Source organism: Mycobacterium conspicuum, from assembly GCF_010730195.1.
GTDB classification, from domain to species: domain Bacteria; phylum Actinomycetota; class Actinomycetes; order Mycobacteriales; family Mycobacteriaceae; genus Mycobacterium; species Mycobacterium conspicuum.
In genome coordinates this window covers 3,881,299-3,938,969 of sequence record NZ_AP022613.1, presented here as the reverse complement: position 1 = coordinate 3,938,969, position 57,671 = coordinate 3,881,299, and the positions used below count along the sequence as shown (strand labels likewise).

52 protein-coding genes, 2 tRNA genes and 1 pseudogene (2 of these 55 only partly in view) are annotated in these 57,671 nt (G+C 66.8%); 43 read left to right on the top strand and 12 right to left on the bottom strand.

The window, feature by feature from the left end; all coding sequences use genetic code 11:
- Positions 1-74 carry the 3' portion of a DUF5130 domain-containing protein gene (locus G6N66_RS18115; RefSeq protein WP_085232617.1) on the top strand. It extends 394 nt beyond the left edge of the window, so the window shows 74 of its 468 coding nt (coding positions 395-468); its start codon lies beyond the left edge, outside the window; the stop codon is at positions 72-74.
- 52 nt (positions 75-126) lie between these two features.
- Positions 127-852, top strand: coding sequence for a hypothetical protein (locus G6N66_RS18110; RefSeq protein WP_232079349.1), 726 nt, complete (start codon positions 127-129; stop codon positions 850-852).
- Here G6N66_RS18110 and pepN read toward each other — a convergent pair.
- Positions 843-3,428, bottom strand: a complete 2,586-nt coding sequence (gene pepN, locus G6N66_RS18105) for an aminopeptidase N (RefSeq protein ID WP_085232615.1) — start codon at positions 3,426-3,428, stop codon at positions 843-845. The two genes, G6N66_RS18110 and pepN, sit on opposite strands and share 10 nt — an antisense overlap.
- A gap of 202 nt (positions 3,429-3,630) precedes the next feature.
- On the opposite strand from pepN, the gene G6N66_RS18100 reads away from it, so the two are divergent.
- Genes G6N66_RS18100 through G6N66_RS18090 form a run of 3 tightly spaced genes read left to right on the top strand, consistent with a single transcriptional unit; the run spans position 3,631 to position 5,561 of the window.
- Positions 3,631-4,242: a mycothiol-dependent nitroreductase Rv2466c family protein gene (locus G6N66_RS18100; RefSeq protein WP_085232614.1), complete on the top strand. Its 612-nt coding sequence runs from the start codon at positions 3,631-3,633 to the stop codon at positions 4,240-4,242.
- 33 nt (positions 4,243-4,275) lie between these two features.
- Complete coding sequence (locus tag G6N66_RS18095; protein ID WP_085232639.1) at positions 4,276-4,755, top strand: ribose-5-phosphate isomerase; 480 nt, start codon at positions 4,276-4,278, stop codon at positions 4,753-4,755.
- Between the two features lie 8 nt (positions 4,756-4,763).
- Positions 4,764-5,561 carry an Fpg/Nei family DNA glycosylase gene (locus G6N66_RS18090; RefSeq protein WP_085232613.1) on the top strand — a complete coding sequence of 266 codons (798 nt, stop codon included), beginning with the start codon at positions 4,764-4,766 and terminating at the stop codon, positions 5,559-5,561.
- A gap of 13 nt (positions 5,562-5,574) precedes the next feature.
- On the opposite strand, the gene G6N66_RS18085 is transcribed toward G6N66_RS18090, so the two are convergent.
- Both G6N66_RS18085 and G6N66_RS18080 read right to left on the bottom strand, forming a co-directional pair.
- On the bottom strand, positions 5,575-6,762 hold the full coding sequence (locus tag G6N66_RS18085; protein ID WP_139825169.1) for a serine hydrolase domain-containing protein: 1,188 nt from the start codon (positions 6,760-6,762) through the stop codon (positions 5,575-5,577).
- An 83-nt stretch (positions 6,763-6,845) separates the two neighbouring features.
- Positions 6,846-6,916 (bottom strand) — tRNA-Gly (locus tag G6N66_RS18080).
- Between the two features lie 134 nt (positions 6,917-7,050).
- Here G6N66_RS18080 and G6N66_RS18075 point away from each other — a divergent pair.
- The 4 genes from G6N66_RS18075 (at position 7,051) to clpP2 (ending at position 9,948) form a co-directional block, all read left to right on the top strand.
- Positions 7,051-7,127 (top strand) — tRNA-Pro (locus G6N66_RS18075).
- Between the two features lie 64 nt (positions 7,128-7,191).
- Entirely contained in the window at positions 7,192-8,610 is a 1,419-nt protein-coding gene (gene tig, locus G6N66_RS18070) for a trigger factor (RefSeq protein WP_085232611.1), read from the top strand.
- 115 nt (positions 8,611-8,725) lie between these two features.
- The gene (gene clpP1 / locus G6N66_RS18065) at positions 8,726-9,316 is read left to right on the top strand and encodes an ATP-dependent CLP protease proteolytic subunit ClpP1 (protein WP_085232610.1); all 591 of its coding nucleotides are present in this window, start codon (positions 8,726-8,728) and stop codon (positions 9,314-9,316) included.
- The gene (gene clpP2 / locus G6N66_RS18060) at positions 9,313-9,948 is read left to right on the top strand and encodes an ATP-dependent CLP protease proteolytic subunit ClpP2 (RefSeq protein WP_067007947.1); all 636 of its coding nucleotides are present in this window, start codon (positions 9,313-9,315) and stop codon (positions 9,946-9,948) included. Before clpP1 ends, clpP2 begins: the two co-directional genes overlap by 4 nt.
- Before the next feature lie 75 nt (positions 9,949-10,023).
- Here clpP2 and mmuM read toward each other — a convergent pair whose 3' ends face one another.
- Entirely contained in the window at positions 10,024-10,902 is an 879-nt protein-coding gene (gene mmuM / locus G6N66_RS18055; RefSeq protein ID WP_085232609.1) for a homocysteine S-methyltransferase, read from the bottom strand.
- Positions 10,903-11,202: 300 nt separating this feature from the next.
- On the opposite strand from mmuM, the gene clpX reads away from it, so the two are divergent.
- From clpX to proB, 22 genes and pseudogenes are all read left to right on the top strand, one after another.
- Positions 11,203-12,483 carry an ATP-dependent Clp protease ATP-binding subunit ClpX gene (clpX, locus tag G6N66_RS18050; protein WP_085232608.1) on the top strand — a complete coding sequence of 427 codons (1,281 nt, stop codon included), beginning with the start codon at positions 11,203-11,205 and terminating at the stop codon, positions 12,481-12,483.
- 259 nt (positions 12,484-12,742) lie between these two features.
- Complete coding sequence (locus G6N66_RS18045; RefSeq protein WP_139825163.1) at positions 12,743-14,698, top strand: 2-oxoacid:acceptor oxidoreductase subunit alpha; 1,956 nt, start codon at positions 12,743-12,745, stop codon at positions 14,696-14,698.
- Positions 14,695-15,786, top strand: coding sequence for a 2-oxoacid:ferredoxin oxidoreductase subunit beta (locus G6N66_RS18040; RefSeq protein WP_085232607.1), 1,092 nt, complete (start codon positions 14,695-14,697; stop codon positions 15,784-15,786). The genes G6N66_RS18045 and G6N66_RS18040 overlap by 4 nt, the downstream gene beginning before the upstream one ends.
- 10 nt (positions 15,787-15,796) lie before the next feature.
- Entirely contained in the window at positions 15,797-16,375 is a 579-nt protein-coding gene (mobA, locus tag G6N66_RS18035; RefSeq protein WP_085232606.1) for a molybdenum cofactor guanylyltransferase, read from the top strand.
- A 210-nt stretch (positions 16,376-16,585) separates the two neighbouring features.
- Entirely contained in the window at positions 16,586-16,849 is a 264-nt protein-coding gene (locus G6N66_RS18030) for a hypothetical protein (protein WP_085232605.1), read from the top strand.
- Positions 16,850-17,234: 385 nt separating this feature from the next.
- Positions 17,235-17,849 (top strand): transglycosylase family protein, encoded by a 615-nt coding sequence (locus G6N66_RS18025; protein ID WP_085232604.1) that lies wholly within the window; start codon positions 17,235-17,237, stop codon positions 17,847-17,849.
- Positions 17,850-17,956: 107 nt separating this feature from the next.
- Positions 17,957-19,213: a saccharopine dehydrogenase family protein gene (locus G6N66_RS18020; protein WP_085232603.1), complete on the top strand. Its 1,257-nt coding sequence runs from the start codon at positions 17,957-17,959 to the stop codon at positions 19,211-19,213.
- Between the two features lie 87 nt (positions 19,214-19,300).
- The gene (locus tag G6N66_RS18015) at positions 19,301-19,540 is read left to right on the top strand and encodes a hypothetical protein (protein ID WP_139825162.1); all 240 of its coding nucleotides are present in this window, start codon (positions 19,301-19,303) and stop codon (positions 19,538-19,540) included.
- A 104-nt stretch (positions 19,541-19,644) separates the two neighbouring features.
- A complete protein-coding gene (locus G6N66_RS18010) occupies positions 19,645-20,226 on the top strand; it encodes a LysM peptidoglycan-binding domain-containing protein (protein ID WP_085232602.1) in 582 nt (193 codons plus the stop codon).
- Positions 20,227-20,285: 59 nt separating this feature from the next.
- Positions 20,286-22,931 carry a valine--tRNA ligase gene (locus G6N66_RS18005; protein ID WP_085232601.1) on the top strand — a complete coding sequence of 882 codons (2,646 nt, stop codon included), beginning with the start codon at positions 20,286-20,288 and terminating at the stop codon, positions 22,929-22,931.
- A complete protein-coding gene (folC, locus tag G6N66_RS18000; protein ID WP_085232600.1) occupies positions 22,928-24,409 on the top strand; it encodes a bifunctional tetrahydrofolate synthase/dihydrofolate synthase in 1,482 nt (493 codons plus the stop codon). The genes G6N66_RS18005 and folC overlap by 4 nt, the downstream gene beginning before the upstream one ends.
- Before the next feature lie 50 nt (positions 24,410-24,459).
- On the top strand, positions 24,460-24,786 hold the full coding sequence (locus G6N66_RS17995) for a DUF4233 domain-containing protein (protein WP_085232637.1): 327 nt from the start codon (positions 24,460-24,462) through the stop codon (positions 24,784-24,786).
- Between the two features lie 22 nt (positions 24,787-24,808).
- A complete protein-coding gene (gene ndk / locus G6N66_RS17990; RefSeq protein WP_085232599.1) occupies positions 24,809-25,219 on the top strand; it encodes a nucleoside-diphosphate kinase in 411 nt (136 codons plus the stop codon).
- 337 nt (positions 25,220-25,556) lie between these two features.
- Positions 25,557-28,427: an Rne/Rng family ribonuclease gene (locus tag G6N66_RS17985; protein ID WP_085232598.1), complete on the top strand. Its 2,871-nt coding sequence runs from the start codon at positions 25,557-25,559 to the stop codon at positions 28,425-28,427.
- 781 nt (positions 28,428-29,208) lie between these two features.
- The gene (locus tag G6N66_RS17980; protein ID WP_085232597.1) at positions 29,209-29,964 is read left to right on the top strand and encodes a DUF5343 domain-containing protein; all 756 of its coding nucleotides are present in this window, start codon (positions 29,209-29,211) and stop codon (positions 29,962-29,964) included.
- Positions 29,965-30,352: 388 nt separating this feature from the next.
- Positions 30,353-31,141, top strand: a complete 789-nt coding sequence (locus G6N66_RS17975; protein ID WP_085232596.1) for an OST-HTH/LOTUS domain-containing protein — start codon at positions 30,353-30,355, stop codon at positions 31,139-31,141.
- A gap of 1,395 nt (positions 31,142-32,536) precedes the next feature.
- Positions 32,537-33,898: a Mu transposase domain-containing protein gene (locus G6N66_RS17970; protein WP_085235808.1), complete on the top strand. Its 1,362-nt coding sequence runs from the start codon at positions 32,537-32,539 to the stop codon at positions 33,896-33,898.
- A 46-nt stretch (positions 33,899-33,944) separates the two neighbouring features.
- Positions 33,945-34,744 (top strand): annotated as a pseudogene (gene istB / locus G6N66_RS17965) (IS21-like element helper ATPase IstB).
- Positions 34,745-34,997: 253 nt separating this feature from the next.
- On the top strand, positions 34,998-35,309 hold the full coding sequence (gene rplU, locus G6N66_RS17960) for a 50S ribosomal protein L21 (protein ID WP_085235087.1): 312 nt from the start codon (positions 34,998-35,000) through the stop codon (positions 35,307-35,309).
- 14 nt (positions 35,310-35,323) lie between these two features.
- The gene (gene rpmA / locus G6N66_RS17955) at positions 35,324-35,590 is read left to right on the top strand and encodes a 50S ribosomal protein L27 (RefSeq protein WP_085235086.1); all 267 of its coding nucleotides are present in this window, start codon (positions 35,324-35,326) and stop codon (positions 35,588-35,590) included.
- Between the two features lie 50 nt (positions 35,591-35,640).
- Positions 35,641-37,083 (top strand): GTPase ObgE, encoded by a 1,443-nt coding sequence (obgE, locus tag G6N66_RS17950; protein WP_085235085.1) that lies wholly within the window; start codon positions 35,641-35,643, stop codon positions 37,081-37,083.
- Positions 37,084-37,128: 45 nt separating this feature from the next.
- Positions 37,129-38,235: a glutamate 5-kinase gene (gene proB / locus G6N66_RS17945; RefSeq protein WP_085235090.1), complete on the top strand. Its 1,107-nt coding sequence runs from the start codon at positions 37,129-37,131 to the stop codon at positions 38,233-38,235.
- On the opposite strand, the gene G6N66_RS17940 is transcribed toward proB, so the two are convergent.
- From G6N66_RS17940 to G6N66_RS17930, 3 genes are read right to left on the bottom strand one after another with little or no spacing between them, the layout of a single operon-like run.
- On the bottom strand, positions 38,232-38,660 hold the full coding sequence (locus G6N66_RS17940; protein ID WP_085235084.1) for a DUF5313 domain-containing protein: 429 nt from the start codon (positions 38,658-38,660) through the stop codon (positions 38,232-38,234). The two genes, proB and G6N66_RS17940, sit on opposite strands and share 4 nt — an antisense overlap.
- Complete coding sequence (locus G6N66_RS17935) at positions 38,657-39,160, bottom strand: MarR family winged helix-turn-helix transcriptional regulator (RefSeq protein ID WP_085235083.1); 504 nt, start codon at positions 39,158-39,160, stop codon at positions 38,657-38,659. The genes G6N66_RS17940 and G6N66_RS17935 overlap by 4 nt, the downstream gene beginning before the upstream one ends.
- A gap of 47 nt (positions 39,161-39,207) precedes the next feature.
- A complete protein-coding gene (locus G6N66_RS17930) occupies positions 39,208-39,861 on the bottom strand; it encodes a TetR/AcrR family transcriptional regulator (RefSeq protein WP_085235082.1) in 654 nt (217 codons plus the stop codon).
- Positions 39,862-39,954: 93 nt separating this feature from the next.
- Between G6N66_RS17930 and G6N66_RS17925 the strand changes: the two genes are divergently transcribed.
- A complete protein-coding gene (locus G6N66_RS17925) occupies positions 39,955-41,214 on the top strand; it encodes a cytochrome P450 (RefSeq protein WP_085235081.1) in 1,260 nt (419 codons plus the stop codon).
- On the opposite strand, the gene G6N66_RS17920 is transcribed toward G6N66_RS17925, so the two are convergent.
- Both G6N66_RS17920 and G6N66_RS17915 read right to left on the bottom strand, forming a co-directional pair.
- A complete protein-coding gene (locus G6N66_RS17920; RefSeq protein WP_085235080.1) occupies positions 41,211-42,077 on the bottom strand; it encodes an NAD-dependent protein deacetylase in 867 nt (288 codons plus the stop codon). The genes G6N66_RS17925 and G6N66_RS17920 overlap by 4 nt on opposite strands.
- A 10-nt stretch (positions 42,078-42,087) precedes the next feature.
- Complete coding sequence (locus tag G6N66_RS17915) at positions 42,088-42,636, bottom strand: cysteine hydrolase family protein (RefSeq protein ID WP_085235079.1); 549 nt, start codon at positions 42,634-42,636, stop codon at positions 42,088-42,090.
- A 58-nt stretch (positions 42,637-42,694) separates the two neighbouring features.
- Between G6N66_RS17915 and G6N66_RS17910 the strand changes: the two genes are divergently transcribed.
- Positions 42,695-44,737, top strand: coding sequence for an NAD(+) synthase (locus G6N66_RS17910; protein WP_085235078.1), 2,043 nt, complete (start codon positions 42,695-42,697; stop codon positions 44,735-44,737).
- A 7-nt stretch (positions 44,738-44,744) separates the two neighbouring features.
- Here G6N66_RS17910 and G6N66_RS17905 read toward each other — a convergent pair whose 3' ends face one another.
- The gene (locus tag G6N66_RS17905; protein WP_085235077.1) at positions 44,745-45,152 is read right to left on the bottom strand and encodes a hypothetical protein; all 408 of its coding nucleotides are present in this window, start codon (positions 45,150-45,152) and stop codon (positions 44,745-44,747) included.
- Between the two features lie 163 nt (positions 45,153-45,315).
- On the opposite strand from G6N66_RS17905, the gene G6N66_RS17900 reads away from it, so the two are divergent.
- On the top strand, positions 45,316-46,131 hold the full coding sequence (locus G6N66_RS17900; protein ID WP_085235089.1) for an isocitrate lyase/PEP mutase family protein: 816 nt from the start codon (positions 45,316-45,318) through the stop codon (positions 46,129-46,131).
- A gap of 46 nt (positions 46,132-46,177) precedes the next feature.
- Here the strand turns inward: G6N66_RS17900 and G6N66_RS17895 are convergent, their stop codons facing one another.
- Positions 46,178-47,059, bottom strand: a complete 882-nt coding sequence (locus G6N66_RS17895; RefSeq protein ID WP_085235076.1) for a ribokinase — start codon at positions 47,057-47,059, stop codon at positions 46,178-46,180.
- 153 nt (positions 47,060-47,212) lie between these two features.
- On the opposite strand from G6N66_RS17895, the gene G6N66_RS17890 reads away from it, so the two are divergent.
- The 5 genes from G6N66_RS17890 (at position 47,213) to G6N66_RS17870 (ending at position 54,523) form a co-directional block, all read left to right on the top strand.
- Complete coding sequence (locus tag G6N66_RS17890) at positions 47,213-49,411, top strand: adenylate/guanylate cyclase domain-containing protein (protein ID WP_085235075.1); 2,199 nt, start codon at positions 47,213-47,215, stop codon at positions 49,409-49,411.
- Positions 49,411-50,835, top strand: a complete 1,425-nt coding sequence (locus G6N66_RS17885) for a mechanosensitive ion channel family protein (RefSeq protein WP_085235074.1) — start codon at positions 49,411-49,413, stop codon at positions 50,833-50,835. The genes G6N66_RS17890 and G6N66_RS17885 overlap by 1 nt, the downstream gene beginning before the upstream one ends.
- Positions 50,836-50,904: 69 nt before the next feature.
- The gene (locus G6N66_RS17880) at positions 50,905-52,176 is read left to right on the top strand and encodes a glutamate-5-semialdehyde dehydrogenase (RefSeq protein WP_085235073.1); all 1,272 of its coding nucleotides are present in this window, start codon (positions 50,905-50,907) and stop codon (positions 52,174-52,176) included.
- 20 nt (positions 52,177-52,196) lie between these two features.
- Positions 52,197-53,072, top strand: coding sequence for an AAA family ATPase (locus G6N66_RS17875; RefSeq protein WP_085235072.1), 876 nt, complete (start codon positions 52,197-52,199; stop codon positions 53,070-53,072).
- Entirely contained in the window at positions 53,072-54,523 is a 1,452-nt protein-coding gene (locus tag G6N66_RS17870; RefSeq protein WP_085235071.1) for a vWA domain-containing protein, read from the top strand. Before G6N66_RS17875 ends, G6N66_RS17870 begins: the two co-directional genes overlap by 1 nt.
- Before the next feature lie 5 nt (positions 54,524-54,528).
- Here the strand turns inward: G6N66_RS17870 and G6N66_RS17865 are convergent, their stop codons facing one another.
- Positions 54,529-55,575, bottom strand: coding sequence for a class I SAM-dependent methyltransferase (locus G6N66_RS17865; protein ID WP_085235070.1), 1,047 nt, complete (start codon positions 55,573-55,575; stop codon positions 54,529-54,531).
- Between the two features lie 86 nt (positions 55,576-55,661).
- On the opposite strand from G6N66_RS17865, the gene nadD reads away from it, so the two are divergent.
- The 4 genes in view from nadD to octT are tightly spaced (each overlapping or abutting the next) and all read left to right on the top strand, a layout consistent with a single transcriptional unit that may run on beyond the window.
- The gene (nadD, locus tag G6N66_RS17860; protein WP_085235069.1) at positions 55,662-56,330 is read left to right on the top strand and encodes a nicotinate-nucleotide adenylyltransferase; all 669 of its coding nucleotides are present in this window, start codon (positions 55,662-55,664) and stop codon (positions 56,328-56,330) included.
- On the top strand, positions 56,327-56,731 hold the full coding sequence (rsfS, locus tag G6N66_RS17855) for a ribosome silencing factor (protein ID WP_085235068.1): 405 nt from the start codon (positions 56,327-56,329) through the stop codon (positions 56,729-56,731). The genes nadD and rsfS overlap by 4 nt, the downstream gene beginning before the upstream one ends.
- Entirely contained in the window at positions 56,728-57,402 is a 675-nt protein-coding gene (gpgP, locus tag G6N66_RS17850) for a glucosyl-3-phosphoglycerate phosphatase (protein WP_085235067.1), read from the top strand. Before rsfS ends, gpgP begins: the two co-directional genes overlap by 4 nt.
- Positions 57,392-57,671, top strand: the 5' portion of a protein-coding gene (gene octT, locus G6N66_RS17845; protein ID WP_085235066.1) for a diglucosylglycerate octanoyltransferase. Its footprint extends 476 nt past the window's final position; 280 of the gene's 756 nt are visible here — the first part of the coding sequence; its start codon is at positions 57,392-57,394; its stop codon lies beyond the right edge, outside the window. Before gpgP ends, octT begins: the two co-directional genes overlap by 11 nt.

Below are 57,671 nucleotides of genomic sequence, written 5' to 3'. Positions count from 1 at the left end.
TCGAGCAGGGCGACCTGGTCGACGGATTGGTCAGCGCGATCCGCGTGCTGAGTGCCGGGATCTCCCCGGCCTAGCAAGCCGGGCTTGCTCTACCGGCGGTGGTTGGAAAACGCCGCGCGGAGCGGCGTGCCCGCAGCCGTCATCGGTGAGATCGAACGTCGGCACCGCATCACGCCCGACAGTTTCGACGTCCTCCGCGAGATGGAGGAGATCACCGATCCCGACGGCAAGTCCTTCTTCCTCATCCCGCGAGATGCCCGCGGCAGCGACGCGCGCAGGGCGGTGCTGATGACCTACATCTTCAACGCGGACACCGGCTACGCGACGGCGGGCGCGCGGCCCGGCGCCACCAACGACTTCCCGGACCCGCCCTATTCGGCCGCCGAGGTGCAACGGATCATCGACCGGCAGCGCGCCAACAGCTGGAGCTACGACCGCGACGTGCGGTTCGTCCACCGCAACGGCGCGCGGCTCGTCAGCACCCCCAACGGCATGCTGATGGGCTTGGGCGGCAACTGGATTCAGGGCCTGTTCAGCCAGCAGGGCGGAACCGCCTGGGGCGACATCTTCATGGTGAACATCGATCGTTGCGGCGACCCCTGCGAGCGGCTGCGCCAAATCGTGCGATCCGGGCGGGCCTGGTACACCGACCGCCGGGGTGTGCCCGTACCGAGCCATCTGAATCTGGACCGCGTGCTGCACCATGAGGAGCGGCACTCCGCGCAGTGGGCGGCGAAGGGCTACCTGCGCATGCTCACCGACTACGGCTGGGAACTGGTGCGCGAGCGGGCTTTCGGCAAGCCGAACAGGCTCGAAGTCGACGCCGGCCTGTCCGACGGTGGCTACGCCTGACCGGCATCGAAATGGCGTGCCCGCAGCGACCGCTTGACCGCGGCCTGCCCCTCCGACACCAGCCGGCGTAGCGCCGGCGGTACCTCCGACTCTGGCGCGCTCAGGAATTCGTCGGCGGCGGAGATGGCTTCGTCGCTGATGTCCCAATAGGGATACAGGCCGATCACCACGGTCTGCGCGACCTCGCTGGATCGGCGCGCCCACACCTTGGCGATCGTCTCGAAGTACCGCGCCGTGAAGGGCTTGAGCAACTCACCTTGTCCGGGTGCGGCGATGCCCGCGATGATCGAGCGGGCCGTGATGTTGGCCAGGGTGTCGTCCTCGACCACCGTGGTGAACGCCTTCTCCTTGACCTCGAGTTGCGGCCGTGCCGCGGCGGCCTGGGCGGCGTGGCGTTTGCCGGCCGCGGTCGGATCACGTTGCGCCTCGGCGTCGATTTGGGGCGTCGACGGCCCGTCGGCGTCGATGGCACCGGCGGCCGCGAGCGCGCTCACGATGCGCCAGCGCAGGTCGGTATCGACATTCACGCCGGCCAATCCGAGCTCGGCCGGGTCCGTGTCGAGCAGTGCCGTCAACAACTCGACGTGCCGGGAAGACAGCACCGACGAGCACAGCGTGTTGACGAAGGCCAGCTGATGGTCCGACGCCGGCACGGCCGCGCGCGCCAGTTCCAGCATCCGGTCCGCGAACTGCGGCCAGCCCTGTTCGCGGGCCCAGCCCGGTTCGGCGTAGGAGGTCAGTGCGGTCTGTGCCTGCAACAGCAGCCGCTGCGCCACACCGACCTCGGTCTCGGCGTGGATCCCGCCCGAAACCAGGGCAACGAAGTCGCGGGCGCGCAGCTCGGCCTCGCGGGTCATCTCCCACGCCGCGGACCAGACCAGGGTCCGCGGCAGCGGCTCGGCGATGTCGGCGATCCGATCCAACGCCGTTTGCAGCGACTCGGCGTCCAGCCGCAACGAGCAGTAGGTCAGGTCGTCGTCGTTGACCAGGATCAGCTTGCCGCGTGAAATACCAACCAGCGCAGGCACTTCCGTTTCCGGGCCCTCGACGTCGAGTTCCTCGCGGTGTACGCGCGCCAGTTTGCCCGAGCCGTCATCGTCATAGATGCCCACCGCCAGCCGGTGCACGCGCGTCTCGCCGGCCCCCGGCGCTGCACCGCTCTGCGTCACCACGAACCGGGTGAAGTTCCCGTCGCCGTCGACATCGAAATCCGGCCGCAATGTGTTCAGCCCGGTGGTTTTCAGCCACTGCCGCCCCCAATCGGACAGGTCGCGTCCCGACGCTTTCTCCAGTGCGCCGACGAGATCGTCGAACGTGGCATTGCCGAACGCGTGGGTGCGGAAGTAATCGCGCAACCCGGCGAGGAAGTGCTCCAGCCCGACGTAGGCGACGAGCTGCTTGAGCACCGACGCGCCCTTGGCGTAGGTGATGCCGTCGAAGTTCACCTCGACGGCGGCCAGGTCGGGGATATCGGCGGCGATGGGGTGCGTCGACGGCAGCTGGTCCTGCCGGTACGCCCACGACTTTTCGACCGTGGCGAACGTCGTCCACGCCTCGCTGAATTCGGTTGCCTCGCTTTGGCACAGCACCGACGCGAAGGTGGCGAACGATTCGTTCAGCCACAGGTCGTCCCACCAGGTCATGGTGACCAAATCGCCGAACCACATGTGCGCCATCTCGTGCAGCACCGTCTCGGCGCGCCGCTCGTAGGACGCCCGGGTCACCTTGCTGCGGAACACGTAGTCCTCGAGAAACGTCACTGCGCCCGCGTTTTCCATTGCGCCGGCGTTGAACTCGGGAACGAACAGCTGGTCGTACTTGCCGAAAGCGTACGGCAGACCAAAGTGCTTGTGGTAGAAGCCAAATCCCTGCTTTGTCTGGGTGAACAGCCGCTCGGCGTCCATGTGTTGCGCCAGCGAGGCCCGGCAGTAGATGCCCAGCGGGATCTCGCCGTGCTCGTCGGTGTAGACGTCCTCCCAGACGGCGTAGGGTCCGGCGATCAACGCCACCAGGTAGGTGCTCATCCGCGGGGTGGTGGCGAAGGTGTGCACACCGTCCTCGACGCTGGTGGCGGCGGCGTTGGACACCACCCGCCAATGCTTGGGGGCGGTCACCCGGATGTCGAACGTGGCCTTCAGGTCGGGTTGGTCGAAGCAGGCGAACATCCGCTTGGCGTCGGCGGTTTCGAATTGCGAATACAGGTAGGTCTCGTCGTCCACCGGGTCGACGAAGCGATGCAGGCCCTCGCCGGTGTTGGAGTAGCGGCAGTCGGCATCGACGACGACCACATTGTGGTCGGCCAGTCCCCGCAGCGGAATCCCGATCGATTCGTCGTATGCGGAGACGTCGAGCTCGCGGCCGTTGAGGCTGGCGCTGCGCACCGTTTCGGCGGCGATGTCGATCACCGTGTCGGCGCCGGCCAGGGCGTCGAACTCCACGGTGGTGATGGAGCGGAACGTTCGCTCACCGGGTGCACCGTTACCGTCGGTGATGTCGAGGTTGATCTGGTAGCTGTCGACGGTGATCAGGGCGGCGCGTTCGACGGCCTGGTCCCGGGTGAGATTAGGAAGAGCCACCCGTCCAACTTAGAGCGTGCCGGGCCGGCCCTGCAGCGCTGACCGGCCATCGAGTCTGCGTCCAGGGCGTCGAAATCGCCGGATTTTCGCTCTGGCCGCAGTCTCGATGTTGTCCTGGCCCTGCAGAACGGGAACAGGCGCGCGGCTACTACGGTTGTTCTAGCGGTGTTGCAACCGCTACTGACTTTTGAGAGGACTCCGCATGGCTGAGAAGTCTGTCGCCGATTTCTGGTTCGATCCGCTGTGCCCGTGGGCCTGGATCACCTCACGCTGGATCCTCGAGGTCGAAAAGGTCCGCGACATCGACGTGCATTTCCACGTGATGAGCCTGGCGGTACTCAACGAGAACCGCGAAGACCTGCTCGAGAACTACCGGGAAAACCTGAAGAAGGCCTACGGCCCGGTGCGGGTGGCGATCGCCGCCGAGCAGGCACACGGCGCGGGCGTGCTGGCGCCGCTCTACACCGCGATGGGCACCCAGATCCACAACAAGGGCAACAAGGAACTCGACGACGTCATCAAGCTGTCGCTCGAGGAGGCGGGACTGCCGGCCGAGCTGGCCGAGGCCGCCACCAGCGAGGCCTACGACGACGCGCTGCGCAAGAGCCACCACGCCGGGATGGACCCGGTCGGGGAGGACGTCGGCACTCCCACCATCCACGTCAACGGGGTGGCCTTCTTCGGTCCGGTGCTCTCCCGGATCCCGCGCGGCGAAGAGGCCGGCAAACTCTGGGACGCCTCGGTGACCTTCGCGTCCTACCCGCACTTCTTCGAGCTCAAGCGGACCCGCCACGAAAAGCCCGAATTCGACTAGCCCGGACGGCGCGCGGCTGTAAAGATGTCTGGCGTGCGCGTCTACCTGGGGTCTGACCACGCCGGCTTCGAACTCAAGCAACAGATCATTGAGCACCTGAAGAAGTCGGGCCACGAGCCGGTCGACTGCGGCGCATTCACCTACGACGCCGAGGACGACTATCCGGCGTTCTGCATCGACGCGGCGACCCGCACGGTCGCCGACACCGACAGCCTCGGCATCGTGATCGGAGGATCGGGCAACGGCGAGCAGATCGCCGCCAACAAGGTGCCCGGGGCGCGCTGCGCGCTGGCCTGGAGCGTGGAGACCGCGACGCTGGCCCGCGAACACAACAACGCCCAGCTGATCGGGATCGGCGGGCGCATGCACACCGTCGCCGAGGCGCTGACCTTCGTCGATGCCTTCGTCAACACGCCGTTCTCGAAAGCCGAACGCCACCAACGGCGTATCGACATTCTCGCCGAGTACGAACGCACCCACGACGCGCCGCCGGTCCCCGGCGCGCAGGCCTAAGGACTCTCTTGCCCGAAGGGCACACGCTGCATCGGCTGGCCCGGCTGCACCAGCGTCGCTTCGCCGGCGCACCCGTCGCGGTATCCAGCCCGCAGGGCCGATTCGGGCCCGAGGCAGCCATGGTCGACGGCCGGGTGCTGCGACGCACCAGCGTCTGGGGCAAGCACCTGTTCCACCACTACGCCGGCGGCCCGATCGTGCACGTCCATCTCGGCCTCTACGGCGCCTTCACCGAATGGCCCCACCCGCCGCTGCCGGACGCGGTCGGCCAGGTGCGCATGCGGATGGTCGGCGCGGATTACGGCACCGATCTGCGCGGCCCGACGGTGTGCGAGGTGATCGACGAAGCCCGCGTGAGCGACGTCGTGGCCAAGCTCGGACCCGACCCGTTGCGCAACGACGCGGATCCGTCGTGGGCCTGGGCACGGATCGCCAAGTCCCGCAGGCCCATTGGTGCCCTCGTCATGGATCAGACCGTGATGGCCGGCGTGGGCAACGTCTACCGCAGCGAGTTGCTGTTTCGGCACCGCATCGATCCGTTCCGGCCGGGCCGGGGGATCGGTGCAGCCGAATTCGACGCGGCGTGGGCCGATTTGGTCGCGCTGATGAAGGTGGGCTTGCGCCGGGGCAAGATCGTTGTGGTGCGCCCCGAGCACGATCATGGTCCGCCGTCATATCTGCCGGACCGGCCACGCACGTATGTGTATCGGCGCGCCGGCGAACCATGCCGGGTGTGCTCGACAACGATCAGCACGTCCGTGCTCGAGGGCCGAAATGTGTTCTGGTGCAGTAATTGCCAGAGGTGAGTTGTGGTGCCTGTTATTTCGTCGGTACGCCCAGCGCCCGGTAGACCTCGTTGCTGAGGGCGAGGCTGCGAGGGTCCGCGTTGGCCTTGGTGGCGTCGAAGTGGTTCGCGACATACGCATAGCCGATGCGATGTTCCAGGTCGACAAACCCGAACGAGCCGCCCAGGCCGCCATGTCCGAAGATCCGCGGGTTCGGTCCGTTGACGCAACGCTGGTTGAGCATGTAGCCCAGTCCCCAGCCGTGGTCGGCCACCCTGGGCCCCAGCACCAGGTCGGGCTCCAAGCCGCCCTGGGGCACCCGGACCAAGTCCATGTGGCGGCGGCTGAGCAGCTTCTCCTGGGCCAGCGCGTTGTAGAACGTCGCCAATCCCAGCGCCGACACCTGTCCGTTGGTGCCGGGGAACTCCAGTTGGCGCCACAGCGTCAGGTCGTGGGAGCCCAGTTCGTCGTCGGGGGCGAATCCCATCGAGATCGACAGCGCGGCCTTCGGGTGTTCGGCCAGGCTGGTCGGGTAGCCGGGGGCGTGCACGTCGGCCAGCAGGTCGCGGGCGTGCGGCTTGTTCACCCGCTCCGCGCAGCGGCGCTGTTCGGCCGGCGACAAGCCGATGTGGACGTCGGCGCCGAGCGGTTCGGCGATCTCGCTGCGCAGGTACTGACCGATGGTGCGCCCCGTCACCCGGCGGAACACCTCGCCGACGATGAAGCCAAACGTGGTCATGTGATAGCCCTGCGCGGTGCCTGGCTCCCACCACGGCTCGGCGGCCGCGAGCTGCTCGCAGACGAAATCCCAGTCGGCGACCCTCTCCCAGCTCATCCGGGTGCGTGGCCCGATCACGCCCGAGCGGTGGCTCATCACCATGGCCAGGGTGATGTCCTGCTTGCCCGCCTGCCCGAACTCCGGCCAATAGCGCTCCACGGGGGCGTGCAGGTCCAGCTCGCCGAGGTCGGCCAGTTGGTGCACGCAGGTGGCGGACAGGCCCTTGGTGCCGGACAGCACGGTGGTCAGGGTGTCCTGTTGCCAGGGTCGGGTACCGGCGGCGTCAGCCGAGCCGCCCCACAGGTTGACGACGAGCTTCCCGTCCACCCACACCGCGACGGCGGCGCCGACCTCTTTGCCGAGCTCGAAGTTCCGCTCGAAAGCTTCGTGCACTCCCGCGAAATCAGACGCGCACGTGCCACGAATGGCACTGCTGGCACTCATGTCGATGGCGGTCATGCGTCGGTCACGGCGCCTTTCTGCCGAGCACACTGTCCTAGCCCGGGTCCAAGCCCGAGGCTAGCCCGAGCGGGCGACGGGAATCGAACCCGCGTAGCTAGTTTGGAAGACTAGGGCTCTACCATTGAGCTACGCCCGCAAACTATTCGTCGAGCCAGACTGTACGTGGCGGGGGAGATCAAATCTAATCGAGTCTGTTTGGTGACCGCTCCGTGAGGTCTGAGGTCGCTGCGAAGGTAAATGCCGCCTGGCCGTAGGATCGCGAGGTCAGCGCGGGGTGTAGCGCAGCTTGGTAGCGCATCCGCTTTGGGAGCGGAAGGCCGCAGGTTCAAATCCTGTCACCCCGACCAGCACACGCCGCACAACCGCCCTCCGGGGCACCGACCTAGCAACAAGTAACAAGGAGCACACGCCGTGAAGACCAGTGTCGAGCAGTTGAGCCCCACCCGGGTGCGCCTCAATGTGGAGGTGCCGTTCTCCGAGCTCGAGCCCGACTTTCAGCAGGCGTACAAAGAGCTGGCCAAGCAGGTACGGGTGCCCGGGTTCCGGCCCGGCAAGGCGCCCGCGAAGCTGCTGGAGGCCCGCGTCGGCCGGGCGGCGATCATCGAGGAAGTCATCAACGCGGCGCTTCCCAGCCGCTACGGGCAGGCGGTGGCCGAGACCGAGGTGCACCCGCTGGGCCAGCCCGAGATCGACGTGACCAAGAAGGAGTACGGGCAGGACCTGGCGTTCACCGCCGAGGTCGACGTGCGGCCGAAGATGACCCTGCCGGATCTGCACGCGCTGACCGTCTCCGTGGATCCGATCGAGGTCACCGACGACGACGTCGAGGCCGAACTGCAGTCCCTGCGCGCCCGGTTCGGCAGCCTGAGCGAGGTGGATCGGCCGGTGGCTGACGGGGACGTCGTCACGATCGATTTGTCCGCCACCGCCGACGGCGAGGATGTGCCCGGCGCCCGCGCCGAGGGCATGTCCCACGAGGTGGGCTCCGGCCGGCTCATCGAAGGTCTCGACGACGCGCTCCTCGGGTTGTCCATCGACGAGTCCAAGGTCTTCACCGCGCAGCTGGCGACCGGCGCACACGCCGGCCAGGACGCCGAGGTCACCGTCACCGTCCGCTCGATCAAGGAGCGCGAACTGCCCGAGGCCGACGACGAGTTCGCGCAGTTGGCCAGCGAGTTCGACACCATCGACGAGCTGCGGGACAGCCTGCGCGAGCGGGTGGGCACGCTCAAGCGGGCCCGGCAGGCCGAGGAGATTCAAAGCGCCACGCTGGACGCGTTGCTCGAGCAGGTCGAGGTGCCGCTGCCGGAAGCGATCGTGCAGGCCCAGTTCGACGGCGCGATTCACAACGCCCTGCACGGCCTGGACCACGACGAGGCCAGGTTCTCCGAGGTGCTGGCCGCGCGAGGTTCGTCGCGCGAGGAGTTCGAGGCCGAGGCGCGCAGCGCCGCGGAAAAGGACGTCAAGCGGCAGTTGGTGCTCGACGCGTTGGCCGACGACCTGGATATCCAGGTCGGTCAGGAGGACCTGACCGAACGGCTGTTGATGACGTCGCGGCAATACGGCATCGAGCCGCAGCAGCTGTTCACCTATCTGCAGGAGAACAACCAGCTGCCGGCGATGTTCGCTGACGTCCGGCGGGGGTTGACCGTGGCCGCGGTCGTCGAGGCGGCCACCGTGAGCGACACGGACGGCAACACGATCGACACCAGTGAGTTCTTCGGCCGGCGCGGTGGATCAACCGAAGCCGACGCCGACGACACCGACGCCACTGACGCCGACGAGGGCGAAGAAGCCGCAGAGGTCGAGGCGCAGACACCCCAGGCATGACGCTGTGAGCGAACGCGCCCAATTCCGGCGTGCGCGGGGAGCACACAGTGGGCTCGGTTGGTTAGTGTCGTGCATACAGAACTGAAAGAAAGCAGGTAATCCTGTCGTGAGTGACATGCGTTCGAACTCGTTGGGTCTCAACCTCACCGACTCGGTCTATGAGCGCTTGCTGTCCGAGCGCATCATCTTCCTGGGCTCGGAGGTGAACGACGAGGTCGCCAACCGGTTGTGCGCGCAGATTCTGCTGCTCGCCGCCGAGGACTCCGACAAGGACATCAACCTCTACATCAACTCCCCGGGCGGATCGATCAGCGCCGGCATGGCGATCTACGACACCATGGTGCTGGCGCCGTGCGACATCGCCACCTACGCGATGGGCATGGCCGCCTCGATGGGCGAGTTCCTGTTGGCGGCGGGCACCAAGGGCAAGCGCTTCGCGCTGCCGCACGCGCGCATCCTGATGCACCAGCCGCTGGGCGGGGTGACGGGCAGCGCGGCCGACATCGCCATCCAGGCCGAGCAATTCGCCGTCATCAAGAAGGAGATGTTCCGCCTCAACGCCGAATTCACCGGCCAGCCGATCGAACGCATCGAGGCGGATTCCGACCGCGACCGCTGGTTCACCGCCCAGGAAGCCCTCGAGTACGGCTTCGTCGACCACATCATCACCCGCGCCGCCCACATCAGTAATGGAGAAGCCCAGTGAACCCCGAAACCCAGCCCCAGGCGCGCTACATCCTGCCGTCGTTCATCGAGCACTCGAGCTTCGGCGTCAAGGAGTCCAACCCCTACAACAAGCTGTTCGAGGAACGCATCATCTTCCTCGGTGTCCAGGTCGATGACGCGTCGGCGAACGACATCATGGCGCAGCTGCTGGTGCTGGAGTCGTTGGACCCCGACCGTGACATCACGATGTACATCAACTCACCCGGCGGCGGGTTCACCTCGCTGATGGCCATCTACGACACGATGCAGTACGTGCGGGCCGACATCCAGACGGTGTGCCTGGGTCAGGCCGCCTCGGCCGCCGCCGTGCTGCTGGCCGCCGGAACACCGGGCAAGCGGATGGCGCTGCCCAACGCGCGGGTGCTGATCCACCAGCCGTCGCTGTCCGGCGTGATCCAGGGCCAGTTCTCCGATCTGGAGATCCAGGCCGCCGAGATCGAGCGGATGCGCACGCTGATGGAGACGACGCTGGCCCGCCACACCGGCAAGGACGCCTCGGTAATCCGCAAGGACACCGACCGGGACAAGATCCTGACCGCCGAAGAGGCCAAGGATTACGGGATCATCGACACGGTGCTCGAGTACCGCAAGCTGTCCGCCCAGACCGCCTAGCGGTTGCTGTTCGCGAGCGTAACCACACTGCGAAAATTCGAACCGGGAATCGCAGCCCGGTTACGCTCGCGGGCCCTAGGCCGCTAGTTCGGCAATGCGGGCAATGTCCGCGGGCCCCACGCGGCAGCATCCGCCGATGATGCGCGCCCCCGCGGCCAGCCATTGTCGGGCGAGCCCGGCCGAAAATCGGCGGTCACCGGTCCAGGCGCCGCCGGCCCACGTCTCGCCGCTGTTGGGGTAGACGATCACCGGTTTGTCTGAAGCACGAGCCAAGCCAATCGCGGGCAGCACGTCGTCGGGCGCGCAGCAATTGACGCCGACCGCGACGATCTCGTCGACCCCGGCGGCCACCGCGAACGCGTCTTTTAGCGGCTGGCCGGCGCGGGTGCGCTCGCCCTCGATGGTGTAGCTGAGCCAAGCGGGTACGCCGACGGCTTGGACGAGCTCGACCAGGGCCTCGGCCTCGTCGACATCCGGCACGGTTTCCAGCGCGAGCACGTCGGCTCCGGCCGCGGCCAGTGCCTCCAGCCGGGGTCGGTGCCAGCGGGCCAACTCCGCCACCGAAAGGCCGTAGCGGCCACGGTATTCGGACCCGTCGGCCAGCGCCGCACCGTACGGACCGACCGAGGCCGCCACCCACGCGTCGCGCGCGCCGACCTCGTCGCGTGCCGCCTTGGCCAGTTCGACGCTGCGGCGCAACAGCACGACGACCTCGTCGCGGCCGACGCCGCGGGCCGCGAATCCGTCGAACGAGGCCTGATAGCTGGCGGTTGTCGCGATCGAGGCACCGGCGCGAAAGTACGCGGCATGCACCGCGGTGATCTCCTGGGGCGCATCGGCCAGCAGTCGCGCCGACCACAGCGGGTCGGACAGGTCGTGCCCGCGCGCTTCGAGCTCGGTGGCCAGGCCGCCATCGCTGATCAGCGGGGATTCGCAAGTGAACGCCGATCCCACAGAACCAATCTAGGGTGATTGCGCGCGCGATACCGGCCCATGTGCCTCGGTCGCGTCACAGCCGCGACACGCCAAAGACACGGATTGCGCGTCTCAACCAGTGCCGGGCCCCGTCTGGCTATATGTTCTTTCACACAGGCAGGCACTGCTCACCCACGAATACCAACGACGCGATTCGGCGCGAACGGTCGCATCGGGCCCGAGAAAGCGGGTAGCGTCGGAGATTACACGTGGCACGGCAAGACTTACCGCGATATACGGCGAAGCAGGAACGACTAGGGAAGTAGGCCCTGAAGCATCATGGCGCGCATTGGAGACGGAGGTGATCTGCTGAAGTGCTCGTTCTGCGGGAAGAGCCAGAAGCAGGTCAAGAAGCTCATTGCCGGACCCGGTGTGTACATCTGCGATGAGTGCATCGACCTGTGTAACGAGATCATCGAAGAGGAACTCGCCGACGCCGACGACGTCAAGCTCGACGAACTGCCCAAGCCCGCCGAGATCCGCGAATTCCTCGAGGGGTATGTCATCGGGCAGGACACCGCCAAGCGGACGCTGGCCGTCGCGGTCTACAACCACTACAAGCGGATTCAGGCCGGCGAGAAGGGCCGCGACTCGCGCTGCGAGCCGGTGGAGCTGACCAAGTCCAACATCTTGATGCTCGGGCCCACCGGCTGCGGCAAGACCTACCTGGCCCAGACGCTGGCCAAGATGCTCAACGTGCCGTTCGCCATCGCCGACGCCACCGCGCTGACCGAGGCCGGGTACGTCGGCGAAGACGTCGAGAACATCCTGCTCAAACTCATCCAGGCCGCCGACTACGACGTCAAGCGCGCCGAGACCGGCATCATCTACATCGACGAGGTCGACAAGATCGCGCGCAAGAGCGAGAACCCGTCGATCACCCGCGACGTGTCCGGCGAGGGCGTGCAGCAGGCGCTGCTGAAGATCCTGGAGGGAACCCAGGCGTCGGTTCCCCCGCAGGGCGGCCGCAAGCACCCGCACCAGGAGTTCATCCAGATCGACACCACCAATGTGCTGTTCATCGTCGCGGGTGCCTTCGCCGGCTTGGAGAAGATCATCTACGAGCGGGTTGGCAAGCGCGGCTTGGGTTTTGGAGCCGAGGTGCGCTCCAAGGCCGAGATCGACACCACCGACCACTTCGCCGACGTGATGCCCGAGGACCTGATCAAGTTCGGCTTGATCCCCGAATTCATCGGGCGCCTTCCGGTGGTGGCTTCGGTCACCAACTTGGACATGGAGTCGTTGGTCAAGATCCTGTCCGAGCCGAAGAACGCTTTGGTCAAGCAGTACACCCGGCTGTTCGAGATGGACGGCGTCGAGCTGGAGTTCACCGACGACGCGCTGGAAGCCATCGCCGATCAGGCGATCCACCGCGGCACCGGTGCCCGGGGCTTGCGCGCCATCATGGAAGAGGTCTTGCTGCCCGTGATGTATGACATCCCGAGCCGCGACGACGTCGCCAAAGTGGTGGTCACCAAGGAGACCGTGCAGGACAACGTGCTGCCGACGATCGTGCCGCGCAAGCCGTCCCGCAGCGAGCGCCGCGACAAGAGCGCCTAGCCGCATCGCGTTTCGGCGAAAGTGACCAATACCACAGTTTTGGTCGGCGGTCGATCCCACCCCTCGGACGGGAGTTGTTTTACCAGCTAAATAGAGGTGTCGGCGGGGCTCGGGCAGGGCCATGCACCCCGCCGAAAAGTGCCATAATCGGTACCGCCAGTGACATGAAACCTGAAGGCGGGGGACTTACTCCGACGGCGCGTTAACCTGAATTTGCAGCGCGGCGTGCGTGTCCTTAAGACAGATAGAAGGCAAAGACGTGGATCCGAATGGCAGCGAAGCCGGGTCAGAGTCTCATACCGGTGTGCCAAGTGCCGGGTCAGAGCGGCAGCGCCTGGAAAATGTCGTCATCCGATTCGCCGGAGACTCCGGCGACGGGATGCAGCTGACCGGCGACCGATTCACCTCGGAGGCAGCGCTTTTCGGCAACGACCTGGCCACCCAGCCGAATTACCCCGCCGAGATCCGGGCCCCTGCAGGCACCCTGCCGGGCGTCTCGTCTTTCCAGATTCAGATCGCCGACTATGACATCCTGACCGCCGGTGACCGGCCGGACGTGCTGGTCGCCATGAACCCGGCGGCGCTGAAGGCCAACATCCGCGACCTGCCGCGCGGCGGCATGGTGATCGCGAACGCCGATGAGTTCACCAAGCGCAACCTGACGAAGGTGGGTTATGTAACCAACCCGCTGGAGACCGACGAGCTCGAGGAATACGTCGTGCACTCGGTCCCGATGACCACCCTCACCCTGGGCGCCGTGGAGGCCATCGGCGCATCCAAGAAAGACGGCCAGCGCGCCAAGAACATGTTCGCGCTGGGCCTGCTGTCCTGGATGTACGGACGACCAATCCAGGCCAGCGAGAACTTCATCCGGGAGAAGTTCGTCCGCAAGCCCGACGTCGCCGAGGCCAACGTCCTCGCCCTCAAGGCGGGCTGGAACTACGGCGAAACCACCGAGGCGTTCGGCACCACCTACGAGGTGTCCAAGGCCTCCTTGCCGGCCGGCGAATACCGCCAGATCTCCGGCAACACCGCGCTGGCCTACGGCATCGTCGCGGCCGGCCAGCTGGCCAACATTCCGGTAGTGCTCGGCAGCTACCCGATCACGCCGGCGTCGGACATCCTGCACGAACTGTCCAAGCACAAGAACTTCAACGTGATCACCTTCCAGGCGGAGGACGAGATCGGCGGCATCTGCGCCGCCATCGGCGCCTCCTACGGCGGCGCGCTGGGCGTCACCAGCACGTCGGGCCCGGGCATCTCGCTGAAGTCCGAGGCGCTCGGGCTCGCGGTGATGACCGAGTTGCCGCTGATCGTCATCGACGTGCAGCGGGGCGGGCCGTCGACCGGCCTGCCCACCAAGACCGAGCAGGCCGACCTGCTGCAGGTGCTTTACGGGCGCAACGGCGAGTCGCCGGTGTCCGTGCTGGCGCCGCGGTCGCCGTCCGACTGCTTCCAGACCGCGCTCGAGGCGGTGCGCATCGCGCTGTCGTACCAGACCCCGGTGATCGTGCTGTCCGACGGCTCGATCGCCAACGGCTCGGAGCCGTGGCGCATCCCCGACGTCAGCGACCTGCCGCCGATCACGCACAAGATCGCCACACCGGACGAGCCCTTCGAGCCCTACGCGCGTGACCCCGAGACGCTGGCTCGCCAATTCGCCGTCCCGGGCACCCCCGGCCTGGAACACCGCATCGGCGGGTTGGAGGCGGCCAACGGCTCCGGCGACATCTCCTACGACCCCATCAACCACGACCTGATGGTTCGGATACGTCAGGCCAAGATCGACGGGATCAGCGTGCCCGATCTCGAGGTCGACGACCCGACCGGAGACGCCGAGCTGCTGCTGATCGGCTGGGGCAGCACCTACGGCCCGATCGGTGAGGCCTGCCGGCGCGCGCGGCGCAAGGGCATCAAGGTCGCGCACGCCCATCTGCGGCACCTCAGCCCCTTCCCCAAGAACCTGGGCGACGTGCTGCGGCGATACCCGCAGGTGGTGTGCCCCGAGATGAACCTGGGCCAGCTGGCCCTGGTCCTGCGCGGCAAGTACCTGGTCGACGTCCAGTCGGTCAGCAAGGTCCAAGGCGTCTCGTTCCTGGCGGACGAGATCGGGCGCGTCATACGCGCCGCGCTGGGCGGCACGCTGGCCGAAATCGAGCGAGACAAGGCGATGGTTGCCAGAATGGCGGCAGCGACGGTGGGAGCGAACGCATGACGGGCCGGATAGGCGATCTGGCGGGCAAGGACCTGGGATTGACACCGGGGTTGACCAAGCACGACGGCGTGCCGACGACCGACGAGCAACTCAAGGGCAAAGACTTCACCAGTGACCAAGAGGTCCGCTGGTGCCCCGGCTGCGGTGACTACGTCATCCTCAACACGATCCGCAACTTCCTGCCCGAACTCGGGCTACGTCGCGAGAACATCGTGTTCGTCAGCGGCATCGGCTGCTCCAGCCGCTTCCCGTACTACCTGGAGACCTACGGCTTCCACTCGATTCACGGCCGCGCGCCGGCCATCGCCACCGGTTTGGCGCTGGCCCGCGACGACCTGTCGGTATGGGTGGTCACCGGCGACGGCGATTCGCTGTCCATCGGCGGCAATCACCTGATCCACGCGCTGCGCCGCAACGTCAACATCACGATCCTGCTGTTCAACAACCGGATCTACGGGCTCACCAAGGGCCAGTACTCGCCGACCTCAGAGGTCGGCAAGATCACCAAGTCCACACCGATGGGCTCGCTGGACCACCCGTTCAACCCGGTGTCGCTGGCGCTGGGCGCCGAGGCGACCTTCGTCGGCCGCGCGCTGGACTCCGACCGCGCCGGGCTGACCGAGGTGCTGCGCGCCGCGGCCGAGCATCGTGGTGCCGCGGTGGTCGAAATCCTGCAGGACTGCCCGATTTTCAACGACGGCTCGTTCGACGCGCTGCGCAAGGAGGGCGCCGAGGAGCGGGTGATCAAAGTCCGCCACGGCGAGCCGATCGTGTTCGGCACCAACGGCGACTACTGCGTGGTGCGGTCCGGCTTCAGCCTGGAGGTGGCCAAGACCGCCGACGTCGCGGTCGAGGAGATCGTCGTGCACGACGCGCACAGCGACGACGCGGCCTACGCATTCGCGCTGTCGCGGCTGTCCGACCAGAACCTCGACCACACGGTGATGGGCATCTTCCGGCACATCAGCCGGCCCACCTACGACGACGCGGCCCGTTCTCAGGTGCACACCGCGCAGTCCTCGACCGCGTCGGATTCCGCTGCGCTGCAATCGCTTTTGCGTGGGCGTGACACCTGGACCGTCGACTAACATAGCCGACATGTCTGACTCACTTGCCGGTGTCGTGGTGGCCGGAGGCGAATCGCGGCGCATGGGCCGCGACAAGGCCACCCTGCGGGTGCCCGGCGGCAGCACCACCATGGTGGAACACGTGGTCGGGATCATCGGCCAGCGCTGCGAGCCGGTCTTCGTGATGGCGGCTCAAGGCCAGCCGCTGCCCGCACTCGAGGCCGCCCGCATCATCCGCGACGAGTCACGGTCCCAGGGGCCGCTGCCGGCGACCGGGCGCGGGTTGCGCGCCGCCGCCGAAGCCGGTGCCCGGCTCGCATTCGTCTGCGCCGTCGACATGCCGCTGGTGACACCGGATTTGATCGACGAGCTGGTGCGCCTGGCCGTGGCGACCAACGCCGAGGTGGTTTCGCCGTGGGACGGTCGCAGCCACTTCCTGGCGGCGGTGTACCGCACCGATCTGGCCGACCGGGTTGATCGGCTGGTCGCGGCCGGGGAGCGCCGAATGAGCGCCTTGATCGATGCTTCGGATGCTCAACAGATCGTGTTGTCGGATTCCCGGCCCCTGACCAACGTCAACACGGTCGCCGATCTACAGACCCTGGCGTAGTCCGGCTTTTTCGACGGGCAGTGTAATACGGCGTAATTTGCCGAGCAGTATTTGCGTGATTTGATTCCGGGATTACGGCGTCCTGGAGTTTTAGATGCCCGCTTTAAGAATGGCTGCGAGCTCTCGGATCGTGCGGAGCCGTATTGTGTTGCGGCAGTGGTGATTTGACGCCTGTCCTCTGCCAATAATTGTTTGTGGCAAACGATATTGATGCGTGCCGCCGGGTCGACGGCGGTCGCCGTGCCCGTGGCGATGTTTGCTGCTGCCTCGTTCTGGCTGTCGATCAAATATCTTGTCAAGCCCGGCATTTGGATGACCGAGCGGGTGCGGCCGCGTCTGCTCGACGCGCGGCGACGCGGGCCCCGAAGCCGCTCGCGGACCCTCCCAGCGCCGATGGGCATGAAAACGCCCGGCAAAAATCCGTGGCTCACGTCACAAAATGGCCGTGATTCGAGTCACGATTATGTCGTATAGCCGAAACATTATCTCGCCCTGAGAATGCGCTGCTGACCTGCAATGACCATTCCGCGACCGCGCCGTGATCGGACCGTTATAGAAGCGAAACGCCCCTTCGTTCAATGTGACGAATTGATTCCGGTCTCGTAGCGTCCGTACATAGCCCGGCCAACCCGGGCAAAAAAATTGAATCCACGGACCCGCGTGTGAGCGGGGGCGCGGACGGCTAACGCGTGACGAGCCGCCGCGGCCGGCGATGGCAGATCGCCGGGCAGTTCTGACCCCCGCTGTCGTGCCAGAACGAGATGGCACGCCCCTACAGCAGCAATCCCGCACGGACAAAGCAACCAACCCACACCTCGTGGGCTGGCTTAGGCGCGCGCGCACCGCGAAAGGAACACTGTTGAAGAACGTCCGAAAGACGCTCATCGTCGCCGCGGTCACCGGCACGCTGGTGACTGTGCCCGGCATCGCAACCGCCCACGCGGATGCGCCCGGCGTTGACCCCAACGCCGCGCCGCCGGCCCCGATGGGTTTCGACCCGAATCAGCCCCCGCCGCCTCCGGCCCCGGACGCCGCGCCGCCACCTGCCGCGCCGGCCGGCTTCGACCCGAACCTGCCGCCCCCGCCGCCGGACGCTCCGCCTCCGCCGCCGCCGCCGGCGGCGCCGGTCGGCTTCGACCCGAACGTTCCCCCGCCGCCGGACGCGCCGCCGCCTCCGGGCGACCCGAACGTTCCTCCGCCGGGCGACCCGAACGTTCCTCCGCCTCCGCCGGTTCACCACGCGTACAGCGTCAACTGGGACGCGATCGCGCAGTGCGAGTCCGGCGGTAACTGGGGCATCAGCACCGGCAACGGCTACTCCGGTGGCCTGCAGTTCACGCCCAGCACCTGGCGGGCCAACGGCGGCTCCGGGTCGCCGGCCGGCGCCAGCCGTGAGGAGCAGATCCGGGTGGCCGAGAACGTCCTGCATTCGCAGGGCATCGGCGCCTGGCCGGTCTGCGGCCGCCGCGGCTGATCAACCGCGATACGGAAAGTGCCGGGCCATTCGGCCCGGCACTTTTCCGTCTGTGGGGCCGGTTCGACTGTGACCCTAGGGGCCCCCTGGGGAGTAGCGTCGGCCCGGTGACCGCACCACCGCGTGAGTTCGACATCGTCTTGTACGGGGCAACGGGTTTCGTCGGGAAGCTGACCGCTGATTACCTTGCCCAGGCCGGCGGCGATGCGCGGATCGCCCTGGCCGGTCGCTCCACCGAACGCCTGAGCGCCGTTCGCGACACCCTCGGTGAATCGGCGCGGTCCTGGTCGCTGATAGCCGCGGATGCCGCATCGCCGTCCACGCTGGACGAGATGGCCGCGCGGACGCGGGTCGTCGTCACCACCGTGGGGCCCTACACGCGCTACGGGCTGCAGCTGGTGGCGGCGTGCGCGGGTGCGGGCACCGACTACGCCGACCTGACCGGCGAACCGCCGTTCATCCGCCGCAGCATCGACCTCCACCACAAGCAGGCCGTCGACACCGGGGCCCGCATCGTGCACGCGTGCGGATTCGACTCCATCCCTTCGGATCTGAGTGTCTACGCGCTCTACCGCGCGGCCCGTGAATCCGGCGCCGGCGAGCTTCTCGACACTGACTTCGTGGTGCGCTCCATGTCGGGCGGACTGTCCGGGGGCACCATCGCTTCGCTGCTGGAAGTGCTGCGCACCGTATCCAGCGATCCCGACATGCGTCGGCAGTTCGCCGACCCCTACACGCTGACCCCCGACCGGGGCGCCGAACCCGAACTGGGTGCCCAGCCCGACCTGCCGTGGCGGCGTGGTCGTCAGATCGCGCCGGAGCTGTCCGGTGTGTGGACGGCGGGATTCATGATGGCGCCGACCAACACCCGAATCGTGCGCCGCAGCAACGCGCTACTGGACTGGGCGTACGGCCAACGGTTCCGCTATAGCGAAAGCATGAGCCTGGGGTCCTCGATCGCGGCGCCGGTGGCGTCGGCGGTCGTCTCCGGTGTCGGCAACGCGATGTCTGGGCTCGGCAGCCGCTATTTCCGGCTACTCCCGCGCGGGCTGGTGGAGCGTGTCGTTCCCAAACCCGGGACGGGCCCGAGTGCGGCGGCCCGAGAGCGCGGCTACTACCGCACCGAGACCTACACCACCACGACCAGCGGCGCCCGGTACGTCGCACGGATGGCGCAGGACGGCGATCCCGGGTACAAGGCGACCTCGGTCCTGCTGGGCGAGTGTGGTCTTGCGCTGGCGCTCGACCGCGACAAGCTCTCCGAGCTCCGTGGCGTACTCACTCCCGCCTCCGCAATGGGCGACGCGCTGCTGGCCCGTTTCCCAGCCGCCGGTGTGTCACTGCAGACCGAGCAATTGGATTGACCCTCAATGCAATTGCGCCTTTCGGAGGCGACCCCGGGGGTCTAGTGTCGTAAGCGGCCAACAATCCAGCGGCAAGGGTGGACACCGATGGCCGGTCTTGAAGATATCGACATCGCCAACAGGCTCGGAGCCGACGAATCCGCCGCCGGCGAGAGCGACGGACAGCAGGCGCGACCTGCCCAAGCAATTGCCGCCGCAATGGTGTTGGCGTATATCGGCGAAGCGGCTCAGCCCCGGCGGCGAGCAGACCACAACCGCGCAGAGAACGAGGAGACCATTGGCGGTCTGGGCGGCATCCTGCCGCCCCGTTGGGGAGGCAGGAATTAGCCTGCACTGCAACCTATTTGGAGTGCCCATACGCATCGAGAGGGTCACGCCGGCACGAATAAGCAGTAGTGACAGGGATCGAGAAGGGATCGAGAGGACAAACCATGTCGGACACGCTTACCGAAGGACAAAAGCTAGTCCGGGGCGAGTCGATCGCCTCGAACAACGGGGCCTACACGCTCACCCTGCAAGACGACGGCAACCTGGTGCTGGCGTCCCGCGGTCAGGCCCTGTGGGACACGTCGACCAATGGCCAGGACGTGGTCCGCGCCGAAGTGCAGAACGACGGCAACTTCGTCCTCTACGCGGCCGACAAACCCGTCTGGCACACCGACACCAGGGGCAAAAAGGGCGTCAGGCTGGTGCTTCAGGACGACCGCAACCTGGTGCTCTATGCCGCCGACGGACCGGCCTGGTCGACGCACACCGAGACCGACTCCCCGCCGTCGCCCGAATCTGAATCGGGCACCGCCGACGCGCCCGCCGTGGACGGCACCGAAGCCACCGGTTCCACCGAGGAGGCGCCCGAGCCCGCACGGACGTACACCGTCATCTCCGGCGATATGTTGTGGTCCATCGCGGAGCACTTCTACGGCGACGGCCACAAGTACCAGGTGATCGCCGACGCCAGCGGCGTCGCCAACCCGGACCTGATCTACCCGGGGCAGGTTCTCACCATTCCCTGATCCCGGCCCGAGCTTCGGGCGGCTACGCGCCCGTCGGCGGCGGTTCCTAGAATTGACCGGTGACCGCCGCCAGCCACCGCCCCGCCGCCGACCTGCCCAAATCGTGGGACCCGGCGGCGCAGGAGAGCGAGATTTATCGGCGGTGGCTGGAAGCTGGGTATTTCGCCGCGGATGCGTCCAGCGCCAAGCCGGCGTATTCGATCGTGCTGCCCCCGCCGAACGTCACCGGCAGCCTGCACATGGGCCACGCGCTGGAGCACACCATGATGGACGCCCTGACCCGCCGCAAGCGGATGCAGGGTTACGAGGTGCTGTGGCAGCCGGGCATGGACCATGCGGGTATCGCGACGCAGAGCGTGGTGGAAAAGCAGCTCGCCGTCGACGGCAAGACCAAAGAGGACTTCGGCCGTGAGCTGTTCGTCGAAAAGGTGTGGGACTGGAAGCACGAGTCCGGCGGCGCCATCGGCGGCCAGATGCGCCGGCTGGGCGACGGCGTGGACTGGAGCCGCGACCGGTTCACCATGGACGAGGGCCTGTCGCAAGCGGTGCGAACGATCTTCAAAAGGCTCTATGATGCCGGACTGATCTATCAGGCCGAGCGACTGGTCAACTGGTCACCGGTGCTCGAGACGGCGATCTCCGACCTCGAGGTCAGCTACCAAGACGTCGACGGCGAACTGGTGTCGTTTCGGTACGGCTCGCTCGACGATTCGCAACCGCACATCGTGGTGGCCACCACCCGGGTCGAGACGATGCTGGGCGACACCGCGGTCGCGGTGCATCCCGACGACGACCGCTACCGCCACCTGGTCGGCACCACGCTGCCGCACCCGTTCATCGACCGGCAGCTCCTCGTCGTCGCCGACGAACACGTCGACCCCGAATTCGGCACCGGCGCAGTCAAAGTCACGCCCGCTCACGACCCGAATGACTTCGAGATCGGGCTGCGTCATCAGTTGCCGATGATCTCGATCATGGACACCAAGGGCCGAATCGTCGAGACCGGAACGCCATTCGACGGCATGGACCGATTCGATGCCCGGGTCGCGGTGCGCGAGGCCCTTGCCGCGCAGGGCCGCGTCGTCAAGGAGGAACGCCCCTACCAGCACAGCGTCGGACACTCCGAGCGCAGCGGCGAACCGATCGAGCCACGGCTGTCGCTGCAATGGTGGGTGCGGGTGGAATCGCTCGCCAAGGCCGCCGGCGACGCGGTGCGCAACGGGGACACCGTGATTCACCCCGCCAGCCTGGAACCGCGTTGGTTCGCCTGGGTCGACGACATGCACGACTGGTGTATCTCGCGGCAGCTGTGGTGGGGCCACCGCATCCCGATCTGGTACGGGCCCAACGGTGAGCGGGTCTGCGTGGGCCCGGATGAGACGCCGCCGGACGGCTGGGAACAGGACCCCGACGTGCTGGACACCTGGTTTTCGTCTGCGCTGTGGCCGTTCTCCACGCTCGGCTGGCCGGAAAAGACGCCGGAGCTGGAGAAGTTCTATCCGACAAGCGTTTTGGTGACCGGCTACGACATCCTGTTCTTCTGGGTGGCGCGGATGATGATGTTCGGCACCTTCATCGGCGGCGACGACGCGATCACGCTCGACGGCCGCCGCGGACCGCAGGTGCCGTTCACCGACGTGTTCCTGCACGGGCTGATCCGCGACGAGTCCGGTCGAAAGATGAGCAAGTCCAAGGGAAACGTCATCGACCCGCTGGACTGGGTTGAGACGTTCGGCGCCGACGCGCTGCGATTCACGCTGGCCCGCGGTGCCAGCCCCGGCGGCGATCTGGCCGTCGGCGAGGACGCCGTGCGGGCGTCGCGCAATTTCGTCACCAAGCTGTTCAATGCCACCCGGTTCGCGCTGCTCAACGGCGCGAGCCCGGCACCGCTGCCCGATGTCGCCGACCTGACCGACGCTGACCGCTGGATCCTGGGACGACTGGAAGAAGTTCGCGCCGAAGTGGATTCGGCCTTCGACGTTTACGAGTTCAGCCGAGCCTGCGAGGCGCTGTATCACTTCACCTGGGACGAATTCTGCGACTGGTATGTCGAACTCGCGAAGGTGCAACTCGCCGAGGGGGTCGCACACACCACCGCCGTGCTGGCCGCGGTACTCGACACGCTGTTGCGACTGCTGCATCCGGTGATCCCATTCGTCACCGAGGCGCTATGGCAGGCGCTGACCGCGCAGGAGTCGCTGGTGATCGCCGATTGGCCCCAACCATCGGGTATCGCGCTGGATGCCGCTGCCGCGCAACGGATCAGCGAAACGCAGAAGCTGGTCACCGAGATCCGCCGTTTCCGCAGTGACCAGGGTTTGGCCGATCGGCAGAAGGTTCCGGCCCAGTTGGCCGGCGGCGGGCAGCTCAGCGCCCTGGTGATGGCCCTGACCTCGCTGACCGCACCGGGACCCGAGTTCCGCGCGTCGGCGTCCCTGGAGATCCGGCTCGGTCCCAACTCGGACCGCACCGACGTCGTCGAACTCGACACCTCGGGCACCATCGACGTGGCCGCCGAGCGTCGCCGCCTCGAAAAGGACTTGGCCGCAGCGCAAAAGGAGTTGTCGTCGACCGCGGCGAAGCTGGACAACGCGGAGTTTCTGGCCAAGGCGCCGGACGCCGTCGTCGGCAAGATCCGCGACCGCCACCGGGTGGCCCAGGAGGAAATCGAGCGGATCACCGCCAGGCTGGCTGCGCTGCAGTGAGTTTCGATCCCTATGAGGCGAGTCCGGCTGAGGACGTTCCCACCCCGGACGAGATCGCGTCCCTGCTGCAGGTCGAGCATCTGCTGGACCAACGCTGGCCGGAAACCAAGATCGAGCCGAGCCTGACCCGGATCAGCGCATTGCTGGACCTGCTCGGCTCGCCGCAGCTGGCCTACCCGTCGATCCACGTCGCGGGCACCAACGGCAAAACCTCGGTGGCGCGGATGATCGACGCGCTGGTGACCGCGCTGCAGCAGCGCACCGGCCGGACCACCAGCCCGCACCTGCAGTCGGCCGTGGAACGCATCGCGATCGACGGACACCCGATCAGCCCGGCGCGATACGTCGAGACATACCGCGAGATCGAGCCGTTCGTGCAGATGGTCGACGCGCAATCGCAGGCCGACGGAGGTCCGGCGATGAGCAAGTTCGAGGTCCTCACCGCGATGGCGTTCGCCGCGTTCGCGGATGCGCCCGTCGACGTCGCCGTGGTCGAGGTGGGCCTGGGCGGGCGCTGGGACGCCACCAATGTGATCAACGCCCCGGTGGCCGTCATCACCCCGATCAGCGTCGACCATGTCGAATACCTCGGCGCCGATATCGCCGGGATCGCGGGGGAGAAGGCCGGAATCATCCATCGCGCGGTCGAGGGTTCCCCGGACACCGTCGTGGTCATCGCACGTCAGGTGCCCGCGGCGATGGAGGTGCTGTTGGCCGAGACCGTGCGCGCCGACGCCGCGGTCGCCCGCGAGGATTCCGAGTTCGCGGTGCTGGGCCGGCAGGTTGCGATCGGTGGCCAGGTGCTGCAGCTGCAGGGCCTGGGCGGGGTGTATTCCGACGTCTACCTGCCGCTGCACGGCGAACACCAGGCGCACAACGCGGTGGTGGCGTTGGCCGCCGTCGAGGCGTTCTTTGGCGCCGGAGCCCAGCGACAGCTCGACGTGGACGCCGTTCGGGCCGGCTTCGCCGCCGTCGTCAGCCCCGGCCGACTGGAGCGCCTGCGCAGCGCGCCCACCGTGTTCATCGACGCCGCGCACAACCCGGCCGGCGCGGCCGCGCTGGCGCAGACGCTGGCCGACGAATTCGACTTCCGCACCCTGGTCGGGGTGGTCAGCGTGATGGCGGACAAGGACATCGATGGCATCCTGGCCGCGTTGGAGCCGGTGTTCGATTTCGTCGTCGTGACGCACAACGGGTCGTCGCGGGCGTTGGATGTCGCGTCGCTGGCGTTGGCGGCAGAGCAGCTGTTCGGTCCGGACCGGGTGGTCACCGCCGACAACATGGCCGACGCCATCGACGCCGCCACCGCGCTGGTCGACCAGGAAGCTGCCGATGTCGCCCTCGACACGCCGGATGGGGAGGGCTTCGGGGAGGACATGGGGGAGGGTCCCGTGCTTTCCGGCGCCGGGATCGTCATCACGGGCTCGGTCGTCACGGCCGGGGCCGCCCGCACGCTGTTCGGGCGGGACCCGGCGTGACCCAGGGCCCGCCCCCGACACCCGACCCGTGGAAGAGCTTCGGCGGGGTGATGGCGGCGACGCTGCTGCTCGAGGCGATCGTGGTGCTGCTCGCGATACCGGTGGTTGGCGCGGTCGGCGGTGGGCTCACCGCGGTGTCGCTGGGGTATCTGATCGGGCTGGCCGTGCTGTTGATCCTGCTCACCGGGCTGCAACGCCGGCCCTGGGCGATCTGGGCGAACCTGGCGGCACAAGCGGCGGCGCTCGCCGGATTCGCCGTGTACCCGGGCGTGGGATTCATCGGTTTGCTGTTCACCGGGGTATGGGCGCTGATCGCCTATCTGAGATCCGAAGTGCGGCACAGGCAGCAAGAAGACGGGCTTTCGCCGCCCGAGTGAGCGGTTCTGTACGCTGTGCGCCGTGACAGAACGGACCCTGGTGTTGATCAAGCCGGACGGCGTCGAGCGACGGCTGATCGGCGAGATCATCGGCCGTATCGAGCGCAAGGGCCTCACCATCTCGGCCCTCGAGCTCAGGCAGGTGAGCGAGGAGCTGGCCAGCCGGCATTACGCCGAGCACGAAGGCAAACCCTTCTTTGGTTCGCTGCTGGAGTTCATCACCTCAGGATCGGTGGTGGCGGCGATCGTGGAGGGACCGCGGGCCGTCGCGGCGGTGCGTCAACTGGCCGGCGGCACGGACCCCGTGGAAAAGGCCACACCCGGCACGATCCGCGGCGATTTCGGGCTGGAAACCCAGTTCAACCTGGTGCACGGCTCCGACTCGGCCGAGTCGGCCCAGCGCGAGATCGCGCTCTGGTTTCCGCACGAATAGGACCGGCACAGGGCGGGTAGTAGGGCGTCAGCATCGCGGGCGCGTGGACGCGGCCTGTGGTATGGGATACTGACTCAAGGTGAACGTCGTCGGACCGGCTCAGGGCTGGTGACGGACACCCGAATGAACGACTTTGACAAGCGCGACAATCGCTCATCGTGCGGTCTGGCGCGGCATGTCAAGCCCTCATTCAGCACGGCGCCGGGTGCGTTCGCTGGATTTCAGCGAGCTGCCCGGGGTGAGACCATCACAAGCCCGGGAGAAGTGACCCGAGCACATAGCGAAGCCCTCGCGTGGCCGCGTCGAATGGACGCGCCCGGGGGCTTGAGGAGAATACGTGGTAGACGGTGCCCCAACTTCAGACTCATCAGACGAGCCGACACAGCATGAGGATCTGCCGGACCGGTTAAGGGTCCACCAGCTGGCCCGATCGTTGGGTAACACCAACAAAGAGGTGCTCGATGCGCTGTTCCAGCTCGACGGGCAGACCCGCAACGTGCATTCCGGCGTGGACCGCGAGGATGCCCTGCGGGTGCGCGACATGCTGTTCGCCCGGACGCCCATGGTGTTTCCGACGTTCTACAGCCCTGCGGCCAGCGCAGAGGCGGACGTGGCGGACGACGAACCCGAATCGGCGCCGACGGAGACCGCGACCGAGCGGCCGGCCTACATGCCGCTGTTCGTTTCCCCGCAACCGCGGCGGTTAGAGGAGGACACCGACGACGACGCCGGCGACGATGTCGACGACTCGGATGCCGAGGACGACGACGAGCAGGCCGATCGGCCGGCCAAGAGCCGGCGGCGTCGCGGCCGGCGGGGCCGCGGCAGGGGCCGTGGCGAGCAGGCCGGATCCGACGGCGCTGACACCGACGAGGGCGAGCGGAAGACCGGCGAATCCGACGTATCCGACGATGGCGACGAGTCGGATTCCGATGCCGAGGACAGCGATTCCGAGACGGACGCCGAAGGCGACGACGAGAACGGCTCGGGGGAGGCCGCTACCAAGCGCCGCCGCCGTCGTCGGCGCCGCAAGTCCGGTTCGGGCGATGACAACGACGAGGGTCCGTCGCCCGACGATCCCCCCAACACCGTGGTTCATGAGCGGGCGCCGCGCTCCGGGAAATCCGGCGATGGCGGCTCCGGCGGCGAGATCAAGGGCATCGATGGCTCGACTCGGCTGGAGGCCAAGCGCCAGCGCCGCCGGGACGGGCGCGACGCCGGACGGCGGCGCCCCCCGATATTGACCGAGGCCGAATTCCTGGCCCGCCGCGAAGCGGTCGAGCGCGTCATGGTGGTGCGCGACCGGGTCCGCACCGAGCCGCCCCACCCGGGTGCGCGATACACCCAGATCGCGGTGCTCGAGGACGGGATCGTCGTCGAGCACTTCGTGACGTCGGCGGCGTCTGCGTCCCTGGTCGGCAACATCTACCTGGGCATCGTGCAGAACGTGCTGCCGTCGATGGAGGCGGCGTTCGTCGACATCGGTCGCGGCCGCAACGGTGTGCTCTATGCCGGTGAGGTCAACTGGGAGGCCGCGGGGCTGGGCGGGTCCGACCGCAAGATCGAACAGGCCCTCAAGCCCGGCGACTACGTCGTGGTCCAGGTCAGCAAGGACCCGGTCGGCCACAAGGGCGCGCGGCTGACCACGCAGGTGTCGCTGGCCGGCCGCTATTTGGTCTACGTGCCGGGGGCGTCGTCGACCGGGATCAGCCGCAAGCTGCCCGACACCGAACGCCAGCGGCTCAAGGAGATCCTGCGCGAGGTGGTGCCGTCCGACGCCGGTGTGATCATCCGCACCGCGTCGGAGGGCGTCAAAGAGGAGGACATCCGCTCCGACGTCACCCGCCTGCAGGAGCGTTGGGAACAGATCGAGGCCAAGGCGACCGAGACCAAGGAGAAGGCCGCGGGCGCCGCGGTGCCGCTCTACGAAGAGCCCGACGTGTTGGTGAAGGTCATCCGTGACCTGTTCAACGAGGACTTCGCCGGCCTTGTCGTTTCCGGTGACGAGGCCTGGAACACGATCAACGAGTACGTGAACTCCGTTGCGCCCGAACTGGTTTCGAAGATGACGAAGTACGAGCCCGCCCAAGGGCCGGACGACCACCAGAACGGGCCGGACGTCTTCGCCGTGCATCGCATCGACGAGCAGTTGGCCAAGGCGCTGGAGCGCAAGGTGTGGCTGCCGTCGGGCGGCACGCTGGTGATCGACCGCACCGAGGCGATGACGGTGGTCGACGTCAACACCGGCAAGTTCACCGGTTCCGGCGGCAACCTCGAGCAGACCGTCACCAAGAACAACCTGGAGGCGGCCGAGGAGATCGTGCGTCAGCTGCGGCTGCGCGACATCGGCGGCATCGTGGTCATCGACTTCATCGACATGGTGCTGGAATCCAACCGCGATCTGGTGCTGCGGCGGCTGACCGAGGCGCTGGCCCGCGACCGCACCCGCCACCAGGTGTCCGAGGTGACGTCGCTGGGCCTGGTGCAGCTGACCCGCAAGCGGCTGGGGACCGGGCTGATCGAGGCGTTCTCGACGCAATGCCCCCATTGCAGCGGCCGCGGAATCCTGATGCACGGGGACCCGGTCGATTCGACCGCGGCGGCGAGCGGGCGCAAGTCCGAGTCCGGCGGCCGGCGGGGCAGGCGGTCGAAGAAGAAATCCGAGGAGTCCACCGAGCAGGGTTCGGGCCAGCTCCAAGTGGCCAAGGTGCCCGCTCACGCTCCCGGCGAGCATCCGATGTTCAAGGCGATGGCCGCGGGCTCAGCTGGGGCTTCGGAGGCGGCCGACGCTGATGAGGACGGCACCGCCGCATCCGGGGCACCGGTCGAGGAAGCCGCCATCGAAACCGAAGAACCGACGGCGGCTCAGGTCTCCGCTGACCTGGAGGACATCGACCAGGACGACTACGAAGACACCGACGAGGACACCGACGAACTCGACGACTCCGACGACTCCGACGACGAGGACGAGCTCGACGACGAGGAGGTCGACGAGGTCGACGAGGTCGACGAGGTCGACGATGACGAGGAGCTCGACGACGACGACGAGGATCTCGACCTGGACGACGACGACGACCTCGACCTTGAGGACGAATCCGACGACGACGCGGACGCCAGGATGGTGATCGATACCGCGCCGGCCTTCGAACGCCCGCGCCGACGGCGCGCGGCGGGCCGGCCGGCGGGCCCGCCGATCCACGTGGACTGACCGCTTCGGGTCGACAAAAGCCCACGTCCCGGCCTTCGGTAACGACACGGGCGCGCGTCGCGGGCCAATCGAAAGTTCTCGGTAGAAGCGAGCGACCGGTCATGGGTGGGGGACTGGTTTAGGCCTGACAGGTCAGGTACGCGTGCACTCGACTTGAACTCGCTGGCGGTCACCGCCGTGAGCGAGGCGACCCCGAACCAGAGGCCGTTAGGACCCGGCGCAGTAACCCTCGGCCCAGAGGTGGCTTGAAGGTGGGCGGCGCGGGGCGGCGAAGGCTCACCCCTGCAGCCGTCAGAGATCGCGAATAAAGCCGCTGGGGCCCGGTGGAAAGCTTGATCTACGGACCAGCGAGGTGCGCGGCGAGGTGCGCGGCACCCTGACGCTACGCGGGCAAAAGCCGTCCTATCAGGGATGCTCGATCAGCTTCACGTCTTCAGCCGGAAACGGAGTCGATGAAGGGGTTTCTCCCGTACGCCGCGCTTCCTCCCAAGCCTGCACAGAGCAGACGCGCACGACCGGGAACGAATCCCCCGCAATTATCGGGGTTATTGCGCGCTTCTCGACCCATCCGCGAAAAGCCGTGCGCACACGCACCAAGTCACCCGGGCGAACCCCTGTTGCCCGTGCCGTCACTGAGGTGTTCATGGCGACAGGTTAGGGCTTGCGCAACTAATCAAACGGGATCGTCCGACAGAATCCAGAAAAATCTCTCTCGTATGGCTTGTGTTAAGCCATGGCTTATGCCATCGTTGGTTGACGCCAGCGAACTGGAGGTAATGCCATGGCCGAGAGCGAGGGAGAGTTAAAGAAGCCATTGCCACCCTACATAGCGTTTAAGACTCTGACTGACGTCATAGAGCGCATGGAGAGCGAGGACATTCCCACGCGTGTGGATCCCAGCTACCTCGATACATACGCCGGGGGTTACCGCTCAACGGTGATCACGAATCTACAGACGATGGGGCTGCTCAACAAAGCGGGCGAGCCAACCAAGCGACTGGAAAATCTGGTCTACGCCAGTGAAGTAGACCGTCAACGCCTGATCGGCGAGTTCATCAACGACTTCTACACCGACGTATTTTCCTTGGGGCTCAACTCAACCCAGTCGCAGTTCCTGGAAGTGTTCACCGCAGCGGGCCTTAAAGGTGATACCCGACGTAAGGCGATTGCTTTCTTCATGAAAGCGTGTGCGTACGCTGGCGTGAAGGTTGGAGCGCTATGGAAAACTCCGCCCGCGGTCCCCGCTGGCAACTCGACTCGTCGCAAGAGCCAGCAATTGCAGAACAAGAACAATGACAGTGCCACCGAGGAACCAGCCACGGTCCCGCCAAGCGCCGGTGAGACTGTTGTGGTTGACCTTGGCACTGCCGGACAAGTGCGAGTATCCGTGACAGTCAAGTGGCTGGAATTAGACGACCAGCGGGTCAAAATGTTGCGAGACGCTATCAAGTCGCTCAAGTCTATGGAAATCATCCGTGCCACCGAGTCGAAAAATGGCTCGGATGCAGAAGAAGACGCTGAAGGAGTCGGTCCATGAGAAGGGGTTAAGCCCCCGCCGCCAGCACCCGTGAGTTAGGGAGCGGCGGGGGCAAAGGTAGGCCGGGTAGCCGCCAAGAGTGTTGCCGCACTCCCGACGGGTGCAAATCCCGTCCCGGCCACCAGTGTAGGCCGATACGCCGGGCGTACCAAGCGCCAACCTGCCCTCACACTGCTTCGTTGCATCGCAGATCAACCTCGCGAATCGCTGGAATATAGGACGACAGCACCAGACGACGGCAGGACGTTTAGAGAACCGCGCCTAAACCTGCCGCGACATCGCCGCTCTACTCGACGGACCCAACCAGGCGGCTTTCAAGCGACTGCGTGACAAGATGCCAGTTGTGGATACGGACCAAACATCGTCCCAGGCGCTAGGCGAATCCCCGGTGGATGCTCTGCGAGCGTTGGTGCGGGGCGCCTTCGAAGCGGCGAAAGAATCTGGCCGCTCCGACTGGCAAGTTATGACGACCGCAGTCTTAAAGAACCGGATCCTCCAGGCAACAGCGCGGGAGTTCGACGAACGTGACTACGGCGCGACCTCGATCATTGATGCTATTCGCTTGATTCCAGACTTGGTCGAACTCGACACGACGATGCGACCTCCGCGGGTCAGACTGCTCTCTGGCGACGCCACCGACGGGACAAAAGATCACCCGGCCGACAGTCAACCCGCTACGTCGGCGGGAAGGGTAAGGCCTGACCTATGGGATGCGGTGCTCGATTACTCCTCACCCGGGGCGTTCGTATGGGACGGCTCCAAGGCGGTTCGTGTCGAAGCGGATGAGGTGGGCGACAGGCCGCAGCTTCCCACGATTTCGGCGGAGGACATGGCAGGCTGGCGCCAAGCCTTTGCCAATCAAAATGCGGATCATCAACTGAATGATTGGGCCCAACGAGGACTTGGCACCTTCGCGTTGCCCCCCGAACTGCGGAGGCCATGGAATCACTTCATTAAGTCGAATGTCCTAAATATCCTTTCCGCTTGGTTCGACAAACAGGGCCTAGAACTGCCGGCGGATACATTAACTAGTTCTGCGAGTAAGCGCCCATCGTCGGACCATGCAGATGCAGAGGAATTGCGACGATTCTTGTTGCGTTGCGTCGCCGTCATGAAGCCGAGCGAACTTAAGGCCGTGCAGATCCCCGCCTCCGTAGCCTTTCGGGCGAGGGCGTGAGTCGACGTGGGCAGCGGCCCGAGCACGGGGCGTCCGCCACCCGCAGACCGAGGATCTGGTTGGTACTCCATCCATCCGATAGCGACTACGAGAAGCGCTTGCGAACCACACTTGGACGGCAAGCCGCTGAGCTCGGGGTCGACTTAATTACCCGCCGCACCAAGTCGCGGAGGTTGAGTGCTGAAGGAAATGGCGCGCGGCGGATCAACATACTTGAGCCCGTTGATGCAAACGAGCTATACCGGGACTTGACTATTAACAAATGCTACGTGCTCAGCCGTGGTTCGGTGTTTGTCCTTCATGACCCGAGGCGAGATCCGCCGGAGAAGCGGGACTGTATGCCACTGCAACGCTTTGTTGATCACAGGGCGGTCTATCGCACGTTGCAGGATGGTGTCGATACAGCCGCCGAGCTGAGAACAATGATCGCAGCGGGAGTTCCTTCCGATTGCACCAGCTATAACGACCCGCGGGTACTCCCATTGCATGTCTTCGACAGGAAAGCAGACGGCGAGAGACTCAACACGGAGGACGGCCGGAGTGCATTTCGGAACATGTATGCGCGTGGTGGATGTTGGCAATCGGCCGCGACGGGCACGTGGAGACCCGCTTCCGCAGGTGGCAGGCATGGATTGGCTGGCCCAACAGGTGATCCACTGTGGATATGGGATTACGAGCTACCTATGGGATATCACTGGGATACGAACGCGGGACAACAGAGGCGCACGGTCGTTGCAACCGCGAGTGTATGGAGAGTCGAACCGCGAGGTTACGTGAACATTTACCCCGACTCGTATATCAGAGCAGGGACGAAGGCCAAAGAGACGTGGCGGGCTCGTCGCTGAACTAGGTAACGAGCTTCTTGTTGCAAAAAAGTGAATGCCCCGGGGATAACCGGGGCATTCAAGTTAAGAGGCGAGCACTCCGTCCAACAGTGATTTTGGCCGACGATGCAAACGGTCACTGACTCGAAACTGAGGTTTCGGGGCTCGCGATACGCGCCGCTCTGGTCGTCGGGAATCTGCACTGTGGTTGCTTGTTCTCGTTAGCTAAACGAACCCAAGCCTCCTAGCGTGAGCCGGGGCCCCACCAGGATCAGCACCATCGTACCGCTGCAGGATGGGGAGTCAAGCCATACTACCCTCGACTAGCCACGCCGTACCCGCCTTAGACACCCGAGACCAGCGCCGCATACGCTACCGCGACGGCGGTCCATGGGTGACGCCCGACAAGTTCAAACTGAACAACTCGGCCGCGGTGACCGCGCTCACTGAAATTCCCCACTGACGCTCATCGAAATTCCCCACCCGTGTGGCTCCGCCGAGAAGGGCGGGCCTCCCTCGAAGCTGCTGGTGTCTGACGCCAGTAGCTCCACCGAAGGAGGCCCGCTTTCTCATGCTCACATGGGAGGACGATGTGGAAGTACATGCCCTACGCAAACGTGGTTGGTCGATCTCGGCGATCGCCCGCCACACCGGCTTCGACCGCAAGACGGTCCGGAAGTATCTGGCCGGTGACGGCGCGCCCGGGGTCCGCGCCCGGCCCGACCCGGACCCGTTCGATCCGTTCATCGACTACGTCACCGCCAGGCTGACCGAGGACCCGCACCTGTGGGCCCGCACCCTGTTCGACGAACTCGAGGACCTCGGGTTCGGGCTGTCGTATCAGAGCCTGACCCGCAACATCCGGACCCGGAACCTGCGGCCCGTCTGTGAGGCGTGCCGGACGGCCACGCAGCGCCCGAACGCGGTGATCCCCCATGCACCGGGTGATGAAACTCAATGGGACTGGCTGGAATTGCCCGATCCGCCGGAATCGTGGGGCTGGGGCAAGACCGCACACCTGCTGGTCGGCTCGTTGGCCCATTCGGGCAAGTGGCGCGGCTATCTGTCGCCGAGCGAGGACCAACCCCACCTGGTCGCCGGCCTGGACCGCGTCACCCGCGGTCTGGGCGGCGTCTCGCGGGTGTGGCGGTTCGACCGGATGGCCACGGTCTGCGATCCCGGTAGCGGCCGGGTGAGCGCCTCGTTCGCCGGGGTGGCCAAGCACTACGGCGTATCGGTGGCGATCTGCCCGCCGCGGCGCGGCAACCGCAAGGGCGTGGTGGAGAAGGTCAATCACACCGCCGCGCAACGCTGGTGGCGCACCCTGGCCGACGACGTCACCGTCGAGGCGGCCCAGGCGAACCTGGATCGCTTCGCCCGGGTGCGTGGTGACACGAGGCTGCGGGCCACCGCTGATGGCCGCTCCTCGGTCGCCGTGGTGGCCGAAACGGAGCCACTACAACCAATACCGGCGCAGGCGTATCCGGTGATCGTTTCCGAGGCCCGCACCGCATCGCGCCAAGCGATGGTGTCCTACCGCGGTAACCGCTACTCGGTGCCCCCGGAGCTGGCCGCCGCCAACGTGGTGGTGTCGCATCCGGTCGGCGGTCAGTTCTGCGACATCGCCACCGCCAGTGGGATCGTGGTTGCCAGGCACCGGATGGCCGCCGACGGGCTCGGCGTCATGGTGCGCGACAACGGCCACGTCATCGCGCTGGATGCCGCGGCGATCGCCACCGCGACCACCGGACGGGCGCACCGCCGCAAGGAACGCATCCCACCCGGCCCGGCGGCCAAAGCCGCTGCCGCGCAACTGCTTGCGATCAATCAGCCATCCGTCACCGCAATTGAAACATCCACTCCGTCAACCAATTCCACCGTCATCGATCTGTCCGCTTACGAGCGGGCCGCCCAGAACAGGACCATCCAATGACCCCACACCGCGCACCGGTAAGACCACCACCACAACCGAGGAATCGCTGTCGGCGGCGGCGAGCCGCTATCAGCAGCTACGCTCGCATCTGGCCGAACTCAAACTGGCCGCGGCCGCTGAAGCCCTACCTGCCGTGCTCGACCAGGCCACCGCCGACGGGCTGTCGCTGACCGTTGCCTTGGAGCGGCTGCTGGCCGTCGAGGTCGAAGCCTCCACCGCCCGCCGACTGGCCGGACGGCTTCGGTTCGCCTGCTTGCCCACCCCAGCCACCCTGGCCGACTTCGACGTCGATGCTGCCGCCGGGATCGACCGCAAGCTCATCGACGAGCTGGGCACCTGCCGCTATCTGGAATCAGCGACCAACATCCTGCTCATCGGCCCACCGGGTACTGGAAAACACACCTGTCGGTCGGATTGGCCAGGGCCGCAGCACATGCCGGCTACCGGACGTACTTCACCACCGCCGCCGATCTGGCCGCCCGCTGCCACCGCGCCGCCATCGAGGGACGCTGGGCCACCACCATGCGCTTCTTCGCCGGCCCGACGCTGCTGGTGATCGATGAACTCGGCTACCTTCCACTGCCCGCCGAGGCCGCTTCGGCGTTGTTTCAGGTTGTCTCCCAACGGTATTTAAAGACCAGCATCGTCATCACCACCAACCGCGGCGTGGGAGCCTGGGGAGAGATCCTCGGCGACACCACCGTGGCCGCTGCCATGCTCGACCGCCTGCTGCACCGCTCCGTGGTCATCAACCTCGACGGAGAGTCCTACCGGCTACGTGACCACCACGCCGCCGCAGAAACCCTGCGCCGAACCACCACCGGCACCCGCCAACAACTACACTGACCGCTGCTCACAGGTGAGGAATTTCGGCGAGCACAGCCGGGGATTTTCGATGAGCGCCGTCACGCGGGGGCCGGTTTGACCCTGTAGCCGCTGGTCACGTACCCTTGGACAGTCGTCGTCAGGCAGCGGACGAGAGTTCGGCCGGCGAGCGGGACCTAGCCAGACACCCGGGGCCCGCGGCAAGGTTCATCACCGACCCACCACGCGCACCGCAGGTGGCACGCGCGCGAGCGAGAAAGAGGCACGAGCAACGATGGCGACGTACGCAATCGTCAAGACCGGCGGCAAGCAGTACAAAGTCGCCGTCGGCGACGTGGTCAAGGTCGAAAAGCTCGACTCCGAGCCCGGCGCCAAGGTATCGCTGCCGGTGGCATTGGTGGTCGACGGCGCCAAGGTCACCAGCGACGCCCAGGCGCTGGCCAAGGTCGCGGTGACCGGCGAGGTGCTTGAGCACACCAAGGGCCCCAAGATCCGTATCCACAAGTTCAAGAACAAGACCGGCTACCACAAGCGGCAGGGGCATCGTCAGCCGTTGACGGTCCTCAAGGTCACCGGCATCAAGTAGCAGAGGCGACAGACATGGCACACAAGAAGGGCGCTTCCAGCTCACGTAACGGTCGCGACTCCGCCGCGCAGCGGCTGGGCGTCAAGCGGTTCGGCGGCCAGGTCGTCAAGGCCGGTGAGATCCTGATCCGTCAGCGCGGCACCAAGTTTCATCCCGGCGTCAACGTCGGCCGCGGCGGCGATGACACGTTGTTCGCCAAGGCGAGCGGGGCGGTGCAGTTCGGCGTCAAGCGCGGACGCAAGACCGTCAACATCGTCGCGGCCGGGCAGACCACCGACTAGCCCGGACGACCGCGCGCAGCCCATGTGCACCTAGCGCCCGGTTAATCACCATGCCCCGGTTTGTCGATCGCGTCGTCGTCCACGCGCGGGCGGGTTCCGGCGGGAACGGCTGCGCCTCGGTCCATCGCGAGAAATTCAAGCCGCTGGGCGGCCCCGACGGCGGCAACGGCGGGCGCGGCGGCAGCGTCTTCTTCGTCGTCGACCCTGCCGTGCACACCCTGCTCGACTTCCATTTCCGCCCGCATATCACCGCGCCGTCGGGCAAACAGGGCATGGGCAACAACCGCGACGGCGCCGCCGGCGCCGACCTGGAGGTCAAGGTGCCCGACGGCACCGTCGTGCTCGACGAAAACGGCCGGCTGCTCGCCGACCTGGTCGGTGCGGGCACCCGCTTTGAAGCCGCCGCGGGGGGTCGGGGCGGCCTGGGCAACGCCGCGCTGGCCTCGCGCGCCCGCAAGGCGCCCGGGTTTGCGTTGCTCGGTGAGCCGGGTCAGGCCCGCGACCTGTCGCTGGAGCTCAAGACCGTCGCCGACGTCGGCCTGATCGGATTCCCTTCGGCCGGAAAGTCCTCTTTGGTGTCGGTCATTTCGGCGGCCAAGCCCAAGATCGCGGACTATCCGTTCACCACGCTGACGCCCAATCTCGGCGTCGTCTCGGCCGGGGAGCACACCTTCACGGTCGCCGACGTGCCCGGCCTGATCCCGGGCGCCTCGGCGGGCCGCGGCCTGGGTCTGGATTTCTTGCGGCACATCGAGCGGTGCGCGGTGCTGGTGCACGTGGTCGACTGCGCGACCGCCGAGCCGGGTCGCGACCCGATCTCCGATATCGAGGCGCTGGAAGCCGAACTGGCGGCCTACACCCCAACCCTGCAGGGCGACGCGGCGCTCGTCGATCTCGCCGAGCGGCCTCGGGCGGTGGTGCTCAACAAGATCGACGTGCCCGAGGCCCGCGAACTCGCCGAATTCGTCCGCGACGAAATCGCCGAGCGGGGCTGGCCGGTGTTCAACGTGTCAACGGTGACCCGAGAAGGATTGCAGCCGTTGATCTTTGGCCTATGGCAGATGATCGAGGCCTACAACGCCGAACGGCCGCAAGCGATTCCGCGACGTCCGGTGATCCGGCCGGTGCCCGTCGACGAAAGCGGGTTCACCGTCGAACCCGACGGCCAGGGAGGCTTCGTGGTCACTGGGGTACGGCCGCAGCGATGGGTCGGCCAGACCAACTTCGACAACGACGAAGCGGTCGGCTATCTCGCCGACCGGCTGGCCCGCCTCGGGGTCGAGGACGAACTGTTGCGGCTGGGCGCCAAGCCGGGCTGCGCGGTGACCATCGGCGAGATGACGTTCGACTGGGAGCCGCAGACGCCGGCGGGGGTGGACGTCATCATGACCGGACGGGGCACCGACGTGCGGCTGGAGCGTACCGAGCGCGTCGGCGCCGAGGAGCGCAAGGCCGCGCGGCGTCGGCGTCGTGAACCCGGTGACCAGTCGTGACGCCGACGAGGATGCAGAGCGAAGCGATGAGCAGGAGTGGCGCTCGTGTCTAGCCACCGCGAGGCCATCCGCACCGCGCGCAGTCTCGTCGTCAAGATCGGCACCAACGCGCTGACCACCCCGTCCGGGGTCTTCGACCGCGCTCGGCTGGCCGGTCTGGCCGACGCGATCGAGGCACGGATGAAGGCGGGCACCGACGTCGTCATCGTGTCGTCGGGCGCCATCGCCGCCGGCATCGAGCCGCTCGGATTGTCCCGCCGCCCAAAGGATTTGGCGACCAAGCAGGCGGCGGCCAGTGTCGGGCAGGTCGCACTGGTCAATGCGTGGAGCGCCGCGTTCGACCGCTACGGTCGCACCGTGGGGCAGGTGCTGCTGACCGCTCAGGACATCTCAATGCGGGCTTCCCACACCAACGCCCAACGAACGCTGGACCGGCTGCGCGCGCTGCACGCGGTCGCGATCGTCAACGAGAACGACACCGTCGCCACCAACGAGATCCGGTTCGGTGACAACGACCGGCTTTCGGCGCTGGTGGCGCACCTGGTCGGCGCCGAGGCCCTGGTGCTGCTGTCCGATATCGACGGCCTCTACGACTCCGATCCGCGCAAAGTGCCGGGGGCGAAGTTCATTGCGGAGGTGGCCGGGCCGGCGGATTTGGCCAACGTCGTGGCCGGCCGCGGCAGCGAGCTGGGCACCGGCGGGATGATGTCGAAGGTGCCGTCGGCGCTGTTGGCCGCCGACGCCGGCGTCCCAGTGCTGTTGGCCGCGGCGGCCGACGCCGCCAACGCGCTCTCCGATGCCTCGGTGGGCACGGTGTTCGCCGCGCGGCCCGACCGGATGTCGGCGCGCCGATTCTGGCTGCGCTACGCGGCCGAATCCGCCGGCTCGCTGATCCTCGACGAGGGCGCGGTGCGTGCGGTGGTCGGGCAGCGCCGGTCGCTGCTGGCCGCGGGCATCACCGCCGTCTCCGGCCGCTTTTACGGCGGCGACGTGGTGGAATTGCGCGGGCCGGACTCCACCCTGGTGGCCCGCGGCGTGGTCAGCTACGACGCTGCCGAGCTCGCCACCATGATCGGCCGTTCAACTTCGGAGCTGCCCGACGAGCTGCGTCGGCCCGCCGTGCACGCCGACGACCTGGTAACGGTCTCTTAGTGGAACGGGTTGCTGTTGTCCTGCCAGGCGGCCGATTCGGGGCGCGGTCCGTAGCGGCGGGCGTAGTCCTCGTGCATCTGGGCTTGCTTTTCCCGCTTTCGGACATCGACTAGGTTCTGGTCCAGCCCGTGCTGCGCCAGCCGGTGTCGGCGCCAGACCTTGTTCAGTGCCAGCGAGATCAGCAGGGCCCAGACATACAGCGGCACCGTCATCTCGGTGTGCACATACAGCGAAGCGGGCAGCAGCCAAAACGGTGCGAGAACTAGCAGCGGCGGGATCGCCCACCGCAGCATGTGCCGGCGCACAGCGCCCGTTTCCGCCAGGTCGTGGGCGACCCAGCTGCGCATCGAACTGGGCAGGACGCGACCATACGAGTAGGTGATGTACTGCCAGAGATTGGGCTTGCTGGGTGTGGTGGTGGTCATCGCTGCTCCTGCTGTAAGGCCCCGGCCGCCAGGGCGGCCGAGTTGATTCGGCTTAGCACCTCATGCAGGTGCTGAAGTTCGCTCATGTCGACGCCCAGGCACGCGACCACGGCGGGCGGAATCGCGAGCGCGCGCCGACGCAGTGCGGCACCGCTCTTGGTGAGGGTGACGTGGGTGGACCGCTCGTCGACCGGGTTTCGGGTGCGGGTGATCAGGCCGAGCGCCTCGAGGCGTTTGAGCATGGGTGACAGTGTGGCCGAATCCATCTGCAGCGTGGCGGCGATCTCTTTGACCGACAGTGATTTCAGTGGCTGGTGCCGCGCCGATTTCTGATGATCCCACAGTGTCAGCATGACCAGGTATTGCGGGTGCGTCAGACCCAGCGGCTCGAGCAGCGGCCGGTACACGGCCAGGACGGCGCGGTTGGTGATGCTCAGCGCGAAACAGACCTGCCGTTCCAGGGCAAGGGGGTCGACCTCCGGTGTGGCAAGCGCAGTCACGTTTATATCGTACCCAATTAGTTAGGGCGCTAGCTATATCGTGTGCGTCACACGTCAGCTTCGGCGGCCTTCAAATACAGTGCGCCCCAAACGATTTCGGCCAGCGTGGCGGCCAGCTCCGGGTCGAACTCGCGGGGTGCGTTTGGCAGGTTCTGATGGCAAACGCGTTCGACCATCCAGGTCAGCGCGTCGGCCGTGGTGGCCGCCGGAAGCTCGCGGCGGATCGAGCCGTCGGCCTGGCCGCCCTCGATCACGCGCGTCAATCGCTTGGAGATGTCGGCGAGCAGATCGCGATACGTCGCCGCCACCGACGGGTCGTAGGCCGCCATCTCGTTCAGTGCGACGAGCACCGCCTGGTGGCGGCGGTAGCTGGCGATGATGCCGGCCATCGCCGCGCGCAGGTCGTCGGGGTTGTGGCGCCAGGCCACGCCCCACCAGCGCTGCCCGTCGTCGGCGAGGTCGCCCATCACCTGGCGCGCGAGCCCGCGCAGCAGATGGGCCTTGTCCTCGAAGTAGATGTAGAAGCTGGCGCGCGAAATGCCCGCCTCGGTCGACAGCCGATCGACGCTGAGCTCGGTGAAACTGGCGCCCTCGCTCATCAGTCGCTCGGTGGCGTCCAGCAACCGGCGCTCCATGTGCTCTCGGCGCTGTTGGCGCGTCACCTGCGGCTTGCGGGTGGCCGATGACTTCGTCAATGGCATATGCGCAGCATACACATCATTTCGACATATTGACTAGACAACATGTCTAAGCATAGAGTCGGGCGTGATTCCGGTTCGTTGAAGGGAAGCACGATGACGGCAATGGCAGGCACTGCGCGCGCGTACGACGCGATCGATCTGTCTTCGCGGGCGTTTTGGTCGACGACCGCGGCCGAGCGAGAGCGTTCGTTCGCCGAGCTGCGCGCCGAGCGCCCGGTGAGCTGGCACCCGCCGGTCGAAGACGCCCTGCTGCCCGATCCCGACGACCCCGGCTACTGGGCCGTCACCCGCCGCGCCGACATCGCCGCGGTGAGCCGCAACAACGAGGTGTTCCTGTCCGGCAAGGGAGTGATGTTCGAGAACGTCCCGGTGGAGTTGCTCGAAGCATCGCAGTCCTTCCTGGCGATGGACCCGCCACGGCACACCAAGCTGCGCAAGGTCGTCAGCGCCGCGTTCACGCCGCGGCAGGTGCGTCGCATCGAGGACTCGATCGCCACCAACGCCAAGTCGATCGTCGAAGAGCTCAGGGCCGCCGGTAGCGGTGCCGACTTCGTGCACTACTGCGCCAAGGAGCTGCCGATCCGGACGTTGGCGGACATGGCGGGCATCCCGGAATCGGACCGCGCCGGCGTCGCGCACGCCGCCGAGGTCGCCGTGTCGTGGGCCGACCCCGAGGCGATGGACGGCCGCAGTCCGTTGGAGGTGCTGTTCGAGAACCAGGTTTATCTGCATCAGGTGGCCCTTGCGCTCGCCGCGCAGCGCCGCGCCAATCCGGGCGACGACCTGTTCAGCGGCCTGGTCAACGCCGAGGTCGACGGCGACCGGCTCACCGACGCCGACATCGCCGCGTTCTTTGTGCTGCTCTCGGTGGCCGGCAACGACACCACCCGGCAGACCATCAGCCATGCGCTCAAGGCGCTCACCGACTTTCCCGATCAGCGGGCCTGGCTGTTGGAGGATTTCGACAACCGCATCGGCACGGCAGTGGAGGAGTTCGTCCGTTGGGCCACCCCGGTCATGACCTTCCGCCGCACGGCCGCAACGGATTTCGAGCTCGCCGGTCAGACCATCCGGGCCGGCGAGAAGGTGGTGATGTTCTACTCATCGGGCAACTGGGACACCGAGGCCTTCGAGAATCCGGACCGGTTCGATCTGAGCCGCAGCCCCAATCCGCACGTGGGCTACGGCGGCGGCGGGGTGCACTTTTGCCTCGGGGCGCACGTCGCGCGCGCCCAACTACGCGCGTTCTTCGGCGAACTGCTGCGGCAACTGCCCGACATCCAGGCCGGCGAACCGTCCTATGTTGCGGGCAACTTCATCCACGCGATCCGCAGCATGCCCTGCATGTTCTAGCGCACGGGTACGCGTCGGGTCCCCGCGGGGGTCGCGGATGTCAGCGGCAAGAGCTCCTCGGCGAGCAGCGTCAGCAGTTCGGAGCAACCGCCGTCGACCTTGACCGTGGCGAGCTCGTCGCCGCGGGTGGGGCCGCGGTTGATGATTGCGACCGGGATGCCCAGCGATACGGCATGACGCACGAACCGGTAGCCGGAGAACACGGTGAGCGAGGAGCCCACCACCAGGAGCGCCTGTGCTTCGTCGACAAGTGAAAATGCTTTGGCTACAACATCTTTGGGCACATTTTCGCCGAAATAGACGATATCGGGCTTGAGCATGCCGGCGCAACGCGGACAGTCGAGGTAGCTAAACGACGCGGTTTCGGCGATGACCGCGTCGGCGTCCGGAGCCACCGCCAGCCCGCCGACCGCCTCCGCGCGTTCGATGAACCCCGGATTGAGCGCCTCGAGCTTTTCGGCCAGCGCCGCCCGGCTCATGGTGTAGCCGCAGCCCAGGCAGACCACCCGCGCATAGCTGCCGTGCAGGTTGACCACATTCGCGCTGCCGGCCTTGGTATGCAGCAGGTCGACGTTTTGCGTGATCACCCCGTTCACCACGCCGGCGTGCTCCAGCGTGGCCAGTGCCCGGTGCCCCGCGTTGGGCTGCGTGTCGTCCATGTGCCGCCAGCCGACGTGGTTGCGCGCCCAGTAGCGCTGCCGGAACAGTGGATCCGTGGTGAATTGTTGGATGGTCATGGGATTGCTCGGCGGCGAATCGGGGCCCCGATAGTCGGGAATGCCCGAGTCGGTGGAGATCCCGGCACCCGTCAACACCGCGATCCGTCGTCCGGCCAACAGCGCGACGAGTTCGGGCGAGTGCACAGAATCGAGGTTAGCCCAGGCAGTCGGCCGCGGTCGTGACCTCGGCGGACATATTGCGCTCCATCATCTTCAAGGCCGCCGCGCCCAATTCGGCATCGATGTGGGCGACGGCATCGCGGGGAATGACTACGTCAAAATGGCGCACGTACGCGTCGAGCGCGCTGTAGAGAATGCACTGTTCGGTGACTTGGCCGGTCAGGATCACCCGCTTGGTGTCGAGGCGGCCGAGCAGATACTCGAGCGGCGTCGAGTAGAACGCGCTGTGCCGCACCTTGGTCAGGCACGCGTCCACCCCCGATCCTGGGTCAGGCGCGATGGGCTTCACCAGATCCGGCCGCGCGCCATCGAGCGCGGCGCGGACGATGTCGGAGAACTGGGCGGTGAAATCGCCGTAGTTGTCGTTGACATAGACGACGTCGACGTCGGCCGTTTCCCGTGCGGCGCGGATCAGCCCGGCCAGCGGCTCGACGATCTTTTCGACATTGGGCATCAGCACTTCGGCGTCGTCGTGCGTATAGGTATTCAGCATGTCGACCACCAGGACAGCGGTATCACTCATGCCGTGTTGATACCCGGCACACCGGGTTTGACACCGCACAGGCGACAATGGAAGCGACATGGATTTCTACAACGCTTACAGCCAGGGCTTTGTCCGGGTCGCCGCATGCACGCACCACACCACGATCGGCGACCCGGCGGCCAACGCGGCGTCGGTCCTGGGGCTGGCGCGCGAGTGTCACGCCGAGGGCGTGGCTTTGGCGGTCTTCCCCGAGCTGACGCTGTCGGGGTACTCCATCGAGGACATCCTGCTGCAGGATTCGTTGCTCGATTCCGTCGAGGCCGCCGTGCTCGACATCGTCACCGCGTCCGCCGATCTGCTGCCCGTCCTGGTGGTCGGGGCGCCGCTGCGCCATCGCCACGGCATCTACAACACGGCGGTCGTTATTCATCGCGGCTCCGTGCTGGGTGTCGCGCCCAAGTCGTACCTGCCCACCTATCGGGAGTTCTACGAGCACCGTCAAATCACGCCCGGCGACGACGAACGCGGCATCATCCGCATCGGCGACACAACGGCGCCGTTCGGCCCCGACCTGTTGTTCGCCGCGTCCGACCTGCCCGGGTTTGTGCTGCACGTCGAGATCTGTGAGGACATGTTCGTCCCGATCCCGCCGAGCGCGGAAGCGGCGCTGGCCGGTGCCACGGTGCTGGCCAACCTGTCCGGCAGCCCGATCACCGTCGGCCGTGCCGAGGACCGTTGCCTGCTCGCCCGCTCGGCGTCGTCGCGGTGCCTGGCCGCCTACGTCTACGCCGCCGCGGGCGAGGGCGAGTCGACCACCGACCTGTCTTGGGACGGGCAGACCATGATCTGGGAAAACGGCGTTCAGCTCGCCGCATCCGAGCGGTTCCCCAGGGGAGAGCGACGTTCGGTTGCCGACGTCGACACCGAGCTGCTTCGTTCCGAACGGTTGCGGATGGGGACGTTCGACGACAACCGTCGCCACCACCGCGCGGCGACCGAATCGTTCCGGCGCATCGAGTTCCGGCTCGACCCACCGGCCGGTGACATCGGGCTGCGGCGCGAGATCGAGCGATTCCCGTTCGTGCCGGCCGATCCGCAACGGCTGCAACAGGATTGCTATGAGGCGTACAACATTCAAGTCTCCGGGTTGGAGCAGCGGTTGCGTGCGCTGAACTACCCGAAGGTGGTAATCGGGATTTCCGGCGGACTGGACTCGACGCACGCGTTGATCGTCGCCGCACGCGCCATGGATTGGGAGGACCGGCCGCGCGGTGACATCCTGGCGTTCACGTTGCCCGGCTTCGCCACCGGAGAACGCACCAAACGCAATGCGGTCGAGCTGTGCCGGGCACTCGGAGTCACGTTCGCTGAAATCGACATCCGCGACACCGCGCAACTGATGCTCAAAGAGATCGACCACCCGTTCTCCCGCGGCGAGAAGGTGTACGACGTCACCTTCGAAAACGTCCAGGCCGGCTTGCGCACCGACTACCTGTTCCGGCTCGCCAACCAGCGCGGCGGCATCGTGCTGGGCACCGGTGACCTTTCCGAGCTCGGGCTGGGCTGGTCGACCTACGGCGTCGGCGATCAGATGTCGCACTACAACGTCAACGCCGGCGTGCCCAAGACGCTGATCCAGCATTTGATTCGCTGGGTCATTTCGTCGGCGCAATTCGAAAGCGACGTCAGCGAGGTACTGCAGTCGGTTCTCGACACCGAGATCACCCCGGAACTCATTCCCGGCGGTGAGGAAGAAGAACTGCAGAGCAGCGAGGCGAAGGTGGGACCGTTTGCCCTGCAAGACTTCTCACTGTTTCACGTGCTGCGCTACGGGTTCCGGCCGTCGAAGATCGCCTTCTTGGCACGGCACGCATGGGGCGATCCCGAACGCGGCAACTGGCCTCCCGGGTTCCCCGAAGACAAGCGACCGTCGTACTCGATGAAAGAGATTCGGCATTGGCTGAAGGTCTTTGTGCAGCGGTTCTACTCGTTTAGCCAGTTCAAGCGCTCGGCATTGCCCAACGGCCCCAAGGTGTCTCATGGCGGGGCGTTGTCGCCACGCGGGGATTGGCGTGCACCCTCGGACATGTCGGCGCGGATCTGGCTGGACGAGATCGAGCGCGAGATCCCCGAGGATTAGCCCGGGATCACGCCTTGGTGCGGCGCCAGCCCCGGTATTGCAGCTCGGCGAACACCAGCGTGTAGACGCCCGAGGCCAACGTGGTGGCCACGCCGGTGGCGGTCAACGGAAAGACATGGGCGAGCACGAGGGCCACGGCGGCCACCGTGAAGAGCAGGTTGCCGACGATGACGGCCATGCCCGCGCGGCGTACCGACGGAAGCGCGGCCAGCCCGAATACGACGACGCCGTAGGCGATCAGGAACGCGGCCATGCCGTCCTCGAACGCCTTCGTGGTGCCCGATTGCGCGGCCAGCCAGCCGGCCAGTGGGATGCCGGCGGCGCCGGTGAGGCCGCTGATGGCGGCATCGGCACGCATCGTGAGGCGAAGCAACCCGTCGCGGGTGGCGGTGCGGTCGATGGTGCTTGCAGACATGGTTTTCCTCTCAACGACATTGGGAGACATTGGGACGTCGTCGACCCTGCTCGACAGCTGCTCCCGGATCAATCAGAGCTGGTGCCAGACGCTGCCAGTTACTGCCAACCGCAGGTGAGAAGGCAAGATGGGCGGCAGGCGCCAACCCCGACAGGAGCGTGTCATGACCCAAGCCGAACACTACGAACGGTTCCTGGACTTGCACCGGCGGCCGGACGCGTTCGTCATGCCGAACGTGTGGGACGGCCTGTCGGCGCTGATTTTCAAGGACGCCGGGTTCGAGGCGCTCGCCACCTCGTCGGCGGCGCTGGCGTTCGCGCTGGGCCGTCCGGACGGGCGGCACGCCGTGAGCCTGGCCGAGCATGTGGCACACGCCAAGTTGCTCATCGAGGTCAGCGGGTTGCCGGTCAACGGGGACTTCGAGGACGGCTACGGCGCGACGCCCGACGACGTGGCCGCGACCGTGCGCGCCGCGATCGACGCGGGGCTGGCCGGCATCGGGGTGGAGGACACCTCCGGCGATCCGGCCAATCCAATCCGTGACTTCGACGAGGCAGTGGCGCGCGTGCGCGCGGCCGCGCAAGCAGCGCGTGGCCGCATCGTGCTCACCGGACGCACCGACAATTTCATTCAGGGCCGCCCCGATCTCGACGACACGATCCGTCGGCTCACCGCGTTCGCCGAGGCCGGCGCCGATGTGCTTTATGCCCCCTATCCGCCGGACATGGCCGCGGTGGAAGCGATCATCAAGGCCGTCGCACCCAAGCCGGTCAACCTGCTGATGGGCACCCAGTCGGAGCGACCCACGGTCGCCGAGCTCTCGACGGCCGGGGTCAAACGCATCAGCATCGGGTCGGCGCTATACCTGCACGCTGCCGCGGCGGTGCGGGATGCGGCAGCGGCGTTGAGCCGGGGCGATCTGGTGACCGCGAGCGCCGGGATGTCGTTTCGCGAGGTGGGTGCGCTGATTTCGGGGTGACTAGCGTTCGCCTGGCGTTGGTACGAAGGCTTCGCGATCAACGCGGTCAGCCGCTCAGCCGCGCGATCGCTTCGGCGTCCGGCGCGCAGTCACCCGCGCCGGGCACCAGCGTCGCCAACGCACCCGCGGCGCAGGCGAGCCGCAAGGCGCGCAGCCGCTGGGTCCTGAAAGCGGGGTTCAACTCCGGGCCGACGGGCCAATGGGCAGCCAGCACCCCGGCGAACACGTCGCCGGCCCCCGTGGTGTCCACCGCCTCGACCGCTGGTGCCGGCACCGCGAATGCTCCGTCGGCCCCGGTATAGCGGGCCCCCCGCGCGCCCAGGGTGACCACGAAATGCGTTGGTTGCCAAGGCCATTTGTCCGCCTCGGATTCGTTGACGATCACGACATCGGCAAGGGCCGCCAGTTCGTCCAGCCCGCTTGCGTCCCGACCGGCCGGTGAGGCGTTGACCATCACCAGGGCGCCCGTCGACCGGGCCGCCCGTGCCGCCGCCACCGCCGTCATCACCGGAATCTCCAACTGGGTCAACACCACATCGCTGCAGGCGATCACCCCGCGAACCGGCGCCTCGGTCAGCGTCAGCCGGCCGTTTGCGCCCGGCGCCACCACGATGGTGTTTTCGGCGCCGGCATCGACCACGATGATCGCCGTGCCGCTCGGTCCGGGCACCGTTATGGTCCCGTCCAGCCCAACGTCGTTGGCCGCCAGGTGAGCCCGCAAGCGATCGGCGGCCGCATCGTCGCCGACCGCGCCGACGAACTGCACCTGCGCGCCGGCGCGTGCGGCGGCCACCGCCTGATTGGCGCCCTTGCCGCCCGGCGCGGAGGTCAGCGAGGACGCCAGCACCGTCTCGCCCGGACCCGGGAGGGCATCGACGCCGAACGTCAGGTCCATGTTCACGCTGCCCACCACGCAGACCCGTGCCATGCGGCCGACCTTAGTCGTTGCCGGTGTTCGAAAGGCATCGTGCACCGGCAATCTGCCTAATTGCGACGCGGCAAATGCCGATACCTTGCAGATTCGCGCGATAGTCTGCAGCGTTAGCGATGCTGAAGTCCTCTCAGGCAAGGGGGAGATTGATTGACGTCGACCCAGGTGACCGATCCGGTACCGGACGCCGAGTCCAGTGCTGCTGCCGCTAAGCCTCCCAAGCGCATCCACCGGCCGCTGCTGTGGACGCGATTCCGGTTCGGCATCCAGTCCAAGATCTTGGTGGCATTGCTGCTGTCGAGCATCTTGGGTGTGGCGGTGATCGGCGCGATCGGCGCCATCTCCGGCCGCACCGCGTTGCGCGACGTCGAGTCCGAGCGGTTGATCGAGATGCGCGAATCGCAGAAGCGAGCGATCCAGGCGCTGTTCAGGGAAGTGACCAACTCGCTCATCGTCTACAGCGGCGGATTCAGCGTCAATCAGGCCACGGCGGCGCTCACCGACGGCTTCGCCCAGTTGGCCAACTCCCAGATCACTCCCGCGCAGCAGCAGCTGCTCGTCACCTACTACGACAACGCGATGATCGAACCGATCAAACGGGTGACCGGTGACACGATCGATCTCAACGCGGTTCTGCCGACGTCCAACTCGCAGCGATATGTCCAGGCGTATTACACCGCGCCGCTTAGACCGGCGGCCAACGCGCTGCCCGTCGTGGACGCCGGCGACGGCAGCCCTTGGTCGGCGGCCAACGCCCGTTTCGATTTCTACATGCGCGGTATCGTCACCCGCTTCGACTACAAAGACGCCTTGCTGCTGGACCTGCAGGGCAACGTCGTCTACAGCGTGATGAAGGGTCCCGACCTCGGGACCAACATCCTCACCGGGCCCTACCGCGAATCAAATTTGCGCGGCGCTTACCAAAAAGCCTTGGCATCCAACGATGTCGACTTCGTCTGGATTACCGACTTCCAGCCCTATCAGCCACACGTGGACGAGCCCACGGCGTGGGTGGTCTCGCCGGTCGGCATGAACGGCAAAATCAGCGGGATCATGGCCCTGCCGGTGCCGATCGCGAAGATCAACAAGATCATGACCGCCGATAGGCATTGGGAAGCCGCGGGCATGGGCGTTGCCACCGAAACGTATCTGGCGGGTCCCGACAACTTAATGCGTTCTGATTCAAGGCTTTTCGTGGAAGACCCGAAGGCGTACCGCCGCGACTCGATCGACGCGGGTACGCCACCGGATGTCGTCGACCGAGCGATCCGGTTGGGCGGTACCACCCTGGTGCAGCCGGTGCCCTCGGCGGGTCTGCGCGCCGCTCAACGCGGCGAGACCGGAGTCATGAGCGCCACCGATTACCTCGGCAACAGAGAGTTGGAAGCCTACGCGCCGTTGGACATACCCAACTCCGATCTGCATTGGTCGGTGCTTGCGACCCGCGACAACTCCGATGCCTTCGCCCGGCTGGGCCGGTTCAGCAAGGGGATCGTGATTGCGGTCACGTCAATGGTTTTCGTGATCTGCGTCGCCTCGTTGATCATCGCGCAGGCGGCGGTGCGGCCGGTCCGGCGCCTTGAGGAGGGCACGCGGAAGATCAGTTCGGGCGATTACGACGTCAACATTCCGGTGATGGCGCGAGACGAAATCGGCGACCTCACCGCGGCTTTCAACGAGATGAGCCGCAACCTGGCGATCAAAGAGGATTTGCTCAACGAGCAGCGCCGCGAAAACGATCGCCTGCTGCTCGCGCTGATGCCGGAGTCGGTGGTGCAACGCTATCGCGAGGGCGAGGAGAACATCGCCCAGAAGCACCAGGATGTCGCCATCATCTACGCCGACATCGTCGGCCTCGACGAAATCTCCAACGATCTGCCGGAGACCCAGCTGGTCGGCATCGTCGACGAATTGTTCCGGCAGTTTGATTCGGCCGCGGAATCCCTTGGCGTCGAACGCATTCGCACGTTCCACAACGGCTACCTCGCCAGCTGCGGGGTGGTCACCCCCCGACTGGACAGCATTCACCGCGGCGTTGACTTCGCCCTCGAGATCGGTCGCATCATCGACCGGTTCAACAGCGAGAACGGCCATCAGCTGGGCGTTCGGGTTGGCGTCAACACCGGCAACGTCGTGTCCGGGCTGGTGGGCCGCTCCAGCCTCGTCTATGACATGTGGGGTGGCGCGGTGAGTCTGGCCTACCAAATGCACAGTGGCGCACCGCAGGCCGGCATCTACGTCAGCTCCCAGGTGTATGACGCGATGAGCGACGTGCGGCAGTTCGCGCCCGCCGGGACCATTTCGGTCGCCGGCACCGAGCAGGCGATCTACCGCTTGTTGGAGCGATGATGAACACCTGGGACAGCCCGTGGTTCTATTGGGCGGTCGGGATCGCGGTCGGCTTACCGGTCGGGCTGATCGTGCTCACCGAGCTACACGACTGGCTCGTTCGCAGGAACCGCCGCCTGGCCAGGCAGGTCAGCCTGGTGCGCAACTACCTACTGCCGCTCGGTGCGCTGTTGCTGCTGCTCGTGCAGGCCTCGGAGATCCCGGCCCGAGACGTCCCGGTGCGACTGCTTACCACCGTGTTCGCCATGTTGGTGCTGGTGCTGGTGCTGTCCGGGCTCAACGCAACCGTCTTCGATGGCGCGCCGGAAGACAGCTGGCGCAAACGGCTACCCACCATCTTCCGCGACGTCGCCCGCTTCGCCGTGATCGGCGTCGGTCTGGCGGTGGTGCTGTCGTACGTCTGGGGCGTCCGGATCGGCGGCCTCTTCACGGCGCTGGGCGTCACCTCGGTCGTCATCGGGCTCATGCTGCAGAATTCCGTCGGTCAGGTGGTGTCGGGCCTGTTCATGCTGTTCGAGCAGCCCTTCCGGATCGACGATTGGCTGGACACCGGGACAGCGCAGGGCCGCGTCGTCGAGGTGAACTGGCGCGCCGTGCACATCGATACCGGCAGCGGCATGCGCATCATGCCGAACTCCATGCTGGCCACCACCTCGTTCACCAACCTTTCCCGCCCGCCCGGCACGCACAAATTGGCCGTGACGACGACCTTCTCCACGGCCGACCCGCCCGACCGGGTCTGCGCGATGCTCTCGGAAGTCGCCCGCGCGCTGCCGCAGCTCAAGGCCGGCAGTGTGCCGCGCTCGGCGCCCATGGGGGCCGGCGAGTACCGCACGTCGATAGGTCTGAGCTCACCCGCCGACGCCGGCGCCGCCAAGGCCACCTTTCTGCGGTGGGCGTGGTATGCCGCACGACGCGAGAACCTGCACCTCGACGAGGCCGACGACGACTTTTCGACGACCGAACGGGTGGAGCACGCGGTGCGCAGCGTGGTGGCCCCGGCATTGCGGCTCAGCGTGGAACACCAACGGGAGTTGCATTCGTGCGCGCGTATCGTCCGATACGGCGCCGACGAGGTCGTGGAGCACGCCGGTCAGGTGCCGCCGGGGATGACCTTCCTGGTGTCCGGGCGGGTACAGCTGACCGCCACGGCCGAGGACGGCTCGATCGTGCCGGTCACCACGCTGGTGCAGGGTTCGTATCTGGGGTTGACCACGCTGACCCGGCAACCGAACCTGGCCAGCGCCTACGCGCTGGAAGAGGTGACCGCGTTGGTGATCGATCGCGAGCACCTCGAGAAGATAGTGATGCATGAACCGTTGCTGCTGCAGGACTTTGGCCGCAAGCTGGAAGAGCGGCGAAGCAAGGTGCGGCAGGCCTGCGGGGCGACCGGGTCGGCCGAGGCGCCGGCCCGTCCGCTCTGAAAGTGGTGCGCGAGGGCTACCGGGTGGGGCAGCCTGACGTGCCCAGATTTCGGCGGATACCCTGATTCAATGAGTCTGCAAGCGCCATCCCGCAGCGGAGCGACGCAGCAGCGGGAGCCCGACTTGCGCCAGGACGTCCATGACGCCGCTCGCCGCGCTCGCGTCGCCGCCCGCGCCCTCGCTCTACTGCCGACCGTCGCCAAGGATCACGCACTAAACGCCGCGGCGGACGCGATCACCGCCAACGCAGAGCGGATCCTCGCGGCCAACGCCGAAGATCTGGAGGCGGCCCGGGCCGCCAACATACCGACCGCGATGCTTGATCGGCTGGCGTTGAACGCGGCCCGTATCGACGGAATCGCCGCCGGTTTGCGGCAGGTGGCGGGTCTGCCCGACCCGGTTGGGGAGGTTTTGCGGGGCTACACCCTGCCCAATGGGCTGGCGCTGCGCCAGCAGCGGGTTCCGCTGGGCGTGGTCGGCATGATCTACGAGGGCCGGCCGAACGTCACCGTCGACGCGTTCGGGTTGGCACTCAAGTCCGGTAACGCCGTGCTGCTGCGTGGAAGTTCGTCGGCCGCGCGGTCCAACCAGGCGCTGGTCGACGTGTTGCGCACCGCGCTGGACGACGAGGACCTGCCCGCCGACGCGGTGCAGTTGTTGTCGGCGGCCGATCGCTCCACCGTCACCCACCTGATCCAGGCCCGCGGCCTGGTCGACGTGGTCATTCCGCGCGGGGGCGCCGGCCTGATCGACGCCGTGGTCCGTGACGCGCAGGTGCCCACCATCGAGACCGGTGTCGGCAACTGTCACGTCTATGTGCACGAGGGTGCCGACCTGGAGCTGGCGGAGCGAATCCTGCTGAACTCCAAGACCCGCCGGCCCAGTGTCTGCAACGCCGCCGAGACCCTGTTGATCGACGCGGCGATCGCCGACCGCGCCATGCCCCGGCTGGTGTCCGCGCTGCAGGACGCCGGAGTGACGGTGCACCTGGACGCGTCCGAGGACGACCTGCGCCGCGAGTACCTGTCGATGGACATCGCGGTGGCGGTGGTGGACGGCGTCGACGCGGCGATCGCCCACATCAACGAATACGGCACCGGGCACACCGAAGCGATCGTGACCAGCAATATGGTTGCCGCCCAACGGTTTACCGAGGCGGTCGACTCGGCGGCGGTGATGGTCAACGCCTCGACGGCCTTCACCGACGGTGAGCAATTCGGTTTCGGCGCCGAGATCGGCATCTCCACCCAGAAGCTTCATGCCCGCGGCCCGATGGGGCTGCCCGAATTGACCTCGACCAAGTGGATCGCTTGGGGAGACGGCCAGACCCGTCCGGCCTGAGTGCTTAGGAGAATTTGATCGTGACCGTGCCAGCCCGGCCCGTGCCGCTGTTCGCTGATATCGCCGACGTCTCGCGACGGCTGGCCGAGACCGGCTACCTGGTGGATACCGCCACCGCGACGGCGGTGTTTCTCGCCGACCGGCTCGGTAAGCCGCTGCTGGTCGAAGGGCCGGCGGGCGTGGGCAAAACGGAGCTGGCGCGCGCGGTCGCCCAGGCCACCGGGTCCGGCCTGATCCGGCTGCAGTGCTACGAGGGTGTCGACGAGGCTCGCGCGCTCTACGAGTGGAACCACGCCAAGCAGATCCTGCGCATCCAGGCCGGCTCGGGGGACTGGGAGAGCACCAAGGACGACGTGTTCAGCGAGGAGTTCCTGCTGCAGCGCCCGTTGCTGACCGCCATCCGGCGCACCGACCCGACGGTGCTGCTGATCGACGAGACGGACAAGGCCGACATCGAGATCGAGGGCCTGCTGTTAGAGGTGCTCTCCGACTTCGCCGTGACGGTGCCCGAACTGGGCACCCTCACCGCCGAGCGCCCCCCGTTCGTGTTGCTGACCTCCAACGCCACCCGGGAACTGTCCGAGGCCCTCAAGCGTCGTTGCCTGTTCCTGCACATCGACTTCCCCAGCCCCGACCTGGAACGCCGCATCCTGTTGTCCCGGGTCCCCGAGCTGCCCGAGCATCTGGCCGAGGAGCTGGTGCGCATCATCGGCGTGATGCGCGGGATGCAGCTCAAGAAGCTGCCGTCGATCGCCGAGACCATCGACTGGGGTCGCACCGTGCTGGCGCTGGGGCTGGACACCATCGACGACGCGGTCGTCGCCGCGACGCTCGGCGTGGTGCTCAAGCACCAGTCCGATCAGCAACGCGCGGCCGGGGAATTGAGGCTGAACTAGTGGCCGCCCGCCGCATCCGGCCCACCCGACCGCTCGCGCCGCACGGCCTGCCCGGACATCTGGTGGGGTTCGTCGAAGCGCTTCGCGGGGCAGGGATTTCGGTGGGCCCGTCGGAGACGGTCGACGCCGGACGGGTGATGGCCACCCTCGGCCTGGGCGATCGTGAGGTGTTGCGCGAGGGTGTCGCTTGCGCGGTATTGCACCAGGCGGATCACCGCGACACCTACGACGCCATGTTCGACCTGTGGTTCCCGCCGGCTTTGGGGGCGCGCGCGGTGGTGTTGGACGACCAGGACGGCGGGGATGCCGGCGAAGACGATGGCCTACCGCCCGACGACGTCGAGGCCATGCGCCAGATGCTGCTGGATCTGCTCAACGACAACCCCGAGCTCGCCGACATGGACGAGCGGCTGGTGGCGATGATCGCCCGGATCGTCGAGGCCTACGGCAAATACAACTCCAGCCGCGGGCCGTCGTTCTCGTCGTATCAGGCGCTCAAGGCGATGGCGCTGGATGAATTGGAGGGCAAGCTGCTGGCGGGACTGCTGGCCCCCTACGGCGACGAACCCACTCCGACCCAGGAGCAGATCGCCAAAGCCCTTGCCGCGCAACGGATTACTCAGCTGCGCAGGATGGTCGACGCCGAGACCAAGCGCCGCACCGCCGAGCAGCTGGGCCGCGATCACGTCCAAATGTACGGCATCCCACAGCTTTCCGAGAACGTCGAATTCCTGCGCGCCTCCGGTGAGCAATTGCGCAATATGCGCAAGGTGGTGGCACCGCTGGCCCGCACCCTGGCGACCCGGCTGGCGGCCCGCCGGCGCCGCACTCGCGCCGGCTCGATCGATCTGCGCAAGACGCTGCGCAAGTCGATGTCCACCGGCGGGGTGCCGATCGATGTGGTGTTGGCCAAGCCACGCCCGGCGCGCCCCGAACTGGTGGTGCTCTGCGACGTGTCCGGTTCGGTCGCCGGGTTCAGCCACTTCACCCTGCTGCTGGTACACGCTCTGCGCCAACAATTCTCGCGTGTTCGGGTCTTCGCCTTCATCGACACCACCGACGAGGTGACGCACATGTTCGGGCCGGAGGCCGACCTCGCGGTGGCGATTCAGCGGATCACCCGGGAGGCCGGCGTGTACAGCCGCGACGGTCATTCGGATTACGGCAATGCGTTCGTGTCGTTCCTACAGGCCAATCCGAACGTGCTCTCGCCGCGCAGCTCGCTGCTGGTGCTGGGCGACGGACGCACCAACTACCGCGATCCGGCCATCGACGTGCTCGCCGACATGGTGAACGCCAGCCGGCATGCGCACTGGCTGAACCCCGAGCCCAAGCATCTGTGGGGCAGCGGCGACTCGGCGGTGCCGCGCTACCAAGAGGTGATCACGATGCACGAATGCCGCTCCGCCAAGCAGCTGGCCACGGTGATCGATCAGCTGCTGCCGGTCTGAGCGCGCTACCGCGCCTTCTGATAGACCAGCCAGCGCATCTCAATCGGGCACCGCTCCCGCTCGATGGTGAATACATCGAGGCCGCTGACCCAGTCGGCGTACCAGCTGGTCGGCGGCCAGGCGCCCGCGGGAAGATGCTCTCGTTCGTAGTCGAATACGGAGTCGTCGGCGACGAGCTCAAGTGGTAATCCCGCTGCCGCACTTGACATCTCGTCGTGGGTGAACATGGTGGTGTAGGACTGCTGGCCGAACTCACGCGCGGCCCGGTCGGGTACATAGTCGCCGCGCGGTAGGAAGGCGTTGAACACCAAGCGGCCGCCGGGCGCCAAACACTGGGCGGCGAGCTCGAACAGGTTGCGCAACTGTTGCGTCGTCCGGAAGTCGGACACCACCTCGGAGAGCACGATCAGCTGATAGTCCCGGCGCAGATAGTCGGTGGCCGTGAACACATCACGATTGAGGATCCACACGTCGAGGGATTCACGTTCGGCGTCGGAGCGGATCATCGAGGCGAACGACGGGGTCATCTCCACCACGTCGACGGGGTGTCCGCGTCGGGCCAAGGCAAGCGCGTTGCGCCCAGTCCCGGCGCCGATGTCGAGGATCCGATGCGTGCTGGGATCGGCGGCCTCGCTGGCCAGCGCCAACACCCGAGCGTCGGGTTCGGTGCCGAACAGCGGCGGCTGTCGGGTGCTGATCCAGTCCTCGTAGGCGGCTTCCACCGTCCACCATCTGGGCGCCACCTCATAGCGCAGGGTCGCCCCGACGCCGGCCTCGTAGGAGATCACGATGTTCGAACGCGGGGAGGCCGAATAGGCGTTCGCCAGTTGACTGTCGAGCACCGTCCGGAGATGAGCGATTTCGGTGTCGGAAAATTCCCTGCCCACGCGCGCGAAGATCGTCGCACACATGTCCACGTACTCGTCGATCATGCCGGGAACGGCCGGCAGCGAGATCTCGCCCTTGACTGCCGACCGACTGATGAATCTTCGCTGCATCGCCGCTCCGGCGAGCTGTGCCGGATCAGCTGACCCGAGCGGCAAATTCTCCACAACACCCTTCTACACAACCGACCGGGCTGTTGTGGTGCGAGCTGGGAAATCGGTCCCGATCGGTTGCTCAAGTAAGCTGGCAAACCGTGCAAAAACACCGCCGCCGGCTGGGCGTGATGGGTGGGACGTTCGACCCCATCCATTACGGCCACCTGGTCGCGGCCAGCGAGGTGGCGCACCTGTTCGAGCTGGACGAGGTGGTGTTCGTGCCCAGCGGGCAACCCTGGCAGAAGGAGCGGCACGTGTCCGCGGCCGAGGACCGCTACCTGATGACCGTGATCGCCACCGCGTCCAACCCGCGGTTTTCGGTGAGCCGGGTCGACGTCGACCGGTCCGGTCCCACCTATACGCGGGACACGCTGCGGGATCTGTCCGCGCTGAACCCGGACTCCGAGCTGTACTTCATCACCGGCGCCGACGCGCTGGCTTCCATCCTGTCGTGGCAAGGCTGGGAAGAGCTGTTCGACTTGGCGCGCTTCATCGGGGTCAGCCGGCCCGGCTACGAGCTGCGCGACGAGCACATCACCAGCGTGTTGGGCGATCTGGCCGAGGACGCGTTGACCCTGGTCGAGATCCCGGCGCTGGCCATTTCGTCGACCGACTGCCGTCGCCGCGCCGAAGAGCGCCGGCCGCTGTGGTACCTGATGCCCGACGGCGTCGTGCAATACGTATCCAAACGCCGGCTCTATCGCGGCGACCTGTCCCCGCGCGCCCACCCTGCTGGGCCGCGGCTGGCCGCGGGGAACAACACATGACCGCGACCCGGGAAGCCATCGACATGGCGACGGTGGCGGCCGGCGCGGCCGCGACAAAACTCGCCAACGACGTCGTCGTCATCGACGTCTCCGAGCAGCTGGTCATCACGGACTGCTTCGTCATCGCCTCGGCGTCCAACGAGCGGCAGGTCAACGCGATCGTCGACGAGGTGGAGGAGAAGATGCGCAAGGCGGGCCACAAGCCGGCCCGCCGCGAGGGCGCCCGGGAAGGCCGCTGGACCCTGCTGGATTACCGCGACATCGTCGTGCACATCCAGCATCAGGACGACCGCAACTTCTACGCCCTGGACCGGCTGTGGGGCGACTGTCCGGTGGTGCCGGTGGACCTAGAAGACTCAGCAGACTCAGCAGACCCGGAAGACTCGGCGAGCGGGCAATGAGGATCCGTCGTCTGGTGATGCTGCGGCATGGCCAAACCGACTTCAACGCGGGCAGCCGGATGCAGGGACAGCTGGACTCCGCGCTGACCGAACTGGGTCGCGCGCAGGCGGTCGCCGCCGCCGAAGTGCTGGGCAAGCTGCCGCCGTTGCTGATCGTTTCCTCGGATCTGCATCGCGCCTACGACACGGCGATCACGCTGGGGGAGCGGACCGGGCTGTCGGTCCGGGTCGACCCGCGGCTGCGTGAGACGTGCCTGGGCGATTGGCAGGGGTTGACCCACACGGAGGTCGATCAGCAGGCCCCGGGCGCCCGGCTGGCGTGGCGCGACGACGCCAGGTGGGCGCCGCACGGCGGGGAAAGCCGCGTCGATGTCGCCGCCCGCAGCGTCCCGGTCGTCGCCGAGCTGGTTTCCGGCGCGCCGGAATGGGGTGATCCCGACGGGCCCGATCGACCGGTCGTGCTGGTGGCCCACGGCGGATTGATCGCCGCCCTGTCCGCCGCGTTGCTCAAGCTGCCGGTCGACAACTGGCCGATTCTCGGCGGCATGGGCAACGCCAGTTGGGTGCAGCTGAGCGGGCATGCCGGTAGCTCGGACGCCGATTTCGACAGCATTCGCTGGCGGTTGGACGTGTGGAACGCCTCTGCGCAGGTCGCCAACGATGTCTTATAGCTCCGCCGAGGCACGGCCGACGCTGCTGGTCTTCGCCGACTCGTTGTCCTACTACGGGCCGAGCGGGGGCCTGCCCGCCGACGATCCGCGGATCTGGCCCAATATCGTTGCCACGCAACTGGGTTGGGATCTCGAGCTGATCGGGCGCATCGGCTGGACCTGCCGCGACATCTGGTGGGCGGCCACCCAGGACCCCCGGGCCTGGGCGGCGCTGCCCAGGGCGGGCGCGGTGATCTTCGCGACCTGCGGGATGGACTCGCTGCCGTCGG

What these genes read in the sequence shown, in the direction of transcription:
- G6N66_RS18100 (WP_085232614.1), top strand. Translation starts at nt 3,631, where the DNA reads ATGGCTGAGAAGTCTGTCGCCGATTTCTGGTTCGATCCGCTGTGCCCG.
- G6N66_RS18085 (WP_139825169.1), bottom strand. Translation starts at nt 6,762, where the DNA reads ATGAGTGCCAGCAGTGCCATTCGTGGCACGTGCGCGTCTGATTTCGCG.
- clpP1 (WP_085232610.1), top strand. Translation starts at nt 8,726, where the DNA reads ATGCGTTCGAACTCGTTGGGTCTCAACCTCACCGACTCGGTCTATGAG.
- clpX (WP_085232608.1), top strand. Translation starts at nt 11,203, where the DNA reads ATGGCGCGCATTGGAGACGGAGGTGATCTGCTGAAGTGCTCGTTCTGC.
- G6N66_RS18040 (WP_085232607.1), top strand. Translation starts at nt 14,695, where the DNA reads ATGACGGGCCGGATAGGCGATCTGGCGGGCAAGGACCTGGGATTGACA.
- mobA (WP_085232606.1), top strand. Translation starts at nt 15,797, where the DNA reads ATGTCTGACTCACTTGCCGGTGTCGTGGTGGCCGGAGGCGAATCGCGG.
- G6N66_RS18030 (WP_085232605.1), top strand. Translation starts at nt 16,586, where the DNA reads ATGCGTGCCGCCGGGTCGACGGCGGTCGCCGTGCCCGTGGCGATGTTT.
- G6N66_RS18015 (WP_139825162.1), top strand. Translation starts at nt 19,301, where the DNA reads ATGGCCGGTCTTGAAGATATCGACATCGCCAACAGGCTCGGAGCCGAC.
- G6N66_RS18010 (WP_085232602.1), top strand. Translation starts at nt 19,645, where the DNA reads ATGTCGGACACGCTTACCGAAGGACAAAAGCTAGTCCGGGGCGAGTCG.
- G6N66_RS17995 (WP_085232637.1), top strand. Translation starts at nt 24,460, where the DNA reads ATGGCGGCGACGCTGCTGCTCGAGGCGATCGTGGTGCTGCTCGCGATA.
- G6N66_RS17980 (WP_085232597.1), top strand. Translation starts at nt 29,209, where the DNA reads ATGGCCGAGAGCGAGGGAGAGTTAAAGAAGCCATTGCCACCCTACATA.
- G6N66_RS17970 (WP_085235808.1), top strand. Translation starts at nt 32,537, where the DNA reads ATGCTCACATGGGAGGACGATGTGGAAGTACATGCCCTACGCAAACGT.
- rplU (WP_085235087.1), top strand. Translation starts at nt 34,998, where the DNA reads ATGGCGACGTACGCAATCGTCAAGACCGGCGGCAAGCAGTACAAAGTC.
- rpmA (WP_085235086.1), top strand. Translation starts at nt 35,324, where the DNA reads ATGGCACACAAGAAGGGCGCTTCCAGCTCACGTAACGGTCGCGACTCC.
- obgE (WP_085235085.1), top strand. Translation starts at nt 35,641, where the DNA reads ATGCCCCGGTTTGTCGATCGCGTCGTCGTCCACGCGCGGGCGGGTTCC.
- G6N66_RS17940 (WP_085235084.1), bottom strand. Translation starts at nt 38,660, where the DNA reads ATGACCACCACCACACCCAGCAAGCCCAATCTCTGGCAGTACATCACC.
- G6N66_RS17930 (WP_085235082.1), bottom strand. Translation starts at nt 39,861, where the DNA reads ATGCCATTGACGAAGTCATCGGCCACCCGCAAGCCGCAGGTGACGCGC.
- G6N66_RS17925 (WP_085235081.1), top strand. Translation starts at nt 39,955, where the DNA reads ATGACGGCAATGGCAGGCACTGCGCGCGCGTACGACGCGATCGATCTG.
- G6N66_RS17915 (WP_085235079.1), bottom strand. Translation starts at nt 42,636, where the DNA reads ATGAGTGATACCGCTGTCCTGGTGGTCGACATGCTGAATACCTATACG.
- G6N66_RS17910 (WP_085235078.1), top strand. Translation starts at nt 42,695, where the DNA reads ATGGATTTCTACAACGCTTACAGCCAGGGCTTTGTCCGGGTCGCCGCA.
- G6N66_RS17905 (WP_085235077.1), bottom strand. Translation starts at nt 45,152, where the DNA reads ATGTCTGCAAGCACCATCGACCGCACCGCCACCCGCGACGGGTTGCTT.
- G6N66_RS17900 (WP_085235089.1), top strand. Translation starts at nt 45,316, where the DNA reads ATGACCCAAGCCGAACACTACGAACGGTTCCTGGACTTGCACCGGCGG.
- G6N66_RS17895 (WP_085235076.1), bottom strand. Translation starts at nt 47,059, where the DNA reads ATGGCACGGGTCTGCGTGGTGGGCAGCGTGAACATGGACCTGACGTTC.
- G6N66_RS17885 (WP_085235074.1), top strand. Translation starts at nt 49,411, where the DNA reads ATGAACACCTGGGACAGCCCGTGGTTCTATTGGGCGGTCGGGATCGCG.
- G6N66_RS17880 (WP_085235073.1), top strand. Translation starts at nt 50,905, where the DNA reads ATGAGTCTGCAAGCGCCATCCCGCAGCGGAGCGACGCAGCAGCGGGAG.
- rsfS (WP_085235068.1), top strand. Translation starts at nt 56,327, where the DNA reads ATGACCGCGACCCGGGAAGCCATCGACATGGCGACGGTGGCGGCCGGC.
- gpgP (WP_085235067.1), top strand. Translation starts at nt 56,728, where the DNA reads ATGAGGATCCGTCGTCTGGTGATGCTGCGGCATGGCCAAACCGACTTC.